The organism is Gilliamella sp. WF3-4 (genome assembly GCF_001690275.1).
GTDB lineage: Bacteria > Pseudomonadota > Gammaproteobacteria > Enterobacterales > Orbaceae > Gilliamella > Gilliamella apicola_C.
Genome location: NZ_LZGW01000052.1, coordinates 57,672 through 115,342 on the forward strand (window position 1 = coordinate 57,672; position 57,671 = coordinate 115,342).

52 protein-coding genes, 3 pseudogenes and 1 riboswitch (2 of these 56 cut by a window edge) are annotated in these 57,671 nt (G+C 34.9%); of the genes and pseudogenes, 27 read left to right on the forward strand and 28 right to left on the reverse strand.

What is annotated here, in order from left to right; translation table 11 throughout:
• From dapB to tamB, 5 genes are all read left to right on the forward strand, one after another.
• Positions 1 to 259: the 3' portion of a 4-hydroxy-tetrahydrodipicolinate reductase gene (dapB, locus tag A9G47_RS11710; protein ID WP_065580087.1), read on the forward strand. The gene continues 563 nt to the left of window position 1, outside the view; 259 of the gene's 822 nt are visible here — the last part of the coding sequence; its start codon lies off the left edge, out of view; the stop codon is at positions 257 to 259.
• Positions 260 to 266: 7 nt separating this feature from the next.
• Complete coding sequence (gene tadA, locus A9G47_RS11715; protein ID WP_065582718.1) at positions 267 to 764, forward strand: tRNA adenosine(34) deaminase TadA; 498 nt, start codon at positions 267 to 269, stop codon at positions 762 to 764.
• A gap of 132 nt (positions 765 to 896) precedes the next feature.
• The gene (gene hpt, locus A9G47_RS11720; RefSeq protein WP_065567268.1) at positions 897 to 1,436 is read left to right on the forward strand and encodes a hypoxanthine phosphoribosyltransferase; all 540 of its coding nucleotides are present in this window, start codon (positions 897 to 899) and stop codon (positions 1,434 to 1,436) included.
• A 17-nt stretch (positions 1,437 to 1,453) separates the two neighbouring features.
• Complete coding sequence (gene tamA / locus A9G47_RS11725; RefSeq protein ID WP_065642961.1) at positions 1,454 to 3,169, forward strand: autotransporter assembly complex protein TamA; 1,716 nt, start codon at positions 1,454 to 1,456, stop codon at positions 3,167 to 3,169.
• Position 3,170: 1 nt separating this feature from the next.
• Positions 3,171 to 6,992 (forward strand): autotransporter assembly complex protein TamB, encoded by a 3,822-nt coding sequence (gene tamB / locus A9G47_RS11730; RefSeq protein WP_065642962.1) that lies wholly within the window; start codon positions 3,171 to 3,173, stop codon positions 6,990 to 6,992.
• Between the two features lie 66 nt (positions 6,993 to 7,058).
• On the opposite strand, the pseudogene mnmD reads toward tamB, so the two are convergent.
• Positions 7,059 to 7,757, reverse strand: a pseudogene (gene mnmD / locus A9G47_RS11735) (tRNA (5-methylaminomethyl-2-thiouridine)(34)-methyltransferase MnmD); the annotation flags it as partial.
• Positions 7,758 to 7,844: 87 nt separating this feature from the next.
• On the opposite strand from mnmD, the gene A9G47_RS11740 reads away from it, so the two are divergent.
• The 6 genes from A9G47_RS11740 (at position 7,845) to A9G47_RS11765 (ending at position 12,638) form a co-directional block, all read left to right on the forward strand.
• Positions 7,845 to 8,576 (forward strand): 1-acylglycerol-3-phosphate O-acyltransferase, encoded by a 732-nt coding sequence (locus A9G47_RS11740; RefSeq protein WP_065567264.1) that lies wholly within the window; start codon positions 7,845 to 7,847, stop codon positions 8,574 to 8,576.
• A gap of 3 nt (positions 8,577 to 8,579) precedes the next feature.
• Entirely contained in the window at positions 8,580 to 9,350 is a 771-nt protein-coding gene (locus A9G47_RS11745) for a methyltransferase domain-containing protein (protein ID WP_065580081.1), read from the forward strand.
• 110 nt (positions 9,351 to 9,460) lie between these two features.
• Positions 9,461 to 10,387: an ADP-glyceromanno-heptose 6-epimerase gene (rfaD, locus tag A9G47_RS11750; protein ID WP_065567262.1), complete on the forward strand. Its 927-nt coding sequence runs from the start codon at positions 9,461 to 9,463 to the stop codon at positions 10,385 to 10,387.
• A 15-nt stretch (positions 10,388 to 10,402) separates the two neighbouring features.
• On the forward strand, positions 10,403 to 11,452 hold the full coding sequence (gene rfaF, locus A9G47_RS11755) for an ADP-heptose--LPS heptosyltransferase RfaF (RefSeq protein ID WP_065567261.1): 1,050 nt from the start codon (positions 10,403 to 10,405) through the stop codon (positions 11,450 to 11,452).
• Positions 11,452 to 12,414, forward strand: coding sequence for a lipopolysaccharide heptosyltransferase RfaC (gene rfaC / locus A9G47_RS11760; protein ID WP_065642964.1), 963 nt, complete (start codon positions 11,452 to 11,454; stop codon positions 12,412 to 12,414). The genes rfaF and rfaC overlap by 1 nt, the downstream gene beginning before the upstream one ends.
• 23 nt (positions 12,415 to 12,437) lie before the next feature.
• Complete coding sequence (locus A9G47_RS11765; protein ID WP_065580077.1) at positions 12,438 to 12,638, forward strand: YaeP family protein; 201 nt, start codon at positions 12,438 to 12,440, stop codon at positions 12,636 to 12,638.
• Here A9G47_RS11765 and A9G47_RS11770 read toward each other — a convergent pair.
• The 3 genes from A9G47_RS11770 to trmA form a co-directional block, all read right to left on the reverse strand.
• Positions 12,631 to 14,043, reverse strand: a complete 1,413-nt coding sequence (locus A9G47_RS11770) for a heavy metal sensor histidine kinase (protein ID WP_065642965.1) — start codon at positions 14,041 to 14,043, stop codon at positions 12,631 to 12,633. The two genes, A9G47_RS11765 and A9G47_RS11770, sit on opposite strands and share 8 nt — an antisense overlap.
• Positions 14,021 to 14,707, reverse strand: coding sequence for a heavy metal response regulator transcription factor (locus A9G47_RS11775; protein ID WP_065567284.1), 687 nt, complete (start codon positions 14,705 to 14,707; stop codon positions 14,021 to 14,023). The genes A9G47_RS11770 and A9G47_RS11775 overlap by 23 nt, the downstream gene beginning before the upstream one ends.
• Positions 14,708 to 15,069: 362 nt before the next feature.
• Positions 15,070 to 16,167, reverse strand: a complete 1,098-nt coding sequence (trmA, locus tag A9G47_RS11780) for a tRNA (uridine(54)-C5)-methyltransferase TrmA (RefSeq protein WP_065642966.1) — start codon at positions 16,165 to 16,167, stop codon at positions 15,070 to 15,072.
• Positions 16,168 to 16,516: 349 nt separating this feature from the next.
• Here trmA and srmB point away from each other — a divergent pair, with 349 nt between their 5' ends.
• On the forward strand, positions 16,517 to 17,827 hold the full coding sequence (gene srmB / locus A9G47_RS11785; RefSeq protein WP_065642967.1) for an ATP-dependent RNA helicase SrmB: 1,311 nt from the start codon (positions 16,517 to 16,519) through the stop codon (positions 17,825 to 17,827).
• A gap of 118 nt (positions 17,828 to 17,945) precedes the next feature.
• On the forward strand, positions 17,946 to 18,548 hold the full coding sequence (locus tag A9G47_RS11790; RefSeq protein ID WP_065567255.1) for a peroxiredoxin C: 603 nt from the start codon (positions 17,946 to 17,948) through the stop codon (positions 18,546 to 18,548).
• 93 nt (positions 18,549 to 18,641) lie between these two features.
• Here the strand turns inward: A9G47_RS11790 and A9G47_RS11795 are convergent, their stop codons facing one another.
• The 9 genes and pseudogenes from A9G47_RS11795 to eco all read right to left on the reverse strand — a co-directional run bounded on the left by A9G47_RS11795 (position 18,642) and on the right by eco (position 26,842).
• Positions 18,642 to 18,956: a DMT family transporter gene (locus A9G47_RS11795; protein ID WP_065567254.1), complete on the reverse strand. Its 315-nt coding sequence runs from the start codon at positions 18,954 to 18,956 to the stop codon at positions 18,642 to 18,644.
• A gap of 26 nt (positions 18,957 to 18,982) precedes the next feature.
• Positions 18,983 to 19,306, reverse strand: a complete 324-nt coding sequence (locus A9G47_RS11800; RefSeq protein WP_218057105.1) for a DMT family transporter — start codon at positions 19,304 to 19,306, stop codon at positions 18,983 to 18,985.
• A 493-nt stretch (positions 19,307 to 19,799) separates the two neighbouring features.
• Positions 19,800 to 20,114 (reverse strand): hypothetical protein, encoded by a 315-nt coding sequence (locus A9G47_RS11805; RefSeq protein WP_065642968.1) that lies wholly within the window; start codon positions 20,112 to 20,114, stop codon positions 19,800 to 19,802.
• A gap of 255 nt (positions 20,115 to 20,369) precedes the next feature.
• Positions 20,370 to 21,014 carry a 3,4-dihydroxy-2-butanone-4-phosphate synthase gene (gene ribB / locus A9G47_RS11810; RefSeq protein WP_065567252.1) on the reverse strand — a complete coding sequence of 215 codons (645 nt, stop codon included), beginning with the start codon at positions 21,012 to 21,014 and terminating at the stop codon, positions 20,370 to 20,372.
• Between the two features lie 163 nt (positions 21,015 to 21,177).
• Positions 21,178 to 21,358, reverse strand: a riboswitch (FMN riboswitch).
• 110 nt (positions 21,359 to 21,468) lie between these two features.
• On the reverse strand, positions 21,469 to 22,227 hold the full coding sequence (locus A9G47_RS11815) for an ABC transporter permease subunit (RefSeq protein WP_081295587.1): 759 nt from the start codon (positions 22,225 to 22,227) through the stop codon (positions 21,469 to 21,471).
• A 243-nt stretch (positions 22,228 to 22,470) separates the two neighbouring features.
• Positions 22,471 to 23,343: pseudogene (potH, locus tag A9G47_RS11820) on the reverse strand (putrescine ABC transporter permease PotH); the annotation flags it as partial.
• 318 nt (positions 23,344 to 23,661) lie between these two features.
• Positions 23,662 to 24,798, reverse strand: a complete 1,137-nt coding sequence (potG, locus tag A9G47_RS11825) for a putrescine ABC transporter ATP-binding subunit PotG (protein ID WP_218057107.1) — start codon at positions 24,796 to 24,798, stop codon at positions 23,662 to 23,664.
• A gap of 100 nt (positions 24,799 to 24,898) precedes the next feature.
• Positions 24,899 to 26,008: an extracellular solute-binding protein gene (locus A9G47_RS11830; protein WP_065567251.1), complete on the reverse strand. Its 1,110-nt coding sequence runs from the start codon at positions 26,006 to 26,008 to the stop codon at positions 24,899 to 24,901.
• Between the two features lie 339 nt (positions 26,009 to 26,347).
• A complete protein-coding gene (gene eco, locus A9G47_RS11835) occupies positions 26,348 to 26,842 on the reverse strand; it encodes a serine protease inhibitor ecotin (protein WP_065567250.1) in 495 nt (164 codons plus the stop codon).
• A gap of 120 nt (positions 26,843 to 26,962) precedes the next feature.
• Between eco and ydiK the strand changes: the two genes are divergently transcribed.
• The gene (ydiK, locus tag A9G47_RS11840; protein ID WP_065567249.1) at positions 26,963 to 28,015 is read left to right on the forward strand and encodes an AI-2E family transporter YdiK; all 1,053 of its coding nucleotides are present in this window, start codon (positions 26,963 to 26,965) and stop codon (positions 28,013 to 28,015) included.
• A 199-nt stretch (positions 28,016 to 28,214) separates the two neighbouring features.
• Entirely contained in the window at positions 28,215 to 29,570 is a 1,356-nt protein-coding gene (gene pssA, locus A9G47_RS11845) for a CDP-diacylglycerol--serine O-phosphatidyltransferase (RefSeq protein ID WP_065580073.1), read from the forward strand.
• 365 nt (positions 29,571 to 29,935) lie between these two features.
• Here the strand turns inward: pssA and guaB are convergent, their stop codons facing one another.
• Complete coding sequence (guaB, locus tag A9G47_RS11850; protein ID WP_065587973.1) at positions 29,936 to 31,402, reverse strand: IMP dehydrogenase; 1,467 nt, start codon at positions 31,400 to 31,402, stop codon at positions 29,936 to 29,938.
• A gap of 175 nt (positions 31,403 to 31,577) precedes the next feature.
• On the reverse strand, positions 31,578 to 32,276 hold the full coding sequence (gene ubiG / locus A9G47_RS11855) for a bifunctional 2-polyprenyl-6-hydroxyphenol methylase/3-demethylubiquinol 3-O-methyltransferase UbiG (protein ID WP_065567246.1): 699 nt from the start codon (positions 32,274 to 32,276) through the stop codon (positions 31,578 to 31,580).
• A 308-nt stretch (positions 32,277 to 32,584) separates the two neighbouring features.
• On the opposite strand from ubiG, the gene A9G47_RS11860 reads away from it, so the two are divergent.
• From A9G47_RS11860 to A9G47_RS11905, 10 genes are all read left to right on the forward strand, one after another.
• The gene (locus A9G47_RS11860; protein ID WP_218057109.1) at positions 32,585 to 33,946 is read left to right on the forward strand and encodes a sodium-dependent transporter; all 1,362 of its coding nucleotides are present in this window, start codon (positions 32,585 to 32,587) and stop codon (positions 33,944 to 33,946) included.
• 314 nt (positions 33,947 to 34,260) lie between these two features.
• The gene (gene htpG, locus A9G47_RS11865) at positions 34,261 to 36,135 is read left to right on the forward strand and encodes a molecular chaperone HtpG (protein WP_065642969.1); all 1,875 of its coding nucleotides are present in this window, start codon (positions 34,261 to 34,263) and stop codon (positions 36,133 to 36,135) included.
• Positions 36,136 to 36,312: 177 nt separating this feature from the next.
• Complete coding sequence (licT, locus tag A9G47_RS11870; protein WP_065642970.1) at positions 36,313 to 37,164, forward strand: BglG family transcription antiterminator LicT; 852 nt, start codon at positions 36,313 to 36,315, stop codon at positions 37,162 to 37,164.
• A 182-nt stretch (positions 37,165 to 37,346) separates the two neighbouring features.
• Positions 37,347 to 39,245, forward strand: coding sequence for a beta-glucoside-specific PTS transporter subunit IIABC (locus A9G47_RS11875; RefSeq protein WP_065642971.1), 1,899 nt, complete (start codon positions 37,347 to 37,349; stop codon positions 39,243 to 39,245).
• Positions 39,246 to 39,247: 2 nt separating this feature from the next.
• Positions 39,248 to 40,642, forward strand: coding sequence for a glycoside hydrolase family 1 protein (locus tag A9G47_RS11880; protein ID WP_065567242.1), 1,395 nt, complete (start codon positions 39,248 to 39,250; stop codon positions 40,640 to 40,642).
• Between the two features lie 278 nt (positions 40,643 to 40,920).
• Positions 40,921 to 42,249 carry an OprD family outer membrane porin gene (locus A9G47_RS11885; RefSeq protein ID WP_065567241.1) on the forward strand — a complete coding sequence of 443 codons (1,329 nt, stop codon included), beginning with the start codon at positions 40,921 to 40,923 and terminating at the stop codon, positions 42,247 to 42,249.
• A gap of 12 nt (positions 42,250 to 42,261) precedes the next feature.
• On the forward strand, positions 42,262 to 43,029 hold the full coding sequence (locus tag A9G47_RS11890) for a histidine phosphatase family protein (protein WP_081303659.1): 768 nt from the start codon (positions 42,262 to 42,264) through the stop codon (positions 43,027 to 43,029).
• Between the two features lie 197 nt (positions 43,030 to 43,226).
• Positions 43,227 to 43,766 (forward strand): methylated-DNA--[protein]-cysteine S-methyltransferase, encoded by a 540-nt coding sequence (locus A9G47_RS11895; protein ID WP_065642972.1) that lies wholly within the window; start codon positions 43,227 to 43,229, stop codon positions 43,764 to 43,766.
• Between the two features lie 277 nt (positions 43,767 to 44,043).
• The gene (locus A9G47_RS11900) at positions 44,044 to 45,165 is read left to right on the forward strand and encodes a hypothetical protein (RefSeq protein WP_065642973.1); all 1,122 of its coding nucleotides are present in this window, start codon (positions 44,044 to 44,046) and stop codon (positions 45,163 to 45,165) included.
• A gap of 41 nt (positions 45,166 to 45,206) precedes the next feature.
• Positions 45,207 to 45,659, forward strand: coding sequence for a hypothetical protein (locus A9G47_RS11905; RefSeq protein WP_065580677.1), 453 nt, complete (start codon positions 45,207 to 45,209; stop codon positions 45,657 to 45,659).
• A gap of 162 nt (positions 45,660 to 45,821) precedes the next feature.
• Here the strand turns inward: A9G47_RS11905 and A9G47_RS11910 are convergent, their stop codons facing one another.
• The 5 genes and pseudogenes from A9G47_RS11910 to A9G47_RS13700 form a co-directional block, all read right to left on the reverse strand.
• Positions 45,822 to 46,199 (reverse strand): hypothetical protein, encoded by a 378-nt coding sequence (locus tag A9G47_RS11910; RefSeq protein WP_065580678.1) that lies wholly within the window; start codon positions 46,197 to 46,199, stop codon positions 45,822 to 45,824.
• Between the two features lie 712 nt (positions 46,200 to 46,911).
• Positions 46,912 to 47,265 carry a hypothetical protein gene (locus A9G47_RS11915; RefSeq protein WP_065567236.1) on the reverse strand — a complete coding sequence of 118 codons (354 nt, stop codon included), beginning with the start codon at positions 47,263 to 47,265 and terminating at the stop codon, positions 46,912 to 46,914.
• A 137-nt stretch (positions 47,266 to 47,402) separates the two neighbouring features.
• Positions 47,403 to 48,074 (reverse strand): SMI1/KNR4 family protein, encoded by a 672-nt coding sequence (locus A9G47_RS11920; RefSeq protein WP_065642974.1) that lies wholly within the window; start codon positions 48,072 to 48,074, stop codon positions 47,403 to 47,405.
• Positions 48,075 to 48,201: 127 nt separating this feature from the next.
• On the reverse strand, positions 48,202 to 48,597 hold the full coding sequence (locus tag A9G47_RS11925) for a DUF1161 domain-containing protein (protein WP_065642975.1): 396 nt from the start codon (positions 48,595 to 48,597) through the stop codon (positions 48,202 to 48,204).
• Positions 48,598 to 48,840: 243 nt separating this feature from the next.
• Positions 48,841 to 49,689 (reverse strand): annotated as a pseudogene (locus A9G47_RS13700) (integrase core domain-containing protein).
• Positions 49,690 to 49,750: 61 nt separating this feature from the next.
• Here A9G47_RS13700 and A9G47_RS15090 point away from each other — a divergent pair.
• Complete coding sequence (locus tag A9G47_RS15090) at positions 49,751 to 49,858, forward strand: integrase core domain-containing protein (RefSeq protein ID WP_081303672.1); 108 nt, start codon at positions 49,751 to 49,753, stop codon at positions 49,856 to 49,858.
• A gap of 4 nt (positions 49,859 to 49,862) precedes the next feature.
• Here A9G47_RS15090 and A9G47_RS11945 read toward each other — a convergent pair whose 3' ends face one another.
• Together A9G47_RS11945 and A9G47_RS11950 are read right to left on the reverse strand one after the other, a co-directional pair.
• On the reverse strand, positions 49,863 to 50,348 hold the full coding sequence (locus A9G47_RS11945) for a PTS fructose transporter subunit IIB (protein WP_065642978.1): 486 nt from the start codon (positions 50,346 to 50,348) through the stop codon (positions 49,863 to 49,865).
• Complete coding sequence (locus A9G47_RS11950) at positions 50,341 to 50,775, reverse strand: PTS sugar transporter subunit IIA (protein ID WP_065642979.1); 435 nt, start codon at positions 50,773 to 50,775, stop codon at positions 50,341 to 50,343. The genes A9G47_RS11945 and A9G47_RS11950 overlap by 8 nt, the downstream gene beginning before the upstream one ends.
• A gap of 365 nt (positions 50,776 to 51,140) precedes the next feature.
• Here A9G47_RS11950 and A9G47_RS11955 point away from each other — a divergent pair, with 365 nt between their 5' ends.
• The gene (locus A9G47_RS11955; RefSeq protein WP_065642980.1) at positions 51,141 to 52,502 is read left to right on the forward strand and encodes an APC family permease; all 1,362 of its coding nucleotides are present in this window, start codon (positions 51,141 to 51,143) and stop codon (positions 52,500 to 52,502) included.
• 120 nt (positions 52,503 to 52,622) lie between these two features.
• On the opposite strand, the gene A9G47_RS11960 is transcribed toward A9G47_RS11955, so the two are convergent.
• The 6 genes from A9G47_RS11960 to A9G47_RS11985 all read right to left on the reverse strand — a co-directional run.
• Positions 52,623 to 52,886: an HPr family phosphocarrier protein gene (locus A9G47_RS11960; RefSeq protein WP_034913021.1), complete on the reverse strand. Its 264-nt coding sequence runs from the start codon at positions 52,884 to 52,886 to the stop codon at positions 52,623 to 52,625.
• A gap of 136 nt (positions 52,887 to 53,022) precedes the next feature.
• Entirely contained in the window at positions 53,023 to 53,961 is a 939-nt protein-coding gene (locus A9G47_RS11965; RefSeq protein ID WP_065642981.1) for a phosphatidate cytidylyltransferase, read from the reverse strand.
• A gap of 65 nt (positions 53,962 to 54,026) precedes the next feature.
• On the reverse strand, positions 54,027 to 54,512 hold the full coding sequence (locus A9G47_RS11970; RefSeq protein WP_065642982.1) for a hypothetical protein: 486 nt from the start codon (positions 54,510 to 54,512) through the stop codon (positions 54,027 to 54,029).
• 2 nt (positions 54,513 to 54,514) lie between these two features.
• Positions 54,515 to 55,837 (reverse strand): phosphatase PAP2/dual specificity phosphatase family protein, encoded by a 1,323-nt coding sequence (locus A9G47_RS11975; protein WP_065642983.1) that lies wholly within the window; start codon positions 55,835 to 55,837, stop codon positions 54,515 to 54,517.
• Positions 55,838 to 55,843: 6 nt separating this feature from the next.
• Positions 55,844 to 57,601: a bifunctional alpha/beta hydrolase/class I SAM-dependent methyltransferase gene (locus A9G47_RS11980; protein WP_065642984.1), complete on the reverse strand. Its 1,758-nt coding sequence runs from the start codon at positions 57,599 to 57,601 to the stop codon at positions 55,844 to 55,846.
• Positions 57,602 to 57,604: 3 nt separating this feature from the next.
• A protein-coding gene (locus A9G47_RS11985) for a CDP-alcohol phosphatidyltransferase family protein (protein WP_065642985.1) crosses the window boundary here: on the reverse strand, positions 57,605 to 57,671 show its end. The gene runs 551 nt beyond the window's last position; 67 of the gene's 618 nt are visible here — the last part of the coding sequence; the start codon falls outside the window, past its right edge — the gene reads right to left on this strand; it ends in the stop codon at positions 57,605 to 57,607.

A 57,671-nucleotide genomic window follows, 5' to 3' on the forward strand; every position in this document is an offset into this window, starting at 1 on the left:
TCGTGCTGTTTATTGTCGTGAAGGTCATACTGGCGAAAGACCACAAGGCGCTATTGGATTTGCTACTATTCGAGCAGGTGATATTGTTGGCGAACATACTGCTATCTTTGCAGACATTGGCGAACGGGTTGAAATTAGCCATAAAGCGTCGAGTAGAATGACCTTTGCCAATGGTGCCGTGCGTGCAGCACTATGGCTTGCCACACAACCCGTTGGTTTATATGACATGCGTGATGTGTTAAATCTCAATAACCTATAGTCGTAAAATGTTAGATGAATATTGGATGCAACATGCATTAATGCTTGCTAAACATGCCGAATCTATAGGCGAAATACCTGTAGGTGCGGTAATTGTTAATGAACATAATCAAATTATGGGCGAAGGCTATAATCAACCCATAAGTAAACATAATCCTACGGCTCATGCTGAAATTATGGCTATCGAGCAAGCAGGAAAACTTTTAACTAACTACCGCCTAATCAATACAACTCTTTATGTCACGCTTGAGCCTTGTATTATGTGTGCTGGTGCCATTATTCATAGTCGTATTAAACGTGTTGTTTATGGTGCAAGTGATTACAAAACTGGCGCCGCAGGTTCTTTTATTGATATTCTTGCTTATCCAAGTATCAATCACTATGCTGAAGTTACTGGCGGAGTGCTAGCTAATGAATGTAGTACTATTTTAAGTGATTTTTTTAAAAAACGGCGTTTACAAAAAAAGAAAGTTAAAGAGAGTGGTCAGACGGTTTTAGGTAACTAAGCATTTCAGTATAAAATATTAAAATTCATTCTTATCTTAGTTTGATAAAAAGTAAGTTTGCTTATTCTTTTTATCAAGGAAAATTGCTAGAATCTAATTAAATTTTTTTGAAAATTAACTTGAGCATTATTAATGAAAAAACACGAATTAAGCATGATGATATCATCAGATGATATCCAAAAACGAGTAATCGAGTTAGGTCAACAAATCAGTAAAGATTATCAACATAGTCAAAATGAGCTAATCTTAGTTGGACTTTTACGTGGTTCATTTATCTTTATGGCAGATTTAAGCCGAGCCATTACCGTTGGACACGAAGTCGATTTTATGACAGCATCAAGTTATGGTAATGCGGTGGTAAGTAATCGGGACGTCAAAATATTAAAGGATTTAGATGAAGATATCCGTGATAAAGATGTGTTGGTTATCGAAGATATTATTGATACCGGTAATACGCTTAGTAAGGTGATGGCGATTTTAAAATTACGTCATCCTCGTAGCATTGAAATTTGTACGTTATTAGATAAACCGTCACGTCGTGAAGTAGCTGTACCCGTAAAATATATTGGATTTTCCATTCCTGATGAGTTTGTGGTTGGCTATGGTATCGATTATGCACAACATTACCGCCATTTGCCTTATATTGGACATATAAAATTACTTGAATCTTAACAAATATCGAGGTGTATGTGTCACGATTTTCTTGGTCATTAGGCTTGCTTTTAGTGATATGCGCTACATCAAGTTATGCTGATATGAAGTTATCAATTAAGGGATTATCAGATGAACTTGCTGACAATGTCGATGCTCGTATATCATTAATCGCCCCCAATAAAATTGATGATACACCCAATTTTAAGCGTTATTTTGAAAATGAAGTGCAAAAATCGCTTCGTGCATTAGGTTATTATTCGCCGACTTTCGAGTATAACGCACAAAATCCTAAAGTTCTTGTTGTCAATATATCGCCAGGCGAGCCTGTGCTCGTTAAGCAACTCAATGTGAATATTACTGGTGAAGGTCAACACGATCCCGATTTTGAATATTTACAAAAAAACAACTTACCCAAAATCGGTGATATATTAAATCATGGTGTTTATGAATCATTTAAGAAAAACCTGCAAGATTTATCACTAAAAAAAGGTTACTTTGATGCCAATATGCCCAAGCATCAGTTAGCGGTTTTACTATCTGAACATCAAGCTTTTTGGAATATTGATTATACAACAGGTAAACGTTATCGATTTGGTAAAGTCACTTTTCATAATGCTAAAATCCGTAAAGATTATTTAGCTAATATTGTGCCATTTAAAGAGGGTGAAGAATATACGGCAGAGCAGTTGTCATTATTAAATAGGCGCCTTACCTCAACAAACTGGTTTAACTCAGTTGTAGTTGTGCCTGACTTTCCTCATTTAACAGAAGGTAAAATACTCCCAATTGATGTCGATACATCGCCTAGAAAGAAAAATAATATGGATCTAGGATTAGGATTTTCAACAGATAACGGTGTGCACGGAAAAATTGGCTGGAACAAACCATGGATCAATAGCCGTGGGCAGAGTTTTCAAAGTAATTTATCGCTATCCTCGCCAGAACAATTGGTTACGATGAGTTATAAAATTCCTTTAAAAAAATCACCGCTTGAACAGTATTACACCATTCAAGGTGGTTATAAAAAGATTGATAATAATGATACCTACTCACAATCTTATACGTTTGGCGCTTTACGCAACTGGGATAATTTCTATGGTTGGCAAACCGCTTTAGGTTTTAATGTATTACGTGATGACTTTACCCAAGGCGATGCTAGCTTTAGAACATTTTTATATTATCCATCACTTAGCTTATCTAGAATTCGTTCTGACGGTAATTTATTAACAATGTGGGGAGATTCTCAACGTTATTCGCTTGAAGCTGCTGGTGAATCATTAGGCTCTGATATTAATCTGATGCGCTTTCAAGCACAACACGCATGGATTCGCTCGTTACAAAAATCCCATCGATTTATAGCTCGTGGGAATTTTGGCATTATACAAGCAAACAATTTTGACCGTGTTCCACCGTCATTTAGATTTTTTGCTGGTGGTGAACGTAGTATTCGAGGTTATAGTTATCAATCTATTTCACCTAAAGATAAAAAAGGCAAGTTAAAAGGAGCCTCAAAACTCATCACTGGCTCACTTGAATATCAATATAATTTATCTGGCTCATGGTGGGGAGCCGCATTTGTCGATACAGGAGAAGCTATTGACAAAGTTGATAGAACTAAATTCTATACAGGAACGGGGATCGGCATTCGCTGGGCTTCACCTGTTGGCCCAATAAAAGTCGATTTAGCAACGCCACTTAACCAAAAAAGCGGTTCTATTCACCTATATATTGGTTTAGGAAGTGAATTATAAAATGAATAACAACACGGCTAGAATTAAAAAAGTAAAAAAATTAAAACGGATACGTAAATGGAAAAAACGAAGCGTTGCCATTTTATCTGTTATCGTTTTTCTCACTGTTTTTACTATTCTACTTATCTACACAAGTTTAGGTGTCAAAATAACCACTTATGTTTTAAATAAATTTTTACCCGAGCTAAAAATTGCCCAAGTTGAGGGTACGTTTCATGATCTACATATACAAGGGTTCTCCCTTGAATTACCAGGTGTTAATGTTCAAGTCAATGAGGCTTCATTGTCACTTTCTGGGCTTTGCTTACTAAAAACAGAAGTGTGTGTAGATCAATTTAATGCCAATGGGGTAAAAGTTTCCATTAACACCGAACAAATTGACAGTTCGCCAAGTGAATCAAGTGAGCCAGCAAGTGAACCTAATGAAGAAAACCTCTTCAAGCTCAAAACACCATTACCGATAGATCTTAAACATACCCACCTAACGGATGTCAATGTTATTGTTGATGATATGCAATTTGGCATGTCAGACTTTACAGGAAAAGCCACATGGGTGAATCATCAGATTTATGTATACCCTGCTGTTGCAACAGATCTAAGTGCTATTTTTGCGGATAAAACACTGACAAATCAAACCGTAACAACAACAGACAAAGACATTGCACTTAATGAAAAAATTACCGAGATTTTTAATCAACCGCTAATTGATTCATTGCCCCAAGTTAATATTCCATTAGATATTAATGTCACAAGTTTAACCGGTAATCATTGGTTATTACATATTGGTGGACAAGATTATCGATTTAATAACATTGCTATTCAAACCGATATTGTCAATAGTCACATTATTGTAAAACAAGCGGAATTTGATGCTAGCACCCCTTATGCCAATGGACATACTTCTGCCTCGGGCGAAATTACATTACACGATAACTGGCCTGTACTAGCATTAATTAAAGCGAATACTGAACAAAACCAATTAAATGCTCAGTTTTCAGGAAAATTGCTTGGCGAACTATTAGCTAATATAAAGATGAGTGGTTTAAATCAAATGGCTATGAGTGGGCACCTTAATTTTATTGAAAAATACTTACCTATAATGGCTCAACTTGAAGGTAAGCATATTCAATGGCCAATTGAGGGATCAGCACAATACCAGCTAGATGATTTTTCAACATCAATAAAGGGTAATGTAAAACAATATCAACTGTCAGCCAAAGGCAATATAAAGGGACAAGAACTAGCCAATACCAAGTTTGAGATTGTGGGCACAGGAACCAACCAAGACGCAATGATAGAGCGTGCCAACATAAAATTACCGCATGGGGAAATTAATGTAGCGGGAAACATAAGTTGGCTACAAGCATTACAATGGAATACAAGCCTAAAGCTAAATAATGTCGATCTCACTAACGAGCTACCAAGTTATCCTATTCGATTAAATGGTCTATTAAAAACAACTGGTAAGCTTGAAGAGGGTAAATGGATAGTAAATTTATCCGATTTGCAGTTAAAAGGTAATATTAATCATGCTGATTTTTTCGCATCTGGTAGCATGTCTAGTAATTTAGAAAATAAAATCTCTGCTAATAATCTTGTGATTAAATGGGGTAAAAATCAGATAGATTTAAATGGAGCGAACGATAAAGGCAACTTGTTAGCAAAATTGAATCTTGAATCATTACCGCTATTAGTTGATGGTATGCAAGGATCTATTGCTGGAAATATAAAACTCAATGGCACATCTGATAATGCAATCGTAGACACGAATTTAACCATTAATTCACTATCTTTCGATACAATAAAAATAGCTAAAGCCAATGTTACTGGCAAAGTGGAATATAAAAACCAAGCCAGTGGCAACATGAAGTTAACGGCTCAAACAATAGAGCTACCTGGTCAAACAATCAAAAAAGCCAATATTGAACTATCTGGCAGTGAAAACCTTCATACTTTAACGGTTGATATTGATGGTGAACCAGCATCATTAAAAACTTCGTTAATAGGAAAACTGAATAAAGCGCGTACAAAATGGAACGGAACGATTCCTCGTGCCCTACTACACTTAGGCAATAATAACAATTGGCAACTCACTAAATCAGTGGACTTATCTTATGATGTAGCCCATCAAGTGCCCAGTATTAATGCCCACTGTTGGAATAATAATCAGTCAAGTATTTGTCTTGATAAACAATTATCATTAACTAATAATACCAATACAAGCATTACCTTAAAAGAGATTAATCTGTCTAAATTGCCCATACCAACTGATGGTGAAACCAAACTTGCAGGTAATGTTAATGGTAAAGTCATCATACAATTTAATCATGATAGTATGCTACCATCAATCAAAGCCAATATAACTAGCTCTGATGTTTATATTCAACAAATGCTTACCTCAAAAGCGCTGCCTCTACCTTTCGATCTTTTTAAAATAGAGGCTGAGTTTAATGAGCAACAAGCCAAACTCGATTGGCATTTTAGTTTAAATAAGCTAGGAAAAATCAATGGTAACCTTGTTATCACTGATCCGGTAAAACAAAAAAAATTAAGTGGTCAATTAAATATCAATCAATTAGCTTTGGCAATTATTAATCCGTTATTGGATAGCAAAGATTACGCTAAAGGCGCTATTAATGGCACGGTTAAATTTTCTGGTTCACTAAATGATCCGTTACTAACTGGAAGTATTGGCTTAAAACATAGCGAAATAAAGTCAAGCCAATTACCCATTGATATTAAATCAGCCAAAGTTGATATCAATTTCAATGGAAAATCATCCACATTAAAAGGTATGTTAACTACGCAAGCAGGCAATGTTAATATTAATGGTAATGCCAGTTGGAATACCTTTGACAAATGGCAAGCTTCGTTAACCGTGAATGGAGCTGCTATGGAAGTTTCGGTGCCGCCAATGATTGTTATGACCATTGTTCCAGATATTAAAATCAATGCGACACAAGACGAATTAACATTATTAGGCAAAGTTAACATACCAAAAGGGAAAATAACGGTTGAATCACTTCCGCCATCAAGCATTGATGTATCTCCTGATGAAGTCATGCTTGATACAAATCGAAAAGAAATTAAACCACAAAAATTTGGCATGAACATCTTTAGCCACCTTGAGATCAATATTGGAGATAAAGTCACTGTTGATGCATTTGGGTTAAATGCCTCTCTTAAAGGTAATCTGATTGCGACACAAACCAATAAAGGACTTGATCTGCATGGAGAAGTGTTGATACCAACAGGTCGGTTCCACGCCTATGGGCAAGATTTAATTATTCATAAAGGCATTATCACATTCTCAGGATCGGCAGATCAAGCTAGGCTTGATATTGAAGCTATACGCAATCCTGAATCAATGGATAATAGCAATATCATGGCGGGAATTCGCGTTACAGGATCGTCTCAATCACCTAAAATTGAAATATTCTCAGACCCAGCTATGTCACAACAAGAAGCCCTTTCCTACATAATTCGCGGTCAAGGGCTTGATAGCGCAGAACAAAGTGATAGCGACATGATGACAGCACTGCTAGTTGGTATTGGCACAGCAAAAACAGGTAAATATGTTGGCGATATCGGTAACCTATTTGGTATCAAAAATCTAACACTTGATACACAAGGCGCAGGCAATAGCTCTAAAGTTGTAGTTAGCGGTTATATATTACCTAATTTGCAACTCAAATATGGCGTTGGTATATTTGATTCATTAGCTACATTTACTTTACGTTATCGTTTAATGCCGAGCCTCTATTTAGAGGCTACATCAAGCTTAGCGCAAACATTAGATCTAATTTATCAATTTGATTTTTAAGCTGAATAAAATTTGAATAACCATTTTGCCTTGCCAAACTCCTTGGCAAGGCTACTTATCTTTATAACCAATTAACATTTCACGCTTAACCCCATACCCCTTACGTTTAAGCACGTTAAATCCTGCATTAAGCAAATTTCGCCGCACAAATCCAGCCGCAGTAAAAGTGGCAAATGAGCCATTTAAGGCAGTTAATGCATAACAATCTTTAAATAAGGATTCTGTCCACATATCTGGATTTTTTGCTGGCGAAAACCCATCAAAAAACCAAGCATCAACAAGTACCTTTTGTTTAGTTAAAAATGTCGAAAAATGGCTGATATCAGCATAACATATCGCTAAACTGACGTTATCAAACTGGCAAGAAGAGTTAATTAAACCGTTTTGAAGTCGCCTAGCTAACAAAAATAGGGGGTTATTTTTAGAAATCACACTATCATGAACCTTTATTAATTCATCTAACGATAGTGGGTATTTTTCGATACTAAAAAAAGCAAGGTGTTTAAGTATATGTTCTGGGTTGTGACGTCTAAAATGCAAAAAAGATTGCCATAAGATCAAAAAGCTCAATCCAGAGCCAAAGCCTGTTTCGCCAACAACAAAGGTATCTTTGTTATGCTCAACAAAGCGTTGCTGTAAATTATTACCATCTATAAATACATACGTTGTTTCATCAACTGCGCCTTGCGTATTAAAATACACATCATCAAAATAAGTAGAAACAGGTATCTGATTTTCATCCCAAATAATAGTCGATTTATGCATAAACCACCTTGAATAACTGTTTTTAACAAACTGTATATTAACTCAGATTATGTATATAATACGCCAAGTCAACTTATGAGGTAAATTATGGTATTTCTTTTTCGCTTAATTAGCGTTGTAATAATCGGTATTATCATTTGTGTCTTAGGCATCATTTTTTGCCTACTTAACCCAAGAAATCCCAAAAATGTAGCAAGATTTGCTCATTTGTTTGGGTTTGTCTTTAAACCCATAATGGGCATAAAAGTTGATACTCGCATCTATCCGGATATTGATAAATTAGGTAGTTGCGTATATATCGCTAATCATCAAGATAATTACGATGTAATTGTAGCCGCTAATGTACTACAGCCCAAAACGGTTACCGTAGGTAAAAAAAGCTTAGCTTGGATTCCTTTTTTTGGGCAACTTTACTATCTTACAGGCAATATTCTTATTGATCGGGACAATAAATCAAAAGCGCGCAATACAATCGGAAAAGTCGTCAATGAAATTAAGAAACGCGGTATATCTATCTGGATGTTTCCTGAAGGCACTCGTAGCCGTGGTCGAGGACTATTGCCATTTAAAACAGGTGCATTTAAAGCAGCAATTGCTGCTGGTGTACCAATTGTGCCAATTTGTGTATCGCAAACCAATGACATTAAATTAAACCGTTTAAATAATGGCCATATGATTGTTGAAATGCTAGAACCAATTGAAACCAAAAATCTATGCAAAGAAGATGCTAGAGCATTAATGGAACAATGCTACACGAAGATGGCAAACAAAATAGCACAAATAAATGATGAAGCAAAACAGTTGAACAATCAAAAATAACTTATGAATAAACAAGATCGCAATTTTGATGATATCAGCAACAAGTTTGCACAAAACATTTATGGCACAACCAAAGGTAAAATTCGCGAAGCGATAGTTTGGCAAACACTAGAAGAGATCCTAGCAACCTACCCACCTAATAGGCCACTCACCATACTTGATGCGGGCGGAGGGCAAGGTCAAATTGCCTGCCGTCTTGCAAAACTTGGGCATCAAGTCACACTTTGCGATATCTCAGAACAAATGTTAGCACTTGCTAAACAAAAAGCACAGATAGAAAACGTAAAGATAAATTGTCTTTGCTGCCCGATTCAGCAGCTTGATAGCTTAATTAACCAACCTTTTGATTTAGTTATTTGTCATGCTGTATTAGAATGGATCGCTGAACCAATTGCGTTATTAAAAGCATTAAAAAAACATCTTAAACCCGATGGCTACTTATCGTTAATGTTTTATAACTATCATGCCCTTTTATTTAAAACTGTCACATTAGGTAATTTTGGCTATACACAAGCAGGTTTAGCTAAGCGCAAAAAAAAGACGCTTTCGCCCGATTTTCCAAGAGAACCCATTGATGTATATCAATGGCTTAATCAAATCGATTTTACCATCCTACAAAAAACAGGCATTCGTATTTTCCACGACTATCTTGCCAATAAAGCCAAAGCAGAAACTCACTTTGAGCAACTATTAGAACTTGAACAAAAGTACTGCCAAACTGAGCCTTATCTTAATTTGGCCAGATATATTTTAGTTACAGCAAAATTAAGATAATTTTATAAATAGTCTGGCTTTCATTCACGTTTTTTTAAATGATTACTCGAAAATTTTGCCATAAATCGGTATCATAAGCGGATTGATTTTATTGGTTAAGGAAAATAAACATGATCGTGGTAACAGGCGGCGCTGGATTTATTGGTAGTAATATTGTTAAAGGTTTAAACGACCAAGGATATAAAAACATCTTGGTTGTTGATGATTTAACTGATGGCACAAAATTTGCCAATTTGACTGATTTAGATATTGCTGATTATATGGATAAAGATGAATTTATTACAGCCATTATCAGTCATGAAGATCTTGATATTGATGTCATATTTCACCAAGGTGCTTGTTCATCAACCACTGAATGGAATGGCAAGTTTATGATGGAAAATAACTACGACTATTCCAAAGATTTATTGCATTACTGCTTAGACTTCAACATTCCATTTTTGTATGCTTCATCTGCCGCCACTTATGGCGGGCGCAGTGATAACTTTATTGAAGATCGCGCTTATGAAAAACCATTAAATGTCTATGGGTATTCTAAATTCTTGTTTGATCAGTATGTAAGAGGTCTATTACCACAAGCTAACTCGCCAGTTTGCGGATTCCGTTATTTTAATGTCTATGGACCTCGCGAATCACATAAAGGCAGTATGGCCAGTGTCGCATTTCATTTAAATGAACAAATTAATAAAGGCGAAAAACCGAAACTATTTACTGGTAGCGATAATTTTAAACGTGACTTTATTTACGTCAGTGATGTGGTTGAGGTCAATTTATGGTTTTGGAAAAATAAAATCTCGGGGATTTATAACTGTGGAACAGGCCGAGCAGAATCATTCCAAGCTGTTGCCGATGCAGTGCTTAATTACCATAAAAAAGATGAAATTGATTATGTTCCTTTTCCTGAACACCTAAAAGGACGCTATCAAAGCTATACGCAGGCTGACTTAACTAAATTTAGGCAGACAAAATGCCCAATCGAGTTTAAAACTGTTGCAGAAGGCACCGCAGAATATATGAAATGGCTCAATGAGCAATAAAAAGGATCTGATTAAATGAAAACACTCATTATCGGCCCTTCATGGGTTGGCGATATGATGATGTCGCAAAGCCTATATCGTACATTAAAACAACTTGATCCCAGTAACGAAATTGATGTGCTTGCACCAGCTTGGTGCTCTGCACTATTAAATAGAATGCCAGAGGTGAATCAAGCAATTACAATGCCATTGGGTCATGGTGAGTTTGCTTTAACAAAACGTCGTGAGATAGCTAAATCACTGCGAAATAATCATTATGATCAGGCCATTGTATTGCCTAATTCATTCAAGTCAGCATTGATACCTTTTTTTGCAAAAATTCCTAAACGCACTGGTTGGAAAGGCGAAATGCGCTATGGAATATTAAACGACTTACGTAAACTTGATAAACAAGCTTTTCCATTAATGGTTGAACGCTATATTGCGCTTGCTTATCCTAAAGATCAAATTCATTCAGCTTCCGATTTACCTCATCCGCTATTGTGGCCAAAGCTCAATGTCAAGCAGGATGAAATAACTCAAGTTCTATCAACCTTTTCAATAACTCAAGAAGAGCCTTTAATTGGTTTTTGCCCTGGTGCTGAATTTGGACCTGCCAAACGTTGGCCTGATTATCATTACGCTACACTTGCCGATATGCTTGTTAAACAGCATGCCAAAATTATTATTTTTGGTTCAGCAAATGATAAAAATGTAGGTGAACAAATTATGGCAAAAATGACCTATGCAAATAAATGCATTAATTTGGCTGGTCAAACTCAATTAGAACAAGCCGTTAGTTTAATTGCAGCTTGTAAAGCAATTGTGACTAACGATTCTGGATTAATGCATGTGGCAGCTGCGTTAAATAAACCATTGGTGGCTCTTTATGGGCCAAGTAGCCCTGATTTTACTCCGCCGCTATCAGATAAGGCAGAAATTATCCGTTTAATGACTGGATACCATCGTGTTCGTAGAGGTGATACCGAGCAAGGTTATCATCAAAGTTTAATTGATATTAAGCCAGATAGTGTTTTTGAAACATTAATGAATCTTATTATGCGTTGTCAAAAGAGTAATGAATAATGCGTGCATTAATTGTTAAAACATCTTCAATGGGTGATGTACTACATACATTACCAGCTTTGACCGATGCAGCCAATAGCTTATCTAACATCACATTTGATTGGGTAGTTGAAGAAAATTTTACTCAAATACCTAGCTGGCATTTTGCCGTCGATAGAGTAATTCCTGTTGCGATAAGACGTTGGCGAAAAAATTGGTTTGCTAAAAATGTTCGTCAAGAACGCCATAAATTTATCCAAACACTTAGCCAGCAAGAATATGATTGTATAATTGATGCACAAGGGTTAATTAAGAGTGCTTTTTTAATCACACGCAAAGCACGTGGTATTAAACATGGTTTAGATCGAAAAAGCATAAAAGAACCTATTGCAAGTTGGTTTTATGATGTAAAACACCGCATACCGAAACAAATGCATGCTATTGAGCGCATTAGATTGTTGTTTGCACAAAGCCTACAATACAAACAGCCTGACTCAATTGGTGATTATGCAATTGCTCAACATTTTTTATCTTCATTACCAGATGATAATCAGCAATACTTGATTTTTTTACACGCAACAACGCGAGATGAAAAGCATTGGAGTGAAGAAGCCTGGCGAAATTTGATCAAACTGATTGAACCAACAGGCTTAAAAATAAAATTACCTTGGGGAGCGCCACATGAGCAAGCGCGAGCAATCCGGCTAGCTCAAGGATTTAAACACGTCGAAGTACTCCCCAAACTATCACTTTCCGACATAGCAACCATTATTGCTGGGGCAAAAGCAGTGGTTTCAGTAGACACCGGATTAAGCCATCTAACCGCAGCATTAGATCGCCCAAATATCACTTTATTTGGTGAAACTGATCCAAAGTTGATTGGTGGTTATGGAAAAAACCAATTTAGCATTATCTCAAACGAAAAAATGATGCAAACTATTCAAGCCGAGCAAGTTTACCAACAATTGGCTAATTTTTTATAACGGCACCTCAAGGAGCGAATTTAATGAAAAAATATAGCGATCTTATTTATGAAAAATACGCACAAATTGGCAGTAATGATCTCGGTTATATTGAAGATGCCTTAGGTGCTGTCATGCAAGTGTTAAATGAAGTTGTGCTTAACGACCTTGTACCACAAGAACTAAAAGATAAAGCTGCTTATGCAGCAGCTAATTTATTGATTAGTGACTTTGATGTTAAATAGCAGTTGGTAAATTGATAATAAAGCGTGTCGATTGCTCGTCAGATTCGGCAGAAATCGTACCTTTATGCGTTTCAATAATAGATTTAACTATCGCAAGCCCTATTCCAGTGCCCGCGCTATCATTTCCGTTACGATGGCGTGATTCCTCAACGCGATAAAATCGGTCAAAAAGATGTGGCAAATGCTTACTGTCAATTTTTTTACCTGGGTTAGAAATAACAATTTGCACACGTTTTTCATTCACTTGCTTTAATGTTATGCTTATTACCTGATTTTCTGGAGTATAACGAATAGCATTAGATAAAATATTACTGATTGCTCGTCCCAACATCATTTTATCACCTTGAATATGAGAACAGTTACCATCAAGGTTGAAAGTGATATTTTTCTCGTCAGTCAGTGGCTCAAAATACTCACACATTAATGTGATCATATTATGTAAATCAATATCAATTAAATTAGGCACCAATTGGCGATTATCTGCTTGAGCCAAAAACAGCATATCGGAAATCATCTGTGACATTTTTTCATATTCTTCCAAATTAGAGTATAAAATCTCACGATATTCATCTGTCGTTCTAGCATTATTGAGCACAATTTGCGTTTGAGTAGTTAGATTAGTAATTGGAGTTCGCATTTCATGGGCAATATCTGCTGTAAAATTGCGTTGCCGATGAAACACATCCTCCATACGATTAAGCATATCATTAAATGCTTTGACCAAACTCACGTATTTAATTGGCACTAAAGAAGTGGGTATGCGGTAATTCAAACTTTTAAGGTTAATTTTTTCAATCTTTTTAATCAATCGATTAATCGGTTTTTGGGTAAAATAGATACTAATAAAAGAACCAATTAATACCAAAATACAAGCAATACCAATAAGTAAACCTAAACCGTCACGTAAACGTCGAATGAATTCAATCTGTAGATCACGGCCAATAGCAACGATTGTGGTATAGTGCTTGCCATTTTCAATGGCAACATATGAGGCCGCAACTCGATATGATGATTTGTCTTGATTCCAAATATCTGTCCCGTGATTTTCAACAATGTTATCAAAATCAATTTGAGTTTTAGCAAAAGCCAGATTGGGTCCACGGGTTCGGTAAACTATTTTTCCCTGCTCATCAATAATATAAACAAATAACCGATGGTGCCCTGTCAAAATTAATAACAAATTTTGAATAAACTCATCACGGTTCTCGTCGGGAGAATAATAAACAAGCTCACGCTCAATAGAGTCAATAACCGAATTAAGTTCGGACACATTTTGCTGAATTGAAAGTTTTTCAAAAGAACGTTCAATTAGAAAGCTGAAGCAATAAAGTAAACCACACGTTATTAAACAAACAATAAGAGGCAAACGCAATGAGATTAACTTATTCGGGTTCATCCAAGACATCTAACTTATACCCCATTCCGCGGACTGTATGAATTAATTTAGGCTCAAAATCGGCATCAATTTTATTACGTAAGCGTCGAATTGCGACATCAATGACATTGGTATCACTATCAAAGTTCATATCCCAAACTTGAGAGGCGATTAGGGAACGTGGTAATACTTCACCTGGGTAACGTAAAAAATACTCTAATAATAAAAACTCTTTATTGGTTAAATCAATGCGCTTATCACCACGTGTTACCGTGCGCTTAGGAAGATCCATGACTAGGTCAGCAATACTCAATTGAGAATTATTAACCTGTGGGACATTACGTCTAAGCAAGGATTTAACCCGAGCCAGTAATTCAGCAAACGAAAAAGGTTTGACCAAATAATCATCTGCACCTAAGTTAAGACCTTTTACTTTATCCTCAACACTGCCCATAGCAGTGAGCAACATAATTTGGGTATCTTTGCCAGCCTCACGCAGTGACTGAACAATTTTCCAACCCACAATGTCAGGTAACATGACATCTAAAATAATTAAATCGTAATCTTCTGTCATCGCTCTATGATAACCATCAAGACCATTGTTTGTTAGATCAACAACAAATCCAGATTCAACTAAACCTTGACGAAGATACTCACCTGTTTTTTGCTCATCTTCAACTACTAACAATTTCATATCTGAATACTTCCTTTGTTGTTTGCCTGGTTGTCGAAATTGCATAATACTGCTATAGAATAAATGATAAACATTAAATCAATCATGATATATTAATGACCATTTTGTAATGTTTATGTCACCAATCAGTTGGTTTGTCTTTGCTATAGTAGCTACACAATGATTCATGAGGCTAGACATTATTGTTTCATTGTTTTATTTCCTTTCATCCATTCCTTGCAATTTAATGCAGCCCTAGTTTATCTAGGGTTTTTTTTTATCTAATTTAGCGCAAGTCTGTATATATACTGAAAACAATAATTAGTCACACATAAACTGGGCTTATTGTAGCAAAAATATCCTGTTTTGAATATCAGATCCTTTTACTTTTTACACAATACTATGCCTGTTTCGATATGATCGGTATAAGGAAATTGATCAAACATCGCAAAATGTTGAATTGAATGCGTTTTACTCAATAACTGCAAATTGTCGCGCAATGTATTTGGATTACACGAAATATAAATAATAGTTTTATAGGATTGCAATATATCAATAGTATTTAAATCCAATCCTGCACGAGGCGGGTCAACCAGTACCGTATCACACTGATAATCATCTAAATGAATTCCTTTTAAACGATTAAACTCACGCTCTTTTTTTATTGCGCTGGTAAACTCTTCAGCCGACAATCGGACAATCGTAAGGTTATCAATATGATTAATGGCAATATTATGCTGAGCAGAATAAACTGACGCTTTAGCAATTTCAGTAGCCAATACTTTTCGAAAGTTTTGTGCCAGTGCAATTGAAAAGTTACCATTACCACAATAAAACTCTAGTAAATCACCCGACAAATTTTTAGTGACTGATACAGCCCACTGTAACATCTTAATGTTCACCGCCGCATTAGGTTGAGTAAAACTATTTTCAACTTGACGATAAGTAAACGTTTTACCCATTATGGGTAAAATCTCATCAACATAATCGACATCAATTGCAATTTTTTGATTGCTAGCGCGCCCGACAATACTCGCATTTACGCCTTGTTTAGCTAATTGCATTTTTAATTTTTTTGCTTCAATTATCCATTCATCATTTAACTTTTTATGATATAAAAGCGTAATTAATAACTGACCACTTAAGGTTGAAAAATAATCGATTTGAAACAATAAATGCCGAAGTAGATGATTATGCTGTAATAAAGGCAAAATAGTTTGCATCGCTTGATTAATTAATTTAGTCGCAATAGGAAATTCATCCACGCGTACCCGTTTTTTTGTCTTTTTATCATACATAATATGATAAAGCTCCTCACCATGATGCCAGATTCTAAACTCAGCTCGCATTCGATAATGGCTAATGGGCGATGAATAGACTGTTAATTCGGGAAGAGAAAAGTCTGATAATAATGTTTTTAAAATATCTACTTTCCGTTCTAATTGCTTATTATAGTTATCAATCGAAAAACATTCAGTCATAGTTATTATCTGATGGTTATTATAGAAATATTAATTAATAGGAAATTTTGAACCAACTTGTATTAAGGTACAAATTGATTAAGCGTTAAACCGCAACGGAATAGCCTAATCGCCATTTTACATGCTGTAATAATTTATCTAATCTTACCATAAACACTCAAAGATGATAAGTTTTGCTTAAATAAATCGTTAAGTTTTTAGTCATACAAGTTAACATTTTCTTCAAGATAACTTATCTGTAAGCAAATAACGTATAAAGAACGAATAATAATCCATCACACTTTTATTGATTGTAGTTATAGTAATTGCCGTTATAATGTGTCTTATAATTTTAGATGAAAAGATCATTATGACAGTACACACTTTTTCTGATTTAGAGCTAGATGATATATTAATTCACAATCTTCAAACGCAGGATATAAACACCCCGACAGCAATCCAAGCACAAACGATTCCTGTTGCTCTAGATGGCAAAGATATTTTAGGCTCAGCACCAACTGGTACGGGTAAAACACTCGCTTTTTTAATTCCTGCTGTACAACATTTATTAGATTTCCCTCGTCGTAAATCTGGGCCACCACGCATTTTGATATTAACACCAACGCGTGAACTCGCCATGCAAATTGCCGAGCAAGCCAAATTATTAACCGAATCGACACCGCTAAGCATCGCAACCATCACTGGTGGGGTTGCTTATATGAATCACGCTGAAGTATTTAGCAAAAATCAAGATATTGTTATTGCAACAACAGGTCGATTATTACAGTATATAAAAGAAGAAAATTTTGATTGCCGAGCAGTTGAGATGCTGATTTTAGATGAAGCAGACCGCATGCTCGATATGGGTTTTTCACAAGATGTCGAAACCATATCAGCCGAGACTCGCTGGCGTAAACAAACGTTACTATTTTCAGCGACACTTGAAGGAGAAGGGTTACATAATTTTGCTAGCCGTATTTTAAATGCACCAATCGAAATCAATGCTGATCCATCACGCAAAGAACGTAAAAAGATTTTACAATTTTATTATCGTGCTGACGACCTATCTCATAAAGTGGCACTACTTACTCACTTACTAAAACAACAAGAATTAAAAAAAACGATTGTATTTGTCCGTAAACGTGAACGTGTGCACGAATTAGTAAGCCTGCTACATCAAGCTGGCATCCATAGTTGCTATTTAGAAGGCGAAATGGTGCAAGCGAAACGTAACGAAGCAATAAAAAGAATGAGTAACAACACGGTCAATGTGCTTGTTGCAACCGATGTCGCAGCACGTGGAATCGATATTGACAATATCACCCATGTTATTAATTTTGATGCGCCAAAAACGGCCGATGTTTATTTACACCGTATTGGTCGCACTGCACGTGCAGGTAAAAAAGGTACGGCAATTATGCTAATTGAAGCTCATGATAACGAATTACTACAAAAAATTGAGCGCTATATCCAAGAACCAATAAAGCTAAGAACCATTGATGAATTGCGACCAAAAACAAAAGCCCCAAAGCCAGCAACAAAGAAAAAACCTTCGCAAAAAGCAAAATTAAAAAGTGCTCGCAAAAAAGAAGATACCAAGAAGAAAAAGATAAAACAGCGTCATCGAGATACCAAAAATAAAGGTAAACCTAAAAAATTAATAAATAATACCGAACAATAATCAACAGTTAATAGCTTAAACTTATGATACCGATTGTTTATAACAACTTGGACAATCGATTTTAGTTGCTATAATGCTTCACGATATGATTTACATTTAATTAGCAAGGAGAAACACTATGACATTAGTCACTCGCAAAGCCCCAGATTTTACATCAGCAGCAGTTTTAGGATCTGGAGAAATTGTTAACAATTTCAATTTATCACAACATATTCATGGTAAATATGCTGTGGTTTTTTTCTGGCCAATGGACTTTACTTTTGTTTGTCCATCAGAGATCATCGCATTTGATCACCGCCTAGAAGAATTCAAAAAGCGAGGAGTTGAAGTTATTGGTGTTTCAATGGACTCTGAATACGTACATAACGCTTGGCGAAACACACCTCGAGACAATGGTGGTATTGGTGAGGTAAAATTCCCGATTATTGCAGATATCAAACACGAAATTATGCAAGCATATGGTGTTGAACATCCTGAAGCCGGTGTGGCATTACGCGCATCATTCTTTATTGATAAATCAGGTATTGTACGCCATGAAACGATTAACGATTTACCAATTGGTCGTAATATCGACGAAATGATTCGTATTGTTGATGCGTTCCAATTCCATGAAGAGCATGGAGAAGTTTGCCCTGCACAATGGACAAAAGGTAAAAAAGGCATGCAAGCAAACCCGAAAGGCGTTGCAAGTTTCTTAAAAGAGCATGCTAACGAAATTTAATTTAATTTAATTTCATTTCTTTTTTTATTCAACCTTACATTATATTTTACCGGAGTTTATCTCCGGTTTTTTTGTCAGTATAATCAAAACTGATTATAAAGTAGCATGTAAACCAACAACACCAATAATAATAATGCTCAAACCAAATAATCGAGAAAAGTTTTTAGGCTCATTGAACAATAACATATTAGCTAACACTGCCCCCGATGTGCCAAGACCAACCCAAACAGGATACACAATACTCAATTCAAGATAATGGAGAGAAAAGTAAAAAAGCATAAAAGACACAGAAAATCCTCCCCAATATAAAACAAGCCTAAACAGACTTTTTTGCTCTGCATATAACTTAAGACCAATCGCTCCAAGAACTTCAAAAACAGTTGCAATTAATATCAATAGCCATCCCATGATTAAATTTGTCCTTTATTGTAATATTAACTATCCGCACGTTTAAGTTGTACAACACCAATAATGATAAGTGCCACAAAAAAAAGTTGAATTAATTTAATTTCTTTGTCAAAAAGCAACATGTCAATCACTGTCGCACCAACTGCACCAACGCCTGAAAATATGGCATACACTGTACCTGTGGGTATTGTTTTACAAGCATTGGTTAAAAAAGTAAAATCGACAACAATTAGCAACACAATGATACCCCACTGCCATAGCTCGGTTGCGATGCTAAACCCTAAAATCCAACATAACTCAAAAAAGCAAGTCAGCACTACAAATGCCCACTCTTTATTCACGCTTAACATAGCTACCTCGTTTTGCTACTTTATTTTTTGTCATAACCTATTTTATATAGCACTTGATAATGATCTATCGTCGATAAACAACGACAAAATAAAAGATGGTTCGCAAACAGAACATTTGCCACCAAAAGAGCTTAATTACTGTATGTTTTTAACTATTAAGTCAAAAAAACGAATAAGTCAAAGCAACTAATCTTCATGATACCTTACTATAAGTTTTATTATTATTTTTCAATAAGGTAGATAATTCTATAATGAAGAATCATCAATAGCAAGAGCAAACTTTTATAATTCAATGTATTACAATTTATATAAGTTAGCCTGCCTATTCCATATCATACCATATCGTATGCTTTTAGAAAGATATAAAAGAAATAGATAAATTGATAGAAAAAAATAAAAATAATTATACTTTTTTAATTTAATTTTAAATCAGTATAGAATAATAAGGTGTTGTTTTTAAACCGTTTTTATTATAAATCTAAAGTAGGCGTTATCATACTTGTTTAGTATCGCTATTTATAGGACAGTTAAGTTGGTTAAGCATAGGAAAAGGAAAGTAATTAGTCAAAATACTATGGGCTGTTAAAAAATAACTATTGCCATCAAGAAGATAAATAATTGGCCAACCACCCTTGGGAGCGGGTGGATTAGGTGCATAAATAGTAATTTTATAATCACTATGAGAGCTTGAATAAAAAACCTCTGTTTTAGAATTAGTTACAATCACATTCATCGATTTTGTTGATTCAGCTTGACAACCAGTAAGTGTTAAAAGTGCCATAAGATAAATAAAAATAGAACGTAGCATAAATTATCCAGATGTAAGCAAAATTTTTCTTCTTATAAAATAAGCGAACAAATCACGCTTTTCAAGCCAAATCGATAAAAAGACTAACTTCACTAACCCGATAAAAACATTAAGTTATAAACCTAAAAAATATTTCAGATAGCAGCTTTATCAATAGGGTTTCGATACAAAAAAATAAGTTAGACTTTTTAACGTTAAATATGATGAGTATAAATAACTCCGCCGAACAATTTCATCGGCGGAACAATTGTTAGCTCAAGCGTTGAGAGTGTTACGATACTCAACTATATCTTCAATGGTTACAACGGGCATATGGTATTGTTTGGCAAACTTTACCACTTCAGGTGCTCTTGCCATTGTGCCATCATCATTTGTTAACTCACACAGGACTGCAGCAGGTTTTAAACCCGCTAATGTCACTAAATCAATTGATGCTTCGGTATGACCTCGGCGAACCAATACCCCCCCTTCTTTAGCAACTAATGGAAAGACATGCCCGGGGTGATTAAGATCGCTAGGTTTAGCGTTATCATTAACCGCAGCTTTAATGGTCGTAACGCGGTCGGCAGCTGATACCCCCGTTGTTACACCATCGGCAGCTTCAATCGAAATAGTAAACGCAGTATTATTTTTACTGGTATTATTGGCCACCATCATAGGCAATTCCAATTCTTCGCAACGTTTTGGCGGTAAACATAAGCAAACAATGCCACTACCATAACGAATAGTAATAGCCATTTGTTCGGGAGTGATTGACTCAGCAGCCCAAATAATATCGCCTTCGTTTTCACGATCTTCATCATCTAAAACTAGCACACCTTGACCGGCTTGAATTGATGCAATGGCCTTTTTGACTCGTTCGATTGGAGTTCCAAACTCATTCAGATTAAACTGATTCATGGTAAATACCTATATTTTTAATTTGCTCATTTCATTATTTACTTAATTAAATTTGAATCATTATTGATGCATCAAATTAATTAAGTACAAATAAATAAAATACCAGAATCAGGGCTGTGCTTGACCAGTATGACTTTGCCTTTCAGCAAACATGAGAAAGATAAGCAACTCTCTTTTATCCAGACTTTAACTGTCGGCTTTGGAATTTCACCAAATCTGCTTGACCTTAATATATTTAGATGGTTTGTTATTAATAAAAATAAACAGACCATTAAAATCTAAAATATTAAGCGCTCGTGGGCTATACCACCGGTGGGGAATTACGCCCCGCCCTGAGAATTTAGCCAAATAAATTGACCATTCACACTATAATACAAAATGATGGAAAAAACACGGAGATTTTAAAACGTAATATTGCCGCAATATGCGGCAATATTGAGATAAGAGGCAGGATTTAGTGCTTATGTGTTTCTTGAATGCGACGTCGCTCAGACTGACGCATCCATAACCACGAAATAAAACCGATAATCCCGACAATGAGTAATATAATTGTGGCTAAAGCGTTGACTTGTGGATCGACCCCTAAACGTACTTTTGAAAATATTAATTTAGGTAATGTCATTGCGCCTGGCCCTGTTACAAAATTAGCAATTACGACATCATCAAGTGATAAGGTAAATGCAAGTAACCAGCCAGAAACTAATGCCGGTGCAATCATTGGTAATGTAATAACAAAAAAGACTTTCAATGGGTTAGCACCTAAATCTAAAGCCGCTTCTTCAATAGATTTATCAAGTTCACGAAGCCTTGCACTAATGACTACCGTAACATAGGCAGTGCAGAAAGTCGCATGTGCCATCCAAATAGTTATTGCACCTCGATCTTTTGGCCACCCCAAGACCTGCCCCATGCCCACAAACAATAATAACAATGCCAAACCAGTAATAACATCAGGCATAACTAACGGCGCTGTTGTCATAAATGAGAACAAATTAGACCCACGGAATCGCCTAAAACGGATAATTGCATAAGCGGCTAATGTGCCGAGCACAACAGCAAAAGTAGCAGCGCATGCAGCAATAGATAGACTTAATCCGACAGCTTTAAGTAGTGTTTCATTGTGAATTAGCTCAAAATACCATTTGACTGAAAAATCCGCCCAAACTGTTACTAGCCGAGAACTGTTAAACGAATAAACAATCAAAATGATCATGGGGATATATAAAAACGAAAAGACAACTAAAAAGATAAGCCCCTTCAAGCATCGAAAAAACAGCGCTATAGTAACTAAAGCCGTAAGTATAAAACTAAAAGTAATACAGCCGTAATAAAAGCCACTTTGCCCCAAAAGCGCTAATCCCGATGATGAAATCAAAATACTCAATAAAATTGCACCCAGCAAAGAGGAGATAAATACAATCAGGGCGGATCGTGTAATAACAGGTAAATTGTTCATCTATTTACCCCCCATTTGTCGATTTTGGAATTTATTAAAATAGTAAATTGGTACAATTAATATCATCAACATCACACTTGCAACGGCTGAAGCTGCTGGCCAGTCATGATTGTTAAAGAACTCGGTCCAAAGCTGGGTACCAATCATAATGCCTTCAGAAGGCCCTAATAATTCAGGGATCACATATTCACCTACAGCAGGAATAAACACCAACATTCCCCCAGCAATAACACCATTTTTGGTCAAAGGCACAATAATTTTAAAAAACGTTTTAATTGGTTTACAACCTAAGTCTAGTGCCGCTTCAATTAATGTCGAATCGACCTTACTTAACGATGTATAAATTGGCAATACCACAAAGGGTAAATACGAATAAACAATACCAATATATACCGCAAAATAGGTTTTCATAATAATCAATGGCTGATCAATGATGCCTAACCACATCAAAAAGTGATTTAACAGTCCATTAGGGTTCAAAATACCAATCCATGCGTAAACACGAATTAAAAACGATGTCCACGAAGGTAAAATAATCAATAATAGTAAAATGTTACGGGTTGACTGTTTACATTGTGAAATCGCCCATGCCAATGGATAGCCAATCAAAATACACAGTATGGTTGAAATGGCTGCAATTTTAAGTGATTGCAAATAGGAATCGATGTAAATAGTATCGCTAATTAGGTTTAAATAGTTGCCAAAATTTAGCGCAATATTAAGCATACCATCATCATAACTGAGTAAATCAGTATAAGGTGGTACAGCCAAAGCCATTTCTGAAAAGCTGATTCTAAATACAATTAAAAATGGCAATAAAAATAGTAGCAACATCCATAAGTAAGGAATGGCAATGACCACTAATCTACCATATAACGTCATCAAATCTGAATCGCTATGCTGTTGGCGCATTTTTTTATAAGCAAAATAAATTACTACAAACCCAACAGGAATAAACGCTATGCTACCAGCAATTATTAGCCGATAGGCGAATTTAGATGGCTTGTAATTAACTAAATATAAACCTAAACATGACAGCAAAAAACTCAATGTCATTGCGGTAAATAGCGCATCTAAAAATAAGTTATCAAAAGCACCTGTTGTTACAAAACGCCAATAAACATTGAGTAACACAAATGCATTTAATAACAATCCCAATAAAATGGATCGCATCACTATATCCTCTTTTGTTTATTCGGTAAGCACAACACAGCTATCAACTTCCCAACTTAAGTTAACAATATCTCCCCAAGTTGGCATACCTTTACGATAGCGGTGTTCATTTTGCAATTGTGCAATGATAATTTGGCCACTTGGCAATTTCACATGATAAATCGATAGATCACCTAAATAAGCAATTTCGACAACCTCACCTGTAGCACAGTTATACCCATCTTCAGGGAGTTGGTCACATAATTGGATTTTTTCTGGACGTAAGGCAATCTTAGCTGGTACACCTTCTACCGCTGGTGAATCATAATCGACTTTTAATGGATGTTTAATGGTAGGGCAACTGATAATTAAGCCGTCTTCTAATGTATCTTGTAAAATACCATCAAATATATTAACTGAGCCAATAAATTCAGCACTGTATTGGCAATTTGGATGTTCGTAAATTTCTTCTGGCTCACCAATTTGAACAAATTGACCTTTGTTCATAATAGCAATACGGCCTGCCATTGTCATGGCTTCTTCTTGATCATGGGTTACCATTACGCAAGTTGCTCCTACTTGCTCTAAAATGCTCACCACTTCAAGTTGCATACGATCACGTAGTTGCTTATCTAGTGCACCCATGGGTTCATCAAGCAACAATAATTTTGGTCGTTTAGCTAGGCTTCGAGCTAATGCCACACGTTGTCTTTGTCCTCCAGATAATTGGTGGGGTTTGCGTTTACCAAATTGCTCCATATGCACTAACGCTAACATTTCTTCAACACGCTGTTTAATCTCATTATGACTTAACTTGTCTTGCTTCAAACCAAAGGCGATATTTTGCTCAACCGACATGTGAGGAAATAGAGCATACGATTGGAACATCATATTAATTGGGCGATTATAAGGTGGAACTTGTGATAAATCCTTACCATCAAGAATTATTTGACCTGATGTTGGCTGTTCAAAACCAGCAAGCATACGTAGTAGTGTTGATTTACCGCTTCCTGATGCACCCAGTAAAGCAAAAATTTCGCCAGTATAGATAGTCAAGTTGACATCATCAACAGCATAATAATCATCATTAAAAACTTTCGTTAAATTTTTGATCTCCAATAGCGGAGTTATCATCTTTTTTTTAGGCTGTACCTGATTTGTTGTTTTATTATTCACTCTTTTTTCCTCATAACAACAAGCCAAAAAAAACGAGACGGAAAGATCAAATTAATCTCCCCGTCTAGAATAGACCAATAAATAATTAGATAATTACTGCTTATTTACCAGTTTTTAATTTTGTCCACGTACGTGTGATAACACGTTCAAGTTTAGGTTCTTTAACCTTCAAGGTGAATAATTTTTCCATTACTTCTGGTTTTGGATAAACCGCAGGATCATTTTTCACATCTGGTTTTACAAATTTGTCGTTTGCTTCTTTATTGGCGCTAGCAAAGTTAACATCATTAGTCACTTGCGCTGCAATTTCAGGTTTCATGACAAAATTTAAGAACTCGTGTGCTTCGTCAGGATTGGCTGAATCTTTTGGAATGGCAAAAGTATCAAAAAAGACTAATGCTCCTTCTTTTGGAATTTGATAGCCCACATGCACACCATTTTTTGCTTCATCAGCTCTATCGCGTGATTGTAAAATATCACCCGACCACCCTAAAATCACGCAAATATCACCATTTGCTAAATCGGTAATATATTGTGAAGAATGGAAATAGCGAATATTTGGGCGAACTTTTGCTAACAGCTCGTAAGCGGCGCCTGTGTAATCTTTAGCATCAGTACTATTCGGATCTTTTCCTAAATATTGAAGAGCACTTGCGAAAATTTCGGTTGGGGCATCTAAAAATGCTACGCCACAATCTTTCAGTTTTTCCATATTTTCAGGCTTAAATACTAGATCCCAGCTATTAACTGGCGCATCGCTACCTAAACGCTCTTTAACTTTATCAATGTTATAACCAATGCCTGTTGTCATCCACACATAAGGGATGGCATATTTATTATCAGGATCATGGGTAGCCATTAATTTCATTAAATTAGGATCAAGATTTTTCCAGTTAGGCAATTTGCTTTTATCTAATGGAAGATAAATATCAGATTTAATCTGTCTTGCTAAAAAACTATCTGATGGCGAAACCACATCAAAACCAGAATGGCCTGCCATTAATTTACCTTCAAGTGCTTCGTTTGAATCATACACATCATAAACAAGTTTAATACCTGTAGATTTTTCAAAATCAGTAATTGTATTAGAGCCGATTTGCCCTGCCCAATTGTAAAAATGCACGACGCGATCTTTAGCAATAGCAGGTTGAGATAACGCTAGTGAAACACCAGCCACGATTGAAAGAATTGTTTTACGTTGAGTAAACATGCTCACCACTTCTCCTCTAGTTGTAGGGATATTACATGTTAGACACAAGCCCATTGCAAAGACACAACGGACCCCCAAATTTTGCCATCGACGTTGAGAAAATGATATAAATTATCAATGTAACACCGCCAAGCGAAACCGAGGTAATCAGGCAATCACAAGTCATTAATAATGATAAATGAACATGTCGAGCTAACCTTGCATTACAAGGGATAAAATACCTTTTTTTTCAAAGATGTCCACTTAAAAAATCAAATATTGAAAGTTTCAAGATTGAGTGGGCATATTTTGACCACTCAATCGATAATTGATAACCAATTAATAATTCATAAATACAAACTATTCTGCATTAGCTTCTAGAATTTTATCCTTAGGTTGCCAAACACGGTATTTAACTTGCAAATCGTTAGGCACATAAAAAACTAATGGCACACTGCTGTTATAGTTAAATAAACCTAAATTGTGGCTAAGGGTCACAAATTGATTTTTATTGCTTCCTTCAGGGCAAGCCATTAAAGTTGAAATATTACCTGCGGCCTTTTCAACCACATAGTATGAATATCCCCAACCTTTAAGCTCTTCTTGCTTAACAGTACCACCAATATTATGTAAGTTACAATCAACATTCATTTCCTTGCCAATTATTACTTCAACTTTTGCATTGTTTTCGTTAGCAATAGCTGGCAGATAAATAGCATAACGTGTAGTGCCCTCTTGAGCAGTTGGAAATGGCGCAGTATCATTAGCATTTTGTGCAACAGGTTTAATTTTTGGTGTGTTGGCACACGCCGTTAATGACACACCTAATAATGCCAATAATAATAATTTTTTCATTTTTAAATCTCCAGTATGAAAGAATGAATCATCGATACATCATATCATCAATACATCATATTAATTTTAATTGATAATGCGTATAATAACACAATATAGATTAATAAATATGGTGTTAAAATGCCAGCAGAAAAAAATACTACCGATTTACTCAAGTTAATTTTAAACTTATTAATTATTGGGTTGCTAATCATTATTACCTATCGTATTGTTGAAGTTTTCTTATTTGGATTCTTTTGGGCGGTAATGGTAGTCATTGCGACTTGGCCATTAATGATAAAAATCCAAAAAAAACTGTTTAACAAGCGCTGGTTATCGTTGCTTGTTATGGCGTTAATACTTGCATTTGTTTGCATTATTCCATTTATATTAATTATTAGCTCTGTAGCACAAAATGGCCACCATCTTATTGAATGGGCTAAAACGCTACAACATCAAACACTACCCACGTTTGACTGGCTTGAAAACATACCGACCTTTGGTTCCGAGTTACATCAAAAATGGTTAAATCTGATTCAAACCGATGGTACCGATTTAGTTTCAAGCATACAGCCTTATATTGGTACCATGATAGGTTGGCTACTTGAACAAGCCACTAACATTGGTATATTTATTTTTCATGCTGGCGTCATGATTATTTTTAGTCTATTACTCTTTTTAAAAGGTGAAAGCATCACTAAATATGTCTACTTACTAGCTAATCGACTCTCTAAGCAATACGGTGCAACCACCGTTACTTTAGCAGGGCAATCTATCCGTGCAGTAGCATTAGGCGTTGTGGTGACCGCCATCACCTTAGCGTTAATCGGCGGATTGAGTTTTCTTCTCACCAATATGCCATTACCTGGCGTACTGACACTCATCTTATTTATTTGCTGTGTAGCCCAAATTGGCCCTGTAGTGGTTATGCTTGGCTGCATCGCTTGGCAATTTTGGTCAGGTCATACCATTGAAGGTATCTGTTTAATTGTTGTTGCCATTATTTTAACCACTTTAGACAGCGTAATGCGTGCTTATTTAATAAAAAAAGGAGCTAATTTACCATTTTTACTCATTTTATTTGGCGTAATTGGTGGTTTACTTAGTTTTGGTATAATGGGATTGTTTATTGGTCCAGTAGTACTTGCATTAACTTACAAAATAATTGAAACATGGGTTGATGAGCAGTCTTAAACCATTTATTATCCTAGCAATAAAGCATAAACATGTTGCTAAAGGTTAATAAACATAATGATATGGCGTATTTAGCCTAAAGCAACTTAATCAAAATGCGCACATTTTAAAAGGAGTGTTATTTTTACTGGTCTTATTTACATTACTTTTAACTATCATTAGCCTAAAGTAATTTACCAGTTATAATGATAAATAAATCATGCGAATACCATTTATAAAATATAATCACCAAAAGCATCTTGATGAATTAGCAAAAATTCAACAAAATGCCAAGCAATATGAGATACTCAATAGTGCAAAAGCGTATCGACTAGCGTTAATTGACAAGATAAAAAACGCTCAGCAACGTATTTATATTGTCGCACTTTATCTAGAACAAGACGAGGCTGGTCAAGAAATTCTTGATGAGCTTTATCAAGTTAAACGGCAACGTCCAAATTTAGATATCAAAATATTTGTTGACTGGCATCGAGCACAGCGAGGAAGAATTGGTGAAGATAAAGCGCATACTAACGCCAATTATTATTATCAATTAAAACAAAAGAATCCAGAAATTGACATCCCAATTTATGGTGTGCCAGTTAATCGTCGTGAGGTGCTTGGTGTATTACACCTTAAGGGTTTTATTATAGATGATACGGTTATTTACAGCGGTGCAAGCATTAATAATGTCTATTTACACAAACGCGATAAATACCGTTACGACCGCTACCACTTTATTACTAATCCAGTATTAGCTGATAGTATGGTACAATTTATTCATGAGCATTTTTTACCATATCAAGCATTGCAATTGCTTAATTTGGGCACGCATAAAACCCGCAAACAGATCAAATCTGAAATCAAAGCCCTGCGCCAACATTTAATGGATGCAAACTACCAATACAGCGCCAATACTGACAATGAAACTTTATCGGTTGCACCAATAATGGGGCTTGGGCGCAATAATGCTTTAAATAAAGTTATTCACCACTTAATAAACGTTACCGAACAAAAAGTGATCTTTTGCACGCCTTACTTTAATTTACCAAGTATTTTAGTCCGCGATATTATCCGTTTGTTACGTAAAGGACGACAAGTGGAACTGATTATTGGTGACAAAGAAGCCAACGATTTTTATATTCCACCAGATAAGCCTTTTAACATATCAGGTGGACTACCCTATTTATACGAAATCAACTTAAGAAGCTTTATCGAGCGCCTGCAACTCTTTATTGACAAAGAACAACTGATTATCCGCTTATGGAAGGATGAACAACAAAGCTACCACCTTAAAGGTATCTGGGTAGACGATAAATGGGTGCTTATAACAGGCAACAATCTAAATCCGCGAGCGTGGCGGCTAGATCTTGAAAATGGCATATTAATACATGATCCAAAACAAGAATTGAGTGACAAATTCACCCAAGAACTAAACGCTATACGCCAAAAAACCACCTTGGTCACTCATTTTCAACAAATACAGGCAAGCCAATTTTATCCTAGCCAAGTGCATAAATTAATAAAGCGACTCAGCCGTATAAAAGTGGATAGAATTATTAAACGATTACTATGAAGTTATTGATATTTTAGATAACTAAAATAAGCACTGCCTAGCCAAATACCCTTGTTTGCTGGGGCAGTGCTATGCTTTATCAGGAACAACTCATTAAAATTAAATAAAAAGGTGGAATAACCCAAATCATGTTTTGCAGCCTTATGTTAGGGTTGAGAGAGAATTCAGAACTGAATCTCCCAATTCAGGCGTGATGGCATCAATTATTCTGGGCACCAAAAGAATAAAACATTCCCCCCAATACTCCCCCTAAAATAACTTTTGACGTTATGAAAACAGTACGTTTTCTATAAAAATGGCTCAGAAAAGTCATTGATTTTATTGAGGTTTTTTATTTACAAAAAAAGGAGGTTCCCCCCCTTTTTTTACGCGCCCGCTCTATAGTTAGGTGGCTCTTTGGTGATAAGTACATCATGCACATGGCTTTCTTTCATGCCTGCGCCAGTAATTCGATAGAATTTAGACTGCGTTCTTAATGCATCAATTGTTGCGCAACCAGTTAGCCCCATACAAGATCTTAATCCTCCCATTTGTTGATGAACGATTTCTTTTAATTGTCCTTTGTAGGCAATGCGCCCTTCTATTCCCTCTGGTACCAGTTTATCTGCAGCATTGTCGGTTTGAAAATAGCGATCAGACGATCCTTTTGCCATTGCGCCAAGCGATCCCATGCCACGATATGATTTATAGGCCCGGCCTTGAAATAATTCGATTTCGCCTGGTGCTTCTTCTGTGCCTGCAAACATTGAACCGACCATAACGCAAGATGCTCCTGCGGCAATAGCTTTGGCTATGTCGCCTGAATAACGAATTCCACCATCAGCGATAACAGGAATATTATGTTTTTGTGCGACTTCAACTGCATCCATAATCGCACTAATTTGTGGCACACCAACACCTGTTACAATGCGTGTTGTACAAATAGATCCTGGTCCAATCCCCACCTTAACAGCGCTAACTCCAGCTTCAATTAAGGCTTTGGCACCTTCAGCGGTGGCAACATTACCGCCAATAATTTGTAAATTAGGATAATTCTTTCTAGTTTGATAAATACGGTCAAGTACACCTTGCGAATGGCCATGTGAAGAGTCAATTAGCAACACATCAACGCCAGCCTCAACTAATGCGGCGATGCGCTCTTCATTACCTGGCGCAGCCCCAACAGCAGCTCCCACACGCAGGCGCCCTTTTTCATCTTTGCAGGCATTGGGTTTTTGCTCGGCTTTGTTGTAGTCTTTAACGGTAATCATACCTTTTAGATGGAAGCGTGAATCAACAACAAGCACTTTTTCGATACGGTGTTCATGCATTTTTTGAAGTACGATTTCACGTTGTTCACCTTCTTTGACGGTAACTAAGCGATCTTTAGGCGTCATAACGGCAGTAACAGGTAAAGATAAATCAGTGGCAAATCGTACATCTCGTGCAGTAATAATTCCAACCAGTTCTTGGGTTTCAGTCACAACAGGAAATCCAGCAAAGCCATACTCTTTAGCTAGATCAATAACTTGCTTTATGGTTGCAGTAGGTAAAACAGATACAGGATCTTGAACTATACCACTTTCGTGTTTCTTTACTCGCCTTACATGATTGGCTTGATTTTCAATTGACATATTTTTGTGAATAAAACCAATCCCCCCCTCTTGTGCTAACGCAATGGCTAGATCTGATTCGGTTACTGTGTCCATTGCTGCTGATAGCATTGGAATATTAAGTTTTATGGTTTGGGTTAGTTGCGTACTAATATCAGCTGTATTCGGTAATACCGTTGAATGGGCGGGAACTAATAGCACGTCGTCAAACGTGAGTGCTTCTTTAACTATACGAGACATGACAATATTCACCATTGGTTGGATTGTTGATAAAATATTGCCAAAGCATTTTACTTACTTTTACTTAAAAAAACCAGCGATATTTATATTAGATACGATTTATTAAGATAATATAAAATTATATGCATATTATATAGACAATTTGTTTTAACCTACACATTGCTCTTTTGTTTTCCTAACGGTTTGCCATTAAGATGTAGTTGACATCAATATTAGGTCCTAATTTAAATTGGTTTCTCAATAGGTGGTACTCCATGCCTATCACATCACCAACAGTGAGACCTGCTTGCTCAACAAGCGACATTAATTCTGAGGGACGAATAAAGCGATTAAAATCATGTGTACCTTTAGGTACTAGCCGAGCAATATATTCTGCTCCATAAATTAATAGCAATTTTGCCTTATGATTGCGGTTAATCGTCGATAAAAATAATTTACCCCCTGGTTTAAGCAATTTTGCACAAGCATCAATAATTGAAAATGGATCGGGGACGTGTTCTAACAGTTCCATACACGTTACAATATCATATTGCATAGGATTTTGCTCTGCATGCTCTTCTACGGTCTGTTTTTCATAGGCAATAGATAAACCATTTTGCGCAGCATGCAGTTTTGCCACAGCCAGTGACTCATCAGCAAGATCAATGGCTGTCACATTAGCACCAAGCTTCGCTAAGCTTTCAGATAAAATACCACCACCACACCCCACATCTAATACCGTTTTTTGATCTAATAATCCACAATGTTGTTGTATATAATTAACACGTAATGGGTTGATAATATGCAAAGGTTTACATTTGCCATCAAGATCCCACCACTGAGCAGCTAATTGTGCAAATTTATTTATTTCATTAAAATCAACATTTTGTGACATAATAACTTTTCCTATAAAGCACAGCCTAAATTCATAATCATACATTTTAAGGCATCACTACTATCAATAAAAGGGCAAAATATAAATTTATCCTGCTGTTAATATTTAGTTATTAGCTTGTCACAAATTGAATTCAAGTTACTATAAAATTTAATAGTCAAATTGTTATTTATATTAATAGTTTTAATGATTTCTTGTTTCCATGCTTATTTCATGGCATGATTTAACATCTTATCTCTAATAAAAACGTTTTTAAGCATTAGCTTATACTAGGATTAACCAATTAAGAATAAAGGAAAAAAATATTCATGAGTACGGGTACTATGAAGGAAAATCACTCACAATGGAGCTCGCGCATGGGATTTATGCTTGCTGCGGCTGGTTCTGCTGTTGGGTTGGGTAACATTTGGAAATTTCCATATATGGCAGGTGAAATGGGGGGCTCAGCATTTGTGCTCACTTATTTGCTTTTTATGTTTGTTATTGGCTTGCCGATTTTAGTTTTAGAATGGTTAATTGGTCGTCGTGGGCAAAAAAATCCTATTCATACCATGGAAGATGTTGCTGTTTCTGAAAATCGTTCTAAATCATGGCGTTGGGTTGGTATTATTGGCGTAGTAGGATCATTTTTAATCCTATCATTTTATAGTGTTATTGGTGGTTGGGCGACCGATTACATTATTTTAGCTGGTCAAGGGATTTTTGAAGGCGCTAATGGCAAAGTTACAGAACAAATTTTTAGTAACTTCCTTGGCAATGTGAGCCATTTATTAACTTGGCACACTGTATTTATGGCTGCTACCGCATTTATTGTAGCACTGGGCGTTGGTGCTGGTTTAGAAAGAGCGTGTAAAATTATGATGCCAGGACTAGGTATCTTGTTGTTAGTATTAGTTGGATACGCAGCGTATGTCAGTGGTCCATCTTTTGGTGAAGCATTTAGATTTTTATTCACGCCAGACTTTTCGGCTATTAATGGCACTGCTATGCTAGCCGCTCTTGGGCATGCATTTTTTAGCTTATCTTTAGGTATGGGCATTATGATGGCTTATGGCTCGTACTTAGGAAAAGATGTTAACCTACTATCTACCGCCCGCACAGTGGTAATTTTAGATGTTATTGTCGCAATGCTATCAGGTATGGCTATATTTCCACTAGTTTTTGCAAATGGTTTACAAGCAGGTGAAGGCCCTGGGCTTATTTTTGTTACCCTACCAATTGCATTTGGAAATATGGCTGGTGGCACTATATTAGGGGTATTTTTCTTTATCTTCCTAACTTTTGCAGCACTAACTTCTTCTATTTCATTACTAGAACCAACGGTTGAATTATTAGAAGAAAAAACACCATTAGGTAGAAAGTCAGCAACGATTTTAAGTAGCCTAGTTATCTGGGCATTAGGTATTGCTTGTATTTTGTCATTTAATGAATGGGCCGAAGTAAAACTATTTGGTAAAAATATTTTTGATTTACTTGATTACCTAACAAGTAAAATCATGTTGCCAGTTACTGGATTAGGTACGGTTGTATTTGGTGCTTGGATGATGAATCAAAAACGCATTCGTGAAGAGTTAAATTTAAACGATTTTTGGTTTAACATTTGGACAATACTAACTCGTTATGTTGTGCCAGTAGCTGTTATCATAATTTTGGTTTATGGATTTGTCTAAAAAGCCATTATAACTCCAGTTAAAAGCCTTGATATATTCAAGGCTTTTTTCTTTTCATTAAAAATGTTTTTAACAAAATTGTTTAACAAAAAACAACCAACTAATGAATAAATTTGACATTTTCTATTGAAATTCATTTTTTTATTCCCATATAGCAATACATCAATAAATCAAACCATTATGTTAATTTATTCAATTAATACTAACTAGCGATGAACTAATAAGCTAGCGAAATGAAAAAGTTAGTTGATAACAAAGTCATTTTCGCCATTAGCATTAATTGAAATGACTAAATATGATAGAGGAACTAGTCAATGAGTAAGCAAGGTACTGAAACTCGTGGATTTCAATCTGAAGTTAAACAAATTCTACATTTAATGATTCACTCTTTATATTCAAATAAAGAGATTTTTTTAAGAGAACTCATTTCAAACGCGTCTGATGCAGCCGATAAATTACGTTTTAAAGCACTTGAAAACCCAAATCTATATGCCGGTGATGGTGAACTGGGTGTGCGCATTTCTACTAATAAAGAAGCTGGCACATTAACCATTGCTGATAATGGCATTGGTATGACCCGCGATGAAGTGATTGAAAATTTAGGGACTATTGCTAAATCAGGTACTAAAGCATTTTTGGAATCAATTGGTAGCGATCAAGCAAAAGATAGCCAACTCATTGGTCAATTTGGTGTTGGATTTTATTCAGCCTTTATTGTTGCTGATAAAGTTACAGTGAGAACGCGCGCAGCCACAGCCAATGCTGACGAAGCGGTTATGTGGGAATCTGCCGGTGAAGGTGAATATACCATCTCTGATGATAATAAAGAAACTCGTGGTACCGAAATCACATTACACTTAAAAGAAGACGAAAAAGAGTTTTTAGATGACTGGCGTTTACGTTCAATCATTAGTAAATATTCTGACCACATTTCACTACCTGTTGAAGTGCAAACTACTGATGAAGAAAGCAAAGAAGTAAAATGGGAAAAAGTCAATAAAGCTCAAGCACTTTGGACGCGTAGTAAATCAGAAGTAACTGATGATGAATATAAAGAGTTTTATAAACATTTATCGCACGATTTTGCCGATCCAATAAGTTGGAGTCATAATCGCGTTGAAGGTAAGCAAGAATATACTAGCTTGCTTTATATTCCTGCAAAAGCGCCTTGGGATTTGTGGAATCGTGATAATAAACACGGCTTAAAACTTTATGTACAACGTGTATTTATTATGGATGATGCCGAACAATTTATGCCTAATTATTTACGTTTTGTAAAAGGTTTAATTGATTCAAACGATCTTCCATTAAATGTATCGCGTGAAATTTTGCAAGATAACAAAATCACACAAAACTTGCGTAATGCATGTACTAAGCGTGTGTTACAAATGCTTGAAAAACTGGCTAAAGACGACAAAGAACAATATCAGCAATTTTGGAGTGAATTTGGCCTAGTATTAAAAGAAGGCGCTGGTGAAGACTTTGCAAATCGTGACGCAATCGCTAAATTACTTCGCTTTACTTCAACGCATACCGATAGCGATGCGCAAACGGTATCACTAGAAGATTACATTAGCCGAATGCAAGATGGGCAAGAGAAGATCTATTATATTACCGCTGATAGCTACGGTGCGGCAAAAAATAGTCCTCATCTTGAGTTATTCCACAAAAAAGGTATTGAAGTATTATTATTATCTGATCGCATTGATGAATGGATGATGAGCAATTTAACGGAATTTGATGGTAAACAATTCCAATCAATCAGTAAATCTGACGAATCAATTGAAAAACTTGCCGATCAAGATACTGAAGAGCAAAAACAAGTTGAAAAAGAACTTGAGCCATTTATCGAACGAGTTAAAACTGTGTTAGGCGATAAAGTAAAAGAAGTCAAATTAACTCATCGTTTAACCGATACACCAGCAATTGTTACTACATCTGCCGATGAAATGACTACGCAAATGGCTAAATTGTTTGCTGCCGCAGGTCAAAAAGCGCCAGAAATCAAATATACGTTTGAAATCAATCCAGATCATGAATTGGTTAAACGTATTGTCGATACGCAAGATGAAAGCGCATTTAATGACTGGGTTGAATTATTGCTTGATCAGGCTTTACTTGCAGAAAAAGGCTCGTTAAGTGATCCAAGTAAGTTTATTCAAACCATGAATAAATTATTGGCGCAATAATCAGATAATATTGCCTATATCAGCCTCGATAAGTTAGCACTATCGAGGTTTTTTTATTGGTAAAAATCATAATATTTATTTAAATATTATGATACTTGTCACATTTTTTTGTTTTTCTTCTTTCGATTTTTTTATGACGATTCATAATAAACCAACATAAGGAATTGATCATATCTAATGAAAGTTTATAAAATATTAAATAACAATGTTATTGTTACACTTGATGATAAAGGCAGTGAATTAATTGTCACTGGGCGTGGAATTGGGTTTAAAAAGCGTGAAGGCGATTTAATCGATCCTAGTCAGATAGAAAAGCAGTTTTCACTAGATAATAAAGTCATATTGCCAAAATTTAAAGAACTGCTTTCAGAAATCCCTTTTGAAGTATTAACGACATCTGAAGTTATCATTAATCATGCAAAAAAATGTATAGATGGCAAATTGCAAGATAGCATTTATATTTCGTTAACAGATCATATCCATTTTGCCATTGAGCGCCATAAACAAGGATTTAATATACCCAACGGTTTTTTATGGGAGATCAAAAAATTTTACCCTAAAGAGTTTCAAATTGGTTTATATGCCTTATCAGTTATAAAAAAGCGGCTATCAATTGAATTACCCGAAGACGAAGCGGGCTTTATTACTTTTCATATCATCAATGCACAATTAAATGGTACCATGCCCAATATTGTTAACATGACAAAAATCATGCGTGAAATTCTTAATATCGTAAAATATCATTTTAAATTTGAATATGATGAAGATTGTTTGTCCTATCAGCGCTTTGTTACCCATTTAAAATTTTTTGCTCATCGTATCTTAAGTCAAAGCAAACAAACACAACAAGATAGCTCCTTGTATGAATTAATTCGGCAAAAGTATGAGCTAGCCTATCTTTGTACTAAACAGATCGATTTACATTTAATACAACAATACCAGCATCCTTTGACTGACGATGAAAGTTTATATTTAACCATACATATTGAACGATTGCGCATGGAACTTAAAAACAATAATGTGACATGAGTCACATTTTAATCATTATATTTCAAATCACTATGTTCATCCTGCCTAAATTATGTTAGCTTAAGTCAATCATTTTTGGATTGTTATTGCATAGTATAAAATGAATTGCTATGTGAGCAAAACCTGAGTACCTTAACTTAAAAAGGGGCTTAGGTTTTTTTTTGCATAAAAAAGGATAAGGTATGAAAAATAAACAACTTGCCGAGTCAATTATTGAACTTGTAGGCGGTAAGGAAAACATTATCAGCCTAGTGCACTGTGCAACTAGGCTTAGATTTGCATTAAAAGATGAATCAAAAGCAGACGCAGAAGCAATAAAAAAACAAGTTGGTGTGATTACTGTTGTACAAAGTGGTGGGCAATTTCAGGTTGTTATCGGCAATAATGTTGCTGATGTATTTAGTGATATTATGGCGCTGACAAACCTTAGTGAAAAACCAACAACGGAGGAACCAACAGGCGCTAAAAAAGGCGTAATGTCAAAACTGATTGATTTAGTGTCAGGCATTTTTATTCCTGCCTTAGTGGTACTTGTCGCTGGGGGGATTTTCAAAGGAATAATTTCGATGTTACAAATGATGGAAGTTGTTACAACTAACACGCCAACTTACAACTTCTTAAATGCAATTGCCGATGCACCTTTTTATTATTTACCAATAATTCTAGGTTTTTCAGCCGTTAAAAAATTTGGCGGTAATCCTTATGTCGGTATGGCATTAGGTGGAGCGTTAGTTCATCCTAGTGTTGTTGGTATGTTAGGTAATGCTTTTGAATTAAAAACCGAGTTTTTCAGCATTCCTATTGAATTAATTCCTTATCCTTCATCGGTTTTTCCGGTAATTTTAGCGGCGTGGTTCTATTCATTATTAGAACGTAACTTTAACAAAATCATGCATGATTCGTTCAAAAAATTTATTTCACCACTATTTGGTTTGATAATTACCGTACCATTAACTTTTGCCATCATTGGTCCAGTAGTGTCATTTTTGAGTAATATTGTTGCTAGCGGTATCCTCTATGTTTATGAACTTAACTCCGTCATTGCTTCCATGATTTTAGCAGGGCTTTGGCAGGTAATGGTTGTTTTTGGCATCCATTGGGGACTAGTGCCATTTTCGATGAACAATATCTCGCTGAAGCAAGAAGATTTTATGATCCCAATCTTATTCCCTGCGGTATTTGCTCAAGTCGGTGCTGTATTGGCGGTTATGTTACGTAGTAAAGATCAACAAGTTAAAGCGTTAGCTAGTTCTTCTGTATTATCAGGGATTTTCGGGGTGACAGAGCCGGCAATTTATGGGGTTAACTTACCACTAAAACGTCCATTTATTATCGGCTGTGTCTCCGCTATGATCGGTGGTGGTATTGTTGGTTATTTTCATTCAGTTATCTACTCATTCAGTTTTATTAGTATCTTTTCCTTCTTACAATTGATCCCACCAACCGGAATTGGTGCACAATTTTATGCAGTTCTGTTTGGTTCGATTATCTCATTTGTTATCGCCGCAGTCGTCACTTATCTATTTGGTATGCCTAAAGATAAAAAAGCAGACGATGCAGAGCTAGCACAAAGCAATGAAGCAGCTAGCCAAGCTAATGAAGTTAAACAAGCCGATACCGTCACTGTTTCAAGCCCATTGACCGGTAAACTGATTGACTTAAAAGAAGTAAATGACCCTACTTTTGCTAGTGAGTTAATGGGCAAAGGTATTGCAATCATTCCAACAGTCGGTCAAGCCGTAGCGCCTGACGATGGCGAAGTCGTTTCACTTTTTAGAACTAAACACGCCATTGGTTTTCAAACAGATTCTGGAGCCGAAATATTAATCCATATCGGTATTGATACCGTAAAATTAGATGGGCAACATTTCCAAGCACACATTGAAGCGGGTAGTAAAGTAAAAAAAGGTGACTTATTAGTGAGTTTTGATGTAGAAGCCATCAAACAAGCTGGTTTTGAAGTTACCACACCAATTATTATTACTAACAGTGATAGTTATCAAGATATACAACGTATTTTTAAACAAGAAAATATACAAAGTGGAGAGGCTTTATTAGCGTTATCCCAAAATAAGGAGTAAAAATGTCAACACAATTTCCTAATGATTTTCTTTGGGGAGGTGCCATTGCCGCCAATCAGGTTGAAGGCGCTTATCGTGAAAAAGGTAAAGGCTTATCAACATCAGATTGCACACCCAATGGTTTGTTTGGTGATATTATCAATCGCAATGAAACCAAGATTTCCAGCATAAAAGATAACGCCATTGATTTTTATCACCGTTATCCTGAGGATATCGCGCTATTTGCAGAAATGGGATTTACATGTTTACGCACATCGATTGCTTGGACTCGAATTTTTCCTAATGGCGATGAACAACACCCCAATGAAGATGGCTTAGCCTTTTATGACAAGTTATTTGATGAAATGGCAAAACACAATATTACGCCATTAGTCACTTTATCTCATTATGAAATGCCGTACTATCTTGTCACTCAATATGGAGGATGGGGTAATCGTAAAGTGATTGAGTTTTTTACTCGCTACGCTAAAACTGTTTTTGAACGCTATAAAGATAAGGTCAAACATTGGTTAACCTTTAATGAAATTAATATGTCACTACATGAACCATTCACAGGTGTAGGCTTGGATAGAAATAGCACCAAACAGCAAATCTATCAAGCGATTCATCATCAATTGGTTGCAAGTAGCCGAGCAGTAAAATTATGTCATCAAATCATTCCTGACGCCAAAATTGGCAATATGTTATTAGGTGCCGTTGCTTATCCGCTTACGCCAAAACCAGAAGATGTGTGGGCTACTCTCCAAGAAAATCATGGCTGGCTATTCTTTGGCGATGTGCAAGTGCGTGGCTATTACCCAACTTATATGAATCGCTTTTTTAAAGAAAACAACATCCACCTTGATATTACCGAACAAGATAAAGAAGATCTGCAAGAAACGGTCGATTTTGTTTCATTTAGTTATTACATGAGTTGCTGTGCAACTTCAGATGAATCACAAAAAACTAAAGGTAACATTTTAGACATGGTTCCTAATCCTTACCTTAAAGCATCAGAATGGGGATGGCAAATCGATCCTGTTGGAATTCGTTACTTGCTTAATTTACTTTATGAACGTTATCAAAAACCATTATTTATTGTCGAAAATGGTTTAGGCGCTAAAGATAAATTAGAAGCTGATGGTACTATCAATGACGATTATCGAATAAATTATATGAATGATCATTTAGTACAAATTCGAGAAGCCATTAATGATGGTGTTGAAGTGATGGGATACACCAGCTGGGGGCCAATAGATCTTATCAGTGCATCAAAAGCGGAAGTGACTAAACGTTATGGGTTTATCTATGTAGATTTAAACCAAGATGGCTCTGGAACACTAAATCGCTATAAAAAGAAAAGCTTCTATTGGTATCAATCAGTAATTGCATCGAAAGGTGAAAATTTAAAAAAATAAGTTAATTTAAAGAGGGGGGATTGTCCATATCAATTCCCTACTTATCCCAATAACAATATCGCAATATGTAGCTAGACAAACAATTAGCCTAATAGAAGAATAAAAATATATTATTAATCATAATTACTATAAAACAACATTAATAAAAAATTGAACTTTAACATGTTGGATTGTCACTGCTTTTTTTAGCAGGCAAAATCTAAATATTAATTAGAGCATTGTTCTCCGATTTAGCATTTAGTTTTTTTTAAATATAAAAATAAGTTAGGAAAATAACAATGAAAATAAAATATCTAATAATGATGTTAATAGGGATATCAAGTTGTTCCACATTTGCAAATGAAACCATCAATAACTCAATCTTAGATAATGCATTTTTTAAAGATTCTAAATTTGATTTTTCAACTCGTAATCACTGGAAGTATTTAAAAGAAAATGCAGCCCAACCCAAAGAAGTTCATAGTGCTTGGGGGCAAGCATTTACTTTTGATTATAAATCAGGCTATTTACTTGATACAATTGGTTTTGATGTAACATATAGCAATATAATTAAGTTAGGTGCGAGCGATTATTTTGCGACCCGGAATTTATTGTATAATGATGGTAAAAGCTATAACAAACACCATGCCCACGGCTTTAATAAATTTACCCAACGTTATGCAAAAGTTAAGCTGGGCAATGACGCCGTTAATTTCAATGGTAAAGCAGGTTGGCATAGTCTGAAAGATTTAGGTGTAATTAGCTCAACTCAGCATCTGACTCGGAATAGTTATCTTGGTTATAGTGGTATTTTTAAATATGATAATATTTACTTTTCATTAGCTTATATAAATAGCACCCTACCACGAGAATCCTCTAAAAAACTACATTTTTTAACGAATGACCGTAAAAAAGTCATTAATAATATTTCCACAGCAGAAATTGCTTACAAAGATAAAAATATCACTTTAGATTATTCTTATGGCGTTGCCAAAGATTACCTAAGACGCCATGCAATTGAATTATCCTATAAGCCAATACAAAAACTTATTTTAGGCGGACAATTCTATGGTAGCTATGCACTTGATAATTATAATGCGATGAAACAAAACAAAAAAGAGTTTGAAGATCATGCTTGGCATTATGCAACTGATGTTGAATGGAAAGAGCAAGATTGGAGTGTCAAAGTTGGATTGGCTTATACCGACGCCAATAAACACAATGCTTTAGGCCATTATAATCGACATTTAGGCAAAAATACGCGGGCGCGTTTTAATGGCCTTGCGGCTGCAGGCGCAGATTATATGCGAGACGGGGAGCTCGTGCTAACCACCGTAATGAGTTACGATTTTGTTAAAGATAATAGTACAGGTTTATATATGAATTATGGACAATTTAACTATAAACACAATACATTAAAAAATGGCGAAATAAACATTTTTGATATATGGAAACCAACCAGTGGCATGTTTAAAAACCTTTCTATTTTATCTAAAGTGGGATATGGATGGTCTTATAAAACAGTGAGCGCATCAGATATTACGCCAAAACTTAGACATGGGAAATACCAGCGCTCACCTACACTTTCGGCAGAAACCGTTATTGATTACCGATTTAACTTATTATAAATGAGGAAAAAAATGAAAAAATTTATTATATCAATCACTACAGTAATAATTTCGATATTAAGTGTATCACAAGCTTTTGCTGATGACGTTTATCTTTATGTCACACGTCATGGCAAAACCATGTTCAATAATGTGCACCGTGTTCAAGGTTGGTCTGATACGCCACTAACAAAACCTGGGGTTGAAGTTGCCGAACAGCTAGGGCGAGGTCTAAAAAATGTCAAATTTATAAGCGCCTATTCAAGCGATTTAGGACGAGCACGCCAAACCGCCCGTATTGTTTTAGAATCTAAAGGCGATACAACAATTAATATTAATGAAATGGAAGGATTACGCGAAACCTGTTTTGGCGATTTTGAAGGTGATCTCGATCCTAATATGTGGAACCCTGCAGCCAAACATTTAGGTTATGCCTCAGATAAAGATCTTATGGCAGATATGGCAAAAGGCAACATCAAACTTAACAAGATGCTTGATGCTATCGCTGTTGTCGAAAAGTCTGGCGGAGCTGAAAATTATAATAAAGTCAAAACACGTATGCAAGAAGCATTAAAAACGATTGCTGAATCAGCCAAAGCGCAAGGTGGTGGTAACGTGCTAGTGGTATCACATGGGCTAGCAATCATGACAATGGTTGAAGAATGGTTAGATAAACCGATTACTGAAGGTTTAGGTAATGCTAGTGTTACTAAAATTCGCTATACAGATGATGGAAAATTTATTGTCGAAAGTTTAGGTGATATGAGCTACGTCGAAAAAGGTAAAAATCAGACTAACTAACTTTATCCTAAGCAACTTCAGTTTAAATAACTTCAGCCAAAAACTTTAGGCTAAATAGCTTTACAATATATGGCTCACTAATGAGCCATATTTTTCATTGCCATTTATTCGCAATATTATTAAATAAATTTGTAGTATTTATCACCATAAACAAGCATAATTTGCCATGATTTTTATCAGGCATTAAGGAGGCTAATATGTTTTATGTATGCCAATATTCATCACCAATGGGGCATATTACCCTAGCCAGCCAGCAAGATAAACTTGTTGGAGCATGGATTGAAGGACAAAAATATTTTGGTGATATGATAACTGCACAAAAAGAAGAAAAGCCTAATTTACCCATTTTTAATTCTACCCAAAAATGGCTTGATGATTATTTTTTAGGGAAAAGACCGAATCTAAATAGACTAGAACTTGCGCCCAAAGGTACACCTTTTCGTCATTTAGTATGGGAAATTTTATGCAAAATTCCCTATGGTGAGGTTGTTACTTACGGCGACATTGCAAAACAGATAGCGTTACAAAACCACCAAGCAAGCATGTCAAGCCAAGCTGTGGGCGGTGCTGTTGGTCATAACCCCATATCAATCATTATTCCCTGCCATCGAGTTATCGGTGCAAATGGCAACTTAACAGGATATGCAGGCGGGATCGATAAAAAAATAGTCCTACTTAAATACGAAGGTATAGATACCTCTCAATTTCATCTTCCAACTAAAAGTACCGCCATTTAGAGAATAAAAATTGCACTACCTTAATATTCATTGTTTTTTAAAACACTTATTTTGATACTGAGATATGACACTACCTGAAGTTTCTTGATATGAAATAAATTTTTCGATGTACTCTTTTTAAAAGATTGAGTTCATTTGATATTAAAAAAATGGCTTAATTAGTTTATACTCAAACTCGTAAACATGACTAATTAAAGCGATTAAATAATGATCTTAGCTATAGAAATTAATTATTTAACCCACTCAAATTTAAAATAATACCTACGGATAGGGAATAATGAAAATTAAAAATATACCACTTGTTTTACTTTTAATACTCTCTTCTCCTGTATTAGGTTCAACCTATGTTTACAAAGGCCATATTGCCAATAAAGAAATAACGTTATATTCAGACAGCAATTTTATCAATGCTTTTTGGGTTGATAAAGATGATCATAAACAAATACAACACCCATTATCCTCTGATTGTAAGTTTATTAGCTCATGCGATAATGTAAGCAAGCAAACTGATTTAACGCTTTATGATGATACCGATATTTATATCGATAACAATACTAACCAAATAAAGCTTAAAGACTCAATCAGTTATTTTAAATTTAATCATATATGGGCAGAACAGAACAAGGCGCCAAAAATTTTTGGCCAGAATTTGATGGGTTATTGGTTTGATGGCAAGAAAAACCAACAATATACGGTAACTTTACAAAAGCAATTTGAAATAAGTAATAAAAAAGAGGATGAATTTAATCATTTAGAATTATTACAATCTGATTCATCAGATAAAGCCTACTTTACTGCGGTATTATCGAAAAAAAAACAAGAAAAAATTAGACTGGTTGGTATTAATGTTTATGCCAAAAATAACCACCAATTACTACAAAAAATAAGAAATTTAAATTATAGCTACAATTACTTTAATAGTATTGAGTTAAAAGATATCAATTTTGATGGCCAACTTGATTTAGCCATTAAAAAATATCCTTCACAGTCTAGATTAGGAGATAACGAAGATTACTATATTAATGTCAATGGTAAATTTGTTGCAACAAACTTATGGGGCAGTAATATCTATTTTAACTCAAAAGATAGCACAGCTACGGGCCAAAAAGATTGTTACGATTATAATGAAAAACAACAAAAGATTTTGACAACAATACAAAGCATCTACCATTATAAAAAACACCAATATATCCATATAAAAAACAGCTGTCTGTTAAAAAATATTGATACCAACCAAGACAGGCAATGCAATGACAATGAATATAATAATTGTTTGCTAAAAAGAAATAATATTCATTTTGATAATCCCCACTACATTGATGAGGATAATATACTCTATAAAAATATGGTATGGTATAAAGGTAAAATAATTGATGGCTATGTATATGATGATGATTAATTTAAATGGCTACAACTTAGTGTAAGATATATATTATAAAGATGAAAACATTACATATTGATCTTATTGATATCATTAATAATGGCGGTTTTTTAAAAAGCTTACCTTGTTTAAAAAGAGAGTCTTTGCTTCATCATTGCCAAATAGAAACAATGAAATCAGCAATTTTATACACGGCTAAAATAGGGATTTTTGATATCGAAATAGGCATATCCAAAAAAGGGGATAATAACTACGAACTACTTAACTTATCAGAGGATAAACAAGCCTTGAGTGATATAGCTATTGATGATAAAAATGGAATAATGAAAACCAATTTTAATGATTTGTTATCCTCTAATATCATTCAATCATTACCAAAGTATACAGTAAACCATATAGATGATATAGGACAAATCGAAATACTGTTCTACAGTGGAAGCACAATAATTTATCAAAATGCTAATTTACCGCCAGTATTGATATCAAACACATTAACAGTGGAGATTTTTTAAATTTAAAATTCGTTAACCAGCCATTAACATATTACCTAATCTATTAATTTTAAATTCTGTTAATAAACTTTGGGTTATTACGCTGACCAAAGTTCGCAATGACGAATAAGATGAAGCAAGCAAAATGGATCAGCCAAACTCACTGGCATAATTATTTAAATATTACAGTTCTATTGGATGTAATATCACTTTATCAGGCGTAGTAAAAAATGAGACATAAGCGCCAACTTCACATGTGTCAGATGTTTCTATAAAAACAATATCATTTGCAACTGACAAAACTAAAACCCCTTTATCTTCACAAGATATTACTTTTGCATTAAACACGATGTTGTTATCAATTAAATTGATGTAAGCTTCATGTTTTTTTTCAAGTGTTATATTTCTACCCCATTGAAAAAAATCGTTAATATCTAATTCAACATGATAAGCCACGTTTAATAATGGTTTATTTCCCCCCCAAATAGCAACACCATAACCTAAGTCAGATTCAAACTCAACTAAACGCTTGTCTATTCTATTTTTTAAAGTAATTTTCATTTTGGCAATACGATTTTAATCTCTCTGTTATCAACATCTATTACACTAGTAAATTGCATAAATTAATATTTCTTCATGATAAAGATGTCATACTATCTAAACCCTTATAAGACATTTAGGTATTATAAATGATTCGCCATTCTTCGGTTATGCTTCTTGCTTGATTGAGATTATTAACATCAAATTTGATGTAATCAATTAGTTTCGCACTCAAACGGTATAGAATCCTGAATATTTTTTATAAAAATATAAATCCCAAAAGAAATAAATAAAATCTTTAACGTAAAATTGATGAGTAAATGGAAAAAAGATTTAGGTATAGCTAATTTACATAATGGATAAAATGATATTGTTAACCTTGGTAGTAAACGTATCGGGTATACAAAATCAACAAAATATGGCAATTATCAAAAATGACTCTTGTATGATCCTTATATAATTAGCATCTAGATTTCCAATGCTTTAACAAAAATCCTTACTTGGACTTCTTTTAATATGGATATAATTTGGTGTTCTGTCATTTTTTCACAACTAAATCCGCTATTATTTCTACCATTGCTATTATTTCTACCATTAAAGATATTCTACTTTTAGCTGTACCATTTTAGGCAAACATTACGTAAACTTGCGTATTAATATTTATCTGAATAGAGACTTAATTCCCAACATTTACCTAATTTAGGTTTGATATTTTCACTATATTTAGTGGCAATTAATCCTCCTCAATGCATTTATCACTAATAATCAATAACACACTGAATTGATTAAACTGCTTTTTTAATGTGTTATATTTATCTAGCTTATCAACATTTTTTCCATTGATAAAAGAAGCTTCAATCAGTGTATTGAACTGTTTATATTCTTCATTCAACCACTCATTGGATAGTGAAATATAATTATCTTTAATAGTCAATTTATCCGCATAAGTTCCAGAGTAAGAAAAGTACACGCCAAAATAAAAACTATCATGTTCACAGCAAGTTATATCTAATTGACTATGCAAAAATTCACTTATTTCTTCTTTAGATTTATCACTACCGTATGTTACAAAGTATGATTTTTTCATTTATTACTCATCATATATCTTAGAAAGCCATGTTAAAAAAACACACAAGCTCAACTAACTTTGTTAAGAGGGATATGTGCTATTTCTAAGTGATTAATTCGCCATTTTAGGCAAGATCAAGCTAATAAATTTAACAATTATCCCAAAAGCCCTTCTTCTTTAAATTTAGCAAGCACTTCACGCCCTTTTTCAGAAAGCGCTAGTTTTTTAAGATAAATAGCAATCATATTTTTTGGTAAACCAAAAAAAACTTTAGGATATACCAACCAAAAACCTAATGTTTCATCAGGAAAAGGAATGTTAGGATTATTATATTCATCTTCATCAGGATCATAATCGTCCTCGGCTTCACTTTTAATAATCATTGATAAAAATGCATCAAACGAATTCGCAACAAACTTCAGATTAGTATTTTGTTCTAGATAACCGCCTTTTACAGACATATCAAAATAAAGATCATTCACTTCATGATCCCAATAATAAACTTCGCCATTTGGGCTTAAGCAAAGCAAATCGCCGTAATTAAGCGTTGCTACGGCAAAATAATCCTCAGGTATCCTATTTAAATAACCATCGTTGGTAGCCAATAAATCTTCTCTATCTTCCTTTGAAAAGCCCAAAATGACCTCTAATGGCAATGATTCGCCCTCACACTCAATACAGTAGTCAATATTGGCTTCATTATCAAAAACAACAACATTATATTTGTTCAAAAAATCAATATAAGCATTGCTTGAAGATATTTTTAATTTTAACGCTGAAATGCGTTTATCTATATTTTTAGGAACACTATATTTTGATTTAAACACTCTAACTCCTGAAATACTGCTTAATATAAAGACTGGCACGCCTACATGTTAAAAGTGTTAATATGATTTGTGCCAATAAAATATAATAGTGCACATTAAAATTAATTTGCACTATTATATTTTGCTATTACTTTACTATGACAGGTATTGTTTGTGTTTTTGGGCTTGGTACTGACGTATCTATTTTTAACTCAGGTAGTTCAGCATTTTGGTCTGTTACTTTTACTTTTGTTTTTGTCGATTTATTATTTACCTTTTTATTTGTAGATTTAGAGGATTTTGTTGATACACCATCTAAACGTACATAAAAGATATTCTTTTGTCCATTATCACAAAATCCAACGAGTTTTCCTTCATGCTGTTGTTGCGATTGATCGGTTGGCACGAGTTTCAATTGAAATTTAGACTGTTCAACACCGTTGTTTTTAATTTTTTCAGCAATCTTGCCACTCACTTCATCACAATTTGATGCCAAAGACAACATAGGCAATCCAAGTAAAAATATACCAATTATTTTTTTCATTCCTTTCATTCCTTTTTATGTAGTTTGATTAGTATGGGTATTATAACCTATTAGATAAATAGATAAACCGTATATTTTTATTCAATTATTTTCTAGCAAGAGCCTAGTTGACTAGAATAAATCTAAAAAATCTTATATTTTATTAACCTTATTTAAAAAGATTTCATCTGTTGGATTTTCCTATGTTGTTTACGCATTGTAAATGTAAATACCCCAAACTTATTACACAACTCACGTAGAAAATCATGCTGCTTGTTTTAGTGTTTTATACTCAATCGGTGTCATGTTATTTAATGCCTCATGCGGTCTTTCGGTGTTATAAATCGTTAACCATTCTTCAGTTATTCTCCTTGCTTGCGCTAAGTTGTTAAAAAGATATAAATCGAGTACTTCAGTACGATAGGTACGATTAAATCGTTCAATATAGCCATTTTGATAAAGGCTACCGGGTTCTATCACTCATAAAATCCATTGACCAACATTCACCTTGTTTATTGGGGACTAATAACCTTTCCGGACATCGTGGAGGAATGCGTTTTTTACGCTTTACCCTGAGATTAAGCTTTAATTCACAATACACCCGATAAACAGGTTTATGGTTCTATTGATATCTCAGCTTTCTGATACGATTAAAACATTTAGGAAAGCCCCAGCGTAAATGCCGGTCTGTGACAGTATTCAACACCGAAATAATCACGGAATCAGCCTGAAACTTAGGTTGGTAATAGTAAGCACAACGGCTTAAGCCTACAATGGCACAGCTCATAGCAATAGTAACTGAATGATTTTGTTGTAGTTGCTGTGCCCACGTTTTACGTGCCTTTGTGGGCACTAAAGCTTTTTTATGATTTCTTCCTGAAGCTGGGATTTTAAGCTCAGTTCGGCAAACATCTGCTTAAGCTTGCGGTTTTCCGATTCGAGTTCTTTTAGACGTTTGATGTCTGAAGTTTCCATACCGCCATATTTTTCCCGCCATTTATAAAAAGTTGAATTACCCATGCCATATTTACGGTACAACTCTTTAACGGGAATACCCGCTTCAGCTTCTTTTAAAATAGCGACGATTTGATGTTCAGTCATTTTTTTCATCATTAAATCCCCTTTTCTTTTATCATAGAGAATTTTCTACTTTTTTGCTGTGCTATTTTAGGGGATAGTTACAACTGAAGAATGGTTAACGATTTATAACACCGAAAGACCGCATGAGGCATTAAATAACATGACACCGATTGAGTATAAAACACTAAAACAAGCAGCATGATTTTCTACGTGAGTTGTGTACTAAGTTTGGGGTATTTACAATTAGTCACATCACCAGCCATTAATACAATAGAGAAAATGATTCCTGATGCGATAATTACAGGTAAAAATTTGCTAATCCCCATATTTAATGCTCTAAATATTTCAGTTCCAATGCTATCTTTAACTACTTTGGTCGACATTATTTCGGCATTATCAAAAATATGGACAGTATTTTTAACCGCTTCACCCGTACTAACTTTAATAATATTTTTATACGGTTCAAGCCTATCGGCATTTTCAATTGAAATATCAGAGGCTAATATAATGACATCAGCCTGTTTAAGATCTTGTTCTGTTAATGAATTTTCAATACCTGCCGCACCTTGAGTTTCAACTTTATAATCCCAGCCACGCTTCTTCGCTTCATTTTCAATTTTTTGTTTAGCAATATAAGTATGTGCCATGCCTGCTGTACAAGCACAAATTGCAACAATCTTCTTTTTATTCATATAGACCTCGAATCTTATTTGCTACAGATTGAATATCAATTTTAAGTAAATCTTGAATAAAATCATCATCAGCTAGATTAGATGCTAATTTAGCAATAATGGCTAAGTGTTCTTTATTAGCATTTTCTGGTGCACCAATCAAAATGACTAATTTTACTTTGTTGCCATTATTCCAAATAATGCCATCAATATATTTTCCAACAACTATAAAGGGCATTTTAACCGCAATGCTTTTAGCGTGAGGTAAAGCGACATCTGGCAACACATCCGTTTCCATCTCTTGTTCATGAATCATTACATCTTCAAAAAAGATTTTGACATCAGTTAAATATGCTTGGCTAGTTTCAGCCATTAAATTAATCACTGCTGATTTTTGATTGACAATATCACGAGTTAAATCAACCGATAAAACAGGAATGGATAACATAGATAGATCCTCTTTTTGATAATAGGTTTCCGCAATGGCTTAGTTTTCGCTCTATACTGTAAATTTAATATACAATAATTTATATACACTCACATGGATTTTGCCTAGCAAATATTAGATATCGATCACAAATATGAAAATTGAAACTTAAGCTTTAACCAAGCAATTTGAATTTAATTAACCTAAAATAACTAGTGACATGGTTTAAAGCTTATAATCTACACGCTTTAATAATTTTTACTAAAAATTAGCTTGCATAATTATTATAATGTGGCAGAATTCCTTGCCGCTTTCAGCGGGTAAAAAGGCAAAACTATACTTAGTAGTTTTTTATTGTTTTTTGGGACAGAGGAGTAAAGTTAATCATGTCCGCAATAAAAATGAAACGAGTTTTAACCACACCTGCATTAATTGCATTTGGTTTAGCTTATATGGTTCCTTTGGGGATCTTTACCACTTATGGGGAAGTCACTGTTGCCAGCAATGGACACTTACCTATAGCCTATATCATCACCCTTGCAATGATCTTTTTTACAGCCTTGAGCTATTGCCGAATGGCAAATAAATTGCCCATTGCTGGTTCTGCTTATTCCTATGTACAACGTACTTTTGGTGGAAAAGTTGGATTTTTGGTGGGTTGGGCACAAATTCTTGATTATTTGTTTTTACCAATATTAAATTATTTGGTACTTGGTATTTATCTTAACGAAGCGTTTCCAAGCATTCCCGCCCATGTATTTGTACTGGCATCATTGCTTAGTGTTAGTTTTTTAAATTACCTAGGGATTAAATTAATTAATTCAGTAAATTTCACCTTAATTATCGTACAAATGATATTTATTGGGTTATTTATCTTTTTAACATTGACTAATATTAATTTAACGCCAGAAGCAATGATAAAACCTTTACAAGTCAATGCTGGTGATTTTAGCGGCTTGATGTCAGGAGCAGCAATATTATGCCTTGCTTTCTTAGGCTTTGACGCCATTGCCACTTTAGCTGAAGAGTCTAATGATGCACAAAAATCGCTACCAAGAGCCATTATATGGACAGTTCTTATTGCTGGTTGCATATTCTTAATTGTTTCGTATTGTGCGCATTTAGCTTATCCTGAATGGACTGATTTTATAGATAATAAAGATACTGCAAGTTTAGATGTCGTTCGCCGTGTTGGTGATATGAGCCAACTAGGTGGAAACTTTATGTATAACTTCTTTCAAGCGGCCTATTTAACTGGTGTTTTCGCCTCAGCAATGACAGCACAAACCAGTGTCTCTAGAATTTTTTATGCAATGGGGCGTGAAGGTGTGTTACCAAAACAGATCTTCTATAGAATTCATCCACGTTTTAGAACGCCTTATTTATCAATTATCTTTGTTGCTTGTTTTTCATTACTATCATTAGTATTAGAGCTTAGTTTAGTTGTTTCTATGATTAGTTTTGGCGCTTTAGTTGCATTTACTTTTGTTAATTTGTGTGTAATTAAAAGCTATTTAAGTGACATCAAGACAAAAACAGCCGCTGTACTATTTAAATATGGGTTATTACCAAGTATTGGAGTTCTACTTTCTTTGTGGTTATGGACAAGCCTTGATGCAACAGCTATGATTGTTGGATTAGTTTGGTTAGCTATCGGGTTTATTTATTTAATTTATCTAACCCGAGGTTTTACTAAATTATTACCATCAATTGATCCTAATGAATTGAATTCAATCATTAAAGATTAATTTAATCTTTTTAAATAGGTCTACTTAAAAGTTTAGTTACGTCTTTTTTAAAAATGATTCCGTCGACCTTAGTCGACGGAATAATGAAGTATTTGGTATTAACCTGATTAACTCAGTTAATTACTCACCAAAACCAGTAGCAAATAATTCACGAATTTCATCCATTGCTGCTTGTTCATCTTCACCATCACAAATGATTTCAACGGTTGAGCCACCTTTAACACCAGCACCAAGTAATCCCATCATGCTTTTCAATTTAATTGCTTTGTCATTATAAACAAGCTCAATTGATGATTTATAGCGACCGGCTAATTTAACGAGTGTTGTAACTGGGCGAGCATGTAAGCCCGTTGAATTTTTAACTACCATTTGCTCTTTTAGCATAATAAAGTCCTTATTTCTATCTTAATGTTAATACAATACTTGTATTTATATCATAAATTAAACTGTTTTGCTCTTTTTTTACGTGTATATTTTTTAATTTATCTAAACTGCTTGGTTATCTACAGTTAACATCAGGTTATACCCAAAAATAGCGCATAACGTGAAAAAAGATAGGTGCAGTAAAACAGACAGAATCAAGACGATCAAGCACACCACCATGACCACCGATTAGCTTTCCCCAATCTTTTACACCTCTATCACGCTTAATGGCTGACATAACCAATCCCCCCAGAAAACCTAGTAACGTAAGCATAAATGAAATTAAACCAGCTTGTATAAAGCTAAAAGGGGTTATCCAAAATAAGCAAGCACCTAGTAAGCTTGCTGATAATATTCCACCAATAAATCCTTCCATAGTTTTAGATGGTGATAAATTCGGGCTAATTTTGCGTTTGCCAAACAATTTACCAAATATATATTGCAATACATCAGAAAGTTCAACAACTAATACTAAATAAGCAATTAACAAAAGGTTACGATCTTGATAATTATCAATAGGTAATGTTAATAGTGCTGGTACGCAAGAAATACTATAAACCGTAATCATTACCCCCCATTGCACTTCAGCGGTTCGTGCTAAAAAATTATCTGTTGAGCCAGTTATTGTTGCCAATATCGCTAATAATAAAAAACCATAAACAGGAATAAAAATACTAAACAATCCATACCATGATATAGCCACTAAAATATATTGCACGGGTAAAGCGATACAATAAGCAAATATCAAGACATAAAAATCATAACGATTAACAGGAGTTAAACTGAGAAATTCGCGTAATGCAATGCCAGATGCGACAAAGAATAAAAAAATAACAGCTAATTTTCCTATTAAAAAAGCCATACCAATAATTGCCACCATTACCCACCATGCATTGATGCGAGTATTCAGGTTATCGATGACTTTATTAGGGCTATTCAGCCGTTTTTTTAATAACCAACCAATAATAGAAGCCATCACAAGTAAAATACCGATACCAATAAACAATAATAAAGTATCTTTTTGATAATTAGACATTGTTGTTTTCCTTTATTACTTGTTTAATATGACGGTACATTTTAGCTAAACGCTTGTTAACATAATTAGATAAGGCCACTAACCCATGCGCCTATTAACAACATGATTTGTATTACTAGCACAATGATTTGTTGTTTAACTAGCTTTAAGGTTCCTTGTTGACGCTCGGTAATAGTTCGTGTTGCTAATGGCTTAGATTTAATTAAATGAAAGTCCATTAATGCATTATCTAAATCAATAAGTGTATTGATTAAGCATTCATTGCAGGTAGCTAAATAATCAAATAACTTTTTGTCAAATTTGATCCGTAATGCATAATAAATACCCACTATTCCCATAATAAAGGCCAGAAAATAAAAAATAGTTGATAATAAACTACTATTAATCATTCCACTTGTTATCAACGCAAAAAGTAAAGCGATAATGGTTAATAGTAACGAAAATATACCGATAGGTAAGCTGATAGAGAGTATACTACAAAATGTCACCAACGATGTTTGACTAACTGTTGCTGTTTTTGTTGTTATTCCTGCATCATCGTGATTTAACATATTTATTCTCTTCTTGTTATTTTTGCATACCAATTCGACAAAATTAATTGTTGTTTAGCCGTAATAACCACGTTATGACGATATAATTTTACCTTAGCTATAGCCTCATTTAAGCTAGTTACTCTTTGGGTCATTAATAACCAAGCAATAATTGCCGTAGCACTGCGTGAATACCCCAACGCACAACAGACTAATAATTTGCCTTGCTTATGATATTGTTCAATAATTTCGGCTACTTGTTGACACTCATCCACGGTAAGTGGTGTCATATCCAATACTGGAATCAATTTATAATGGCCATTAAATTGAGCTATTGGTAATTCAGCACAAAGATCTACAATCGACGTAAACTGATTGGCTTGTAATGTCTTATTAGACGGTATACGACCTAAATAGACATTATCAGCAATCAAATCCGTTGGATTATTTTTAAATGTCCATAATCGTGAATTAACCCACATAATAATAAAATAAGGCAAATATAAAATAGTAACAGCTAAATTAAAGTGACCATTAGTCTGTTTTTGAAATCCTGCTGCGCCAAATAATAAATAATTGAGGGAAACCAATAAAAATGCACCTGAAACCCATAATAACCATAATGCCCAAGAAGAAAAGTAGATAGCAGAACAAAACGACAATAAAAACAGTAAAAAATAGGCGCTACCCCACACATATTGTTTAGGTAATTGATCGTTTGTTATTGGCGATAAATGATTGTCTGGCCATAACCAAACACAAAAGCACCCTACCCAAAGCCCTGTTGGGATGTCAAAGAAATGATGTTGCCAAGTGGTTAATACTGATAAACCGATCAATAAACACCAAATATGCAAAATATAGCGCCATATTCCTCGAAAATAACGGGCGTAAAATTGCCATAAAATAACCAATAAGGGAATATGAAGCGATGGTGCTTGATTAAAAGGTTTATCAAATCCCATTAAAATATCAAATAATAGCCCCGATAATCCATCTAATACAGGGCGCTCAAAAGAATACTTTAGCGGAAAGATCAAAAAGCAAGCTATGCAAATAATCTGAGCAGATAAAAGACGAAAACAAAGAATTTTTAGTGTTCGATAAGAACTAGCCAGCAAAATTGCAAGCCCATACATACAGTCTATCGACCAATAAGGTATGATAGACCAAGGCCATAAAGGAATTGATCTTTCCCATTCAAAAACGATACTTCCGACATCGTTACGTGTAGAAGTAAACCAGTTTGCAAAATTATAGCTAGTAAAAAAGAACACGGTCAAACTTATTAACCATATTAATTTATAAGTAATCAGCTTATTAAACCGCCATGTTACGCTAGCCATGACTAATTATTTCATTCGTTGTGCAAGTGATACTGTAAAAATGCCCCATTGATCAATACGCATGGTTATTTTTCTAAAACCAGCCGATGCAACCAATTGATCCATTTCCAGTTGCGTACGCCTGCGCATAATCCATGGCTTTCCATCTTGATGAGATGTTAAAGCTCTTGCAATAAACTCTAGCTGTGGATGCCATGGCTGGTTGGTATAAATTAAATATCCTCCTTCAGGAATAGACTCAGCGAGCCCTGCTAAAGAATCACGTAACATCTGATTATCACTAAATAGCTCATATAATCCCGAAACCACAGCTAATGTGGGATTAGGTGACAATTGGGCTAATTGCTGTCGATTAAAGGCGTCTCCTTTTTCAAAACGCGCTATAGCCGTTAAGCCTTTTTCTTCTATTAATGCTCTGCCTTTTTGTACATTAATATCGCTGTAATCTCGTAATAATACAGAATTAGGTTTGTTGGCAATTTGATTAACCGTTTCTAAAATATAACGCCCGTGCCCTGCTGCTATATCAACAATATTCACAGAATGGTTCTGTTCGTGTAATTTATTGATAGCTAATTTTAATAGTTCTTCAAGATGTTCTTTACGTTGCCGAATGCCTCGCCAACCAATCGATTGAAGATAGATATAATCAAAAAAACGTCCTAGTTTTGATGTTCCTGATGGTTCATTACGATAAACATAATCAAGTGTACTGCCCGAATCAAATCCAGTATCAAATCCTAGTTTGATCCCATCTGAGAGTTTACTTGCATATTTTAAATTAGCTTTAATAAATCGCCAATATAAAGGCTTAATCCAACCTGATGGCGGCAATGTTAAATTATCAGCCTCTTGCCTTGTGTATCCCATTAAATCAGCATTGGTTAATAATGGCACGCATGGTTGATTAGCAAAACAACCAATAATAAATCGTCTTGCATAATCAATTGCTAATTTACGATCTTTTTCACCAAAAGTATCATGATAAAACCCAGGTAATATATGAAATTCTTTTTGTTCTGTACCTAAATTATTGTAAAACAGTTTTTGTTGTTTACGCTTAACGACATAATCTGAACCAGAAACTAATAACTGTGTTGGTACCGTTATCGCATTTGCATCTTTAACAATGCGATCGGATACTGCATATAAATCCAAAAGTAAGCGTACTGATATTGGTCGTGTTATTAATGGATCTTCTGTGAAAGATTGTGCTCGCTCAGCATCATGTGTCAGCAATTTAGGTTTTACATAACTATTAACAAAAAAGTTACCTTTCAAGTTATACAGTAATTTTAAACCTGGCACAGCTAATGGTACATATAATTTTATGTCAAAAGCTGGCGAACCAAGTACTAAGGCACGAATATTTGGCACATAATCATGTACCCATGCTGAAGCGATAACCGCCCCTACACTTTGGGCTATAATAGCAATATCTTCTTGGCATATATCATACTCATGCATAATATGCTCAATAAAACAGTTTGCATCTTTAATTAAAGTCGCAAAATTAGGAGCATCACCACGTTCACCCTCCGATTGCCCATTACCTCTCGCATCCCAAGCAAAAATTTGATAATTGGGTAGATTTAACTCATCAGCTAGATGAGCAACTCGCCCAGAGTGTTCATGACCACGATGAAAAAGAACAATTGCTCGCGAAGGCTTAGCATTGCTGTCACTATCAACTGCTGGCCAATAACGGTAAAATAATTGACAGCCATCATGACTAATAAATGTTTTTTCTTGCTGTTCACGCATAACTTATACCTTGTTATTTTTTGATTTTTGTAATCCCTTTCTGACTCTATTAATCACAGTAATTAATAGC

Coding starts and splice junctions, on each gene's coding strand:
- tadA (WP_065582718.1), top strand. CDS start 267: ATGTTAGATGAATATTGGATGCAACATGCATTAATGCTTGCTAAACAT.
- hpt (WP_065567268.1), top strand. CDS start 897: ATGAAAAAACACGAATTAAGCATGATGATATCATCAGATGATATCCAA.
- tamB (WP_065642962.1), top strand. CDS start 3,171: ATGAATAACAACACGGCTAGAATTAAAAAAGTAAAAAAATTAAAACGG.
- A9G47_RS11740 (WP_065567264.1), top strand. CDS start 7,845: ATGGTATTTCTTTTTCGCTTAATTAGCGTTGTAATAATCGGTATTATC.
- A9G47_RS11745 (WP_065580081.1), top strand. CDS start 8,580: ATGAATAAACAAGATCGCAATTTTGATGATATCAGCAACAAGTTTGCA.
- rfaD (WP_065567262.1), top strand. CDS start 9,461: ATGATCGTGGTAACAGGCGGCGCTGGATTTATTGGTAGTAATATTGTT.
- rfaF (WP_065567261.1), top strand. CDS start 10,403: ATGAAAACACTCATTATCGGCCCTTCATGGGTTGGCGATATGATGATG.
- rfaC (WP_065642964.1), top strand. CDS start 11,452: ATGCGTGCATTAATTGTTAAAACATCTTCAATGGGTGATGTACTACAT.
- A9G47_RS11765 (WP_065580077.1), top strand. CDS start 12,438: ATGAAAAAATATAGCGATCTTATTTATGAAAAATACGCACAAATTGGC.
- A9G47_RS11770 (WP_065642965.1), bottom strand. CDS start 14,043: ATGTCTTGGATGAACCCGAATAAGTTAATCTCATTGCGTTTGCCTCTT.
- A9G47_RS11775 (WP_065567284.1), bottom strand. CDS start 14,707: ATGAAATTGTTAGTAGTTGAAGATGAGCAAAAAACAGGTGAGTATCTT.
- trmA (WP_065642966.1), bottom strand. CDS start 16,167: ATGACTGAATGTTTTTCGATTGATAACTATAATAAGCAATTAGAACGG.
- srmB (WP_065642967.1), top strand. CDS start 16,517: ATGACAGTACACACTTTTTCTGATTTAGAGCTAGATGATATATTAATT.
- A9G47_RS11790 (WP_065567255.1), top strand. CDS start 17,946: ATGACATTAGTCACTCGCAAAGCCCCAGATTTTACATCAGCAGCAGTT.
- A9G47_RS11795 (WP_065567254.1), bottom strand. CDS start 18,956: ATGGGATGGCTATTGATATTAATTGCAACTGTTTTTGAAGTTCTTGGA.
- A9G47_RS11800 (WP_218057105.1), bottom strand. CDS start 19,306: ATGTTAAGCGTGAATAAAGAGTGGGCATTTGTAGTGCTGACTTGCTTT.
- A9G47_RS11805 (WP_065642968.1), bottom strand. CDS start 20,114: ATGCTACGTTCTATTTTTATTTATCTTATGGCACTTTTAACACTTACT.
- ribB (WP_065567252.1), bottom strand. CDS start 21,014: ATGAATCAGTTTAATCTGAATGAGTTTGGAACTCCAATCGAACGAGTC.
- A9G47_RS11815 (WP_081295587.1), bottom strand. CDS start 22,227: ATGATCATTTTGATTGTTTATTCGTTTAACAGTTCTCGGCTAGTAACA.
- A9G47_RS11830 (WP_065567251.1), bottom strand. CDS start 26,008: ATGTTTACTCAACGTAAAACAATTCTTTCAATCGTGGCTGGTGTTTCA.
- eco (WP_065567250.1), bottom strand. CDS start 26,842: ATGAAAAAATTATTATTATTGGCATTATTAGGTGTGTCATTAACGGCG.
- ydiK (WP_065567249.1), top strand. CDS start 26,963: ATGCCAGCAGAAAAAAATACTACCGATTTACTCAAGTTAATTTTAAAC.
- pssA (WP_065580073.1), top strand. CDS start 28,215: ATGCGAATACCATTTATAAAATATAATCACCAAAAGCATCTTGATGAA.
- guaB (WP_065587973.1), bottom strand. CDS start 31,402: ATGTCTCGTATAGTTAAAGAAGCACTCACGTTTGACGACGTGCTATTA.
- ubiG (WP_065567246.1), bottom strand. CDS start 32,276: ATGTCACAAAATGTTGATTTTAATGAAATAAATAAATTTGCACAATTA.
- A9G47_RS11860 (WP_218057109.1), top strand. CDS start 32,585: ATGAGTACGGGTACTATGAAGGAAAATCACTCACAATGGAGCTCGCGC.
- htpG (WP_065642969.1), top strand. CDS start 34,261: ATGAGTAAGCAAGGTACTGAAACTCGTGGATTTCAATCTGAAGTTAAA.
- licT (WP_065642970.1), top strand. CDS start 36,313: ATGAAAGTTTATAAAATATTAAATAACAATGTTATTGTTACACTTGAT.
- A9G47_RS11875 (WP_065642971.1), top strand. CDS start 37,347: ATGAAAAATAAACAACTTGCCGAGTCAATTATTGAACTTGTAGGCGGT.
- A9G47_RS11880 (WP_065567242.1), top strand. CDS start 39,248: ATGTCAACACAATTTCCTAATGATTTTCTTTGGGGAGGTGCCATTGCC.
- A9G47_RS11885 (WP_065567241.1), top strand. CDS start 40,921: ATGAAAATAAAATATCTAATAATGATGTTAATAGGGATATCAAGTTGT.
- A9G47_RS11890 (WP_081303659.1), top strand. CDS start 42,262: ATGAAAAAATTTATTATATCAATCACTACAGTAATAATTTCGATATTA.
- A9G47_RS11895 (WP_065642972.1), top strand. CDS start 43,227: ATGTTTTATGTATGCCAATATTCATCACCAATGGGGCATATTACCCTA.
- A9G47_RS11900 (WP_065642973.1), top strand. CDS start 44,044: ATGAAAATTAAAAATATACCACTTGTTTTACTTTTAATACTCTCTTCT.
- A9G47_RS11905 (WP_065580677.1), top strand. CDS start 45,207: ATGAAAACATTACATATTGATCTTATTGATATCATTAATAATGGCGGT.
- A9G47_RS11910 (WP_065580678.1), bottom strand. CDS start 46,199: ATGAAAATTACTTTAAAAAATAGAATAGACAAGCGTTTAGTTGAGTTT.
- A9G47_RS11915 (WP_065567236.1), bottom strand. CDS start 47,265: ATGAAAAAATCATACTTTGTAACATACGGTAGTGATAAATCTAAAGAA.
- A9G47_RS11925 (WP_065642975.1), bottom strand. CDS start 48,597: ATGAAAAAAATAATTGGTATATTTTTACTTGGATTGCCTATGTTGTCT.
- A9G47_RS11945 (WP_065642978.1), bottom strand. CDS start 50,348: ATGAATAAAAAGAAGATTGTTGCAATTTGTGCTTGTACAGCAGGCATG.
- A9G47_RS11950 (WP_065642979.1), bottom strand. CDS start 50,775: ATGTTATCCATTCCTGTTTTATCGGTTGATTTAACTCGTGATATTGTC.
- A9G47_RS11955 (WP_065642980.1), top strand. CDS start 51,141: ATGTCCGCAATAAAAATGAAACGAGTTTTAACCACACCTGCATTAATT.
- A9G47_RS11960 (WP_034913021.1), bottom strand. CDS start 52,886: ATGCTAAAAGAGCAAATGGTAGTTAAAAATTCAACGGGCTTACATGCT.
- A9G47_RS11965 (WP_065642981.1), bottom strand. CDS start 53,961: ATGTCTAATTATCAAAAAGATACTTTATTATTGTTTATTGGTATCGGT.
- A9G47_RS11970 (WP_065642982.1), bottom strand. CDS start 54,512: ATGTTAAATCACGATGATGCAGGAATAACAACAAAAACAGCAACAGTT.
- A9G47_RS11975 (WP_065642983.1), bottom strand. CDS start 55,837: ATGGCTAGCGTAACATGGCGGTTTAATAAGCTGATTACTTATAAATTA.
- A9G47_RS11980 (WP_065642984.1), bottom strand. CDS start 57,601: ATGCGTGAACAGCAAGAAAAAACATTTATTAGTCATGATGGCTGTCAA.